The sequence below is a fragment of the Pantoea dispersa genome (assembly GCF_035783935.1).
In the GTDB taxonomy this organism is placed as follows: Bacteria; Pseudomonadota; Gammaproteobacteria; order Enterobacterales; family Enterobacteriaceae; genus Pantoea; species Pantoea dispersa_C.
In genome coordinates this window covers 168292-225962 of record NZ_JALKOV010000007.1, presented here as the reverse complement: position 1 = coordinate 225962, position 57671 = coordinate 168292, and the positions used below count along the sequence as shown (strand labels likewise).

50 protein-coding genes and 1 tRNA gene (2 of these 51 only partly in view) are annotated in these 57671 nt (G+C 54.9%); 19 read left to right on the top strand and 32 right to left on the bottom strand.

Annotation, left to right across the window (positions count from 1 at the left end; genetic code table 11):
* The 4 genes from uxuR to uxuA all read right to left on the bottom strand — a co-directional run.
* Window positions 1–649 carry the 5' portion of a Uxu operon transcriptional regulator gene (gene uxuR, locus MXF20_RS15215; protein ID WP_325970101.1) on the bottom strand. It extends 128 nt beyond the left edge of the window, so the window shows 649 of its 777 coding nt (coding positions 1–649); its start codon is at window positions 647–649; its stop codon lies beyond the left edge, outside the window.
* A gap of 74 nt (window positions 650–723) precedes the next feature.
* Window positions 724–2142, bottom strand: coding sequence for a glucuronate isomerase (uxaC, locus tag MXF20_RS15210; protein WP_325970100.1), 1419 nt, complete (start codon window positions 2140–2142; stop codon window positions 724–726).
* On the bottom strand, window positions 2139–3620 hold the full coding sequence (locus MXF20_RS15205; protein ID WP_325970099.1) for a fructuronate reductase: 1482 nt from the start codon (window positions 3618–3620) through the stop codon (window positions 2139–2141). The genes uxaC and MXF20_RS15205 overlap by 4 nt, the downstream gene beginning before the upstream one ends.
* A 64-nt stretch (window positions 3621–3684) precedes the next feature.
* Window positions 3685–4863 (bottom strand): mannonate dehydratase, encoded by a 1179-nt coding sequence (gene uxuA, locus MXF20_RS15200; RefSeq protein WP_325970098.1) that lies wholly within the window; start codon window positions 4861–4863, stop codon window positions 3685–3687.
* Between the two features lie 363 nt (window positions 4864–5226).
* Here uxuA and MXF20_RS15195 point away from each other — a divergent pair, with 363 nt between their 5' ends.
* From MXF20_RS15195 to gap, 5 genes are all read left to right on the top strand, one after another.
* Complete coding sequence (locus tag MXF20_RS15195; protein WP_325970097.1) at window positions 5227–6528, top strand: MFS transporter; 1302 nt, start codon at window positions 5227–5229, stop codon at window positions 6526–6528.
* 11 nt (window positions 6529–6539) lie between these two features.
* The gene (locus MXF20_RS15190; protein ID WP_325970096.1) at window positions 6540–8933 is read left to right on the top strand and encodes a glycoside hydrolase family 31 protein; all 2394 of its coding nucleotides are present in this window, start codon (window positions 6540–6542) and stop codon (window positions 8931–8933) included.
* Between the two features lie 404 nt (window positions 8934–9337).
* On the top strand, window positions 9338–9610 hold the full coding sequence (locus MXF20_RS15185) for a hypothetical protein (protein WP_325970095.1): 273 nt from the start codon (window positions 9338–9340) through the stop codon (window positions 9608–9610).
* 378 nt (window positions 9611–9988) lie between these two features.
* Complete coding sequence (locus MXF20_RS15180) at window positions 9989–10969, top strand: GlxA family transcriptional regulator (RefSeq protein WP_325970094.1); 981 nt, start codon at window positions 9989–9991, stop codon at window positions 10967–10969.
* 77 nt (window positions 10970–11046) lie between these two features.
* Window positions 11047–12057 (top strand): type I glyceraldehyde-3-phosphate dehydrogenase, encoded by a 1011-nt coding sequence (gap, locus tag MXF20_RS15175; RefSeq protein ID WP_325970093.1) that lies wholly within the window; start codon window positions 11047–11049, stop codon window positions 12055–12057.
* Between the two features lie 38 nt (window positions 12058–12095).
* Here the strand turns inward: gap and MXF20_RS15170 are convergent, their stop codons facing one another.
* Entirely contained in the window at window positions 12096–12800 is a 705-nt protein-coding gene (locus MXF20_RS15170) for a helix-turn-helix transcriptional regulator (protein WP_325970177.1), read from the bottom strand.
* A 38-nt stretch (window positions 12801–12838) separates the two neighbouring features.
* Here MXF20_RS15170 and MXF20_RS15165 point away from each other — a divergent pair, with 38 nt between their 5' ends.
* Window positions 12839–13819, top strand: a complete 981-nt coding sequence (locus tag MXF20_RS15165; protein WP_325970092.1) for a YbfB/YjiJ family MFS transporter — start codon at window positions 12839–12841, stop codon at window positions 13817–13819.
* Window positions 13820–13824: 5 nt separating this feature from the next.
* Here MXF20_RS15165 and phoA read toward each other — a convergent pair whose 3' ends face one another.
* Window positions 13825–15231, bottom strand: a complete 1407-nt coding sequence (phoA, locus tag MXF20_RS15160) for an alkaline phosphatase (protein WP_325970091.1) — start codon at window positions 15229–15231, stop codon at window positions 13825–13827.
* Between the two features lie 244 nt (window positions 15232–15475).
* On the opposite strand from phoA, the gene MXF20_RS15155 reads away from it, so the two are divergent.
* Window positions 15476–15563: transfer RNA gene (locus MXF20_RS15155), tRNA-Ser, on the top strand.
* A 308-nt stretch (window positions 15564–15871) separates the two neighbouring features.
* Here the strand turns inward: MXF20_RS15155 and MXF20_RS15150 are convergent.
* Window positions 15872–16753 carry a LysR family transcriptional regulator gene (locus tag MXF20_RS15150; protein WP_325970090.1) on the bottom strand — a complete coding sequence of 294 codons (882 nt, stop codon included), beginning with the start codon at window positions 16751–16753 and terminating at the stop codon, window positions 15872–15874.
* A 97-nt stretch (window positions 16754–16850) separates the two neighbouring features.
* On the opposite strand from MXF20_RS15150, the gene MXF20_RS15145 reads away from it, so the two are divergent.
* On the top strand, window positions 16851–17900 hold the full coding sequence (locus MXF20_RS15145; protein ID WP_325970089.1) for an SDR family oxidoreductase: 1050 nt from the start codon (window positions 16851–16853) through the stop codon (window positions 17898–17900).
* Window positions 17901–18011: 111 nt separating this feature from the next.
* Here MXF20_RS15145 and MXF20_RS15140 read toward each other — a convergent pair whose 3' ends face one another.
* The 3 genes from MXF20_RS15140 to MXF20_RS15130 form a co-directional block, all read right to left on the bottom strand.
* Window positions 18012–18272: a hypothetical protein gene (locus tag MXF20_RS15140; RefSeq protein ID WP_325970088.1), complete on the bottom strand. Its 261-nt coding sequence runs from the start codon at window positions 18270–18272 to the stop codon at window positions 18012–18014.
* Window positions 18273–18451: 179 nt separating this feature from the next.
* On the bottom strand, window positions 18452–19462 hold the full coding sequence (locus tag MXF20_RS15135) for an XdhC family protein (RefSeq protein ID WP_325970087.1): 1011 nt from the start codon (window positions 19460–19462) through the stop codon (window positions 18452–18454).
* A 184-nt stretch (window positions 19463–19646) separates the two neighbouring features.
* Complete coding sequence (locus tag MXF20_RS15130; protein ID WP_325970086.1) at window positions 19647–20360, bottom strand: response regulator transcription factor; 714 nt, start codon at window positions 20358–20360, stop codon at window positions 19647–19649.
* A 213-nt stretch (window positions 20361–20573) separates the two neighbouring features.
* Here MXF20_RS15130 and MXF20_RS15125 point away from each other — a divergent pair, with 213 nt between their 5' ends.
* Window positions 20574–20834 (top strand): hypothetical protein, encoded by a 261-nt coding sequence (locus tag MXF20_RS15125; RefSeq protein WP_325970085.1) that lies wholly within the window; start codon window positions 20574–20576, stop codon window positions 20832–20834.
* A gap of 3 nt (window positions 20835–20837) precedes the next feature.
* Window positions 20838–21197: a response regulator transcription factor gene (locus MXF20_RS23445; protein WP_418936858.1), complete on the top strand. Its 360-nt coding sequence runs from the start codon at window positions 20838–20840 to the stop codon at window positions 21195–21197.
* A gap of 30 nt (window positions 21198–21227) precedes the next feature.
* Here MXF20_RS23445 and MXF20_RS15120 read toward each other — a convergent pair whose 3' ends face one another.
* From MXF20_RS15120 to tssH, 20 genes are all read right to left on the bottom strand, one after another.
* Window positions 21228–21554 (bottom strand): Hpt domain-containing protein, encoded by a 327-nt coding sequence (locus tag MXF20_RS15120; protein WP_325970084.1) that lies wholly within the window; start codon window positions 21552–21554, stop codon window positions 21228–21230.
* 61 nt (window positions 21555–21615) lie between these two features.
* Window positions 21616–22242, bottom strand: a complete 627-nt coding sequence (locus MXF20_RS15115; RefSeq protein WP_325970083.1) for a response regulator transcription factor — start codon at window positions 22240–22242, stop codon at window positions 21616–21618.
* A 508-nt stretch (window positions 22243–22750) separates the two neighbouring features.
* Window positions 22751–23242, bottom strand: coding sequence for a type VI secretion system baseplate subunit TssE (locus tag MXF20_RS15110; RefSeq protein ID WP_325970082.1), 492 nt, complete (start codon window positions 23240–23242; stop codon window positions 22751–22753).
* Between the two features lie 14 nt (window positions 23243–23256).
* A complete protein-coding gene (locus tag MXF20_RS15105) occupies window positions 23257–24027 on the bottom strand; it encodes a type VI secretion system accessory protein TagJ (protein ID WP_325970081.1) in 771 nt (256 codons plus the stop codon).
* An 18-nt stretch (window positions 24028–24045) separates the two neighbouring features.
* On the bottom strand, window positions 24046–24849 hold the full coding sequence (locus tag MXF20_RS15100; protein ID WP_325970080.1) for a TagK domain-containing protein: 804 nt from the start codon (window positions 24847–24849) through the stop codon (window positions 24046–24048).
* A 1-nt stretch (window position 24850) separates the two neighbouring features.
* Entirely contained in the window at window positions 24851–25114 is a 264-nt protein-coding gene (locus tag MXF20_RS15095) for a PAAR domain-containing protein (RefSeq protein ID WP_325970079.1), read from the bottom strand.
* A 74-nt stretch (window positions 25115–25188) separates the two neighbouring features.
* On the bottom strand, window positions 25189–27558 hold the full coding sequence (locus MXF20_RS15090) for a type VI secretion system Vgr family protein (RefSeq protein WP_325970176.1): 2370 nt from the start codon (window positions 27556–27558) through the stop codon (window positions 25189–25191).
* A gap of 76 nt (window positions 27559–27634) precedes the next feature.
* Window positions 27635–28309, bottom strand: a complete 675-nt coding sequence (locus MXF20_RS15085; protein ID WP_325970078.1) for a hypothetical protein — start codon at window positions 28307–28309, stop codon at window positions 27635–27637.
* Window positions 28310–28321: 12 nt separating this feature from the next.
* The gene (gene tssM / locus MXF20_RS15080; RefSeq protein ID WP_325970077.1) at window positions 28322–31912 is read right to left on the bottom strand and encodes a type VI secretion system membrane subunit TssM; all 3591 of its coding nucleotides are present in this window, start codon (window positions 31910–31912) and stop codon (window positions 28322–28324) included.
* Window positions 31913–32111: 199 nt separating this feature from the next.
* Entirely contained in the window at window positions 32112–33470 is a 1359-nt protein-coding gene (tssL, locus tag MXF20_RS15075; protein ID WP_325970076.1) for a type VI secretion system protein TssL, long form, read from the bottom strand.
* A complete protein-coding gene (tssK, locus tag MXF20_RS15070) occupies window positions 33470–34816 on the bottom strand; it encodes a type VI secretion system baseplate subunit TssK (protein WP_325970075.1) in 1347 nt (448 codons plus the stop codon). The genes tssL and tssK overlap by 1 nt, the downstream gene beginning before the upstream one ends.
* Before the next feature lie 3 nt (window positions 34817–34819).
* Window positions 34820–35389, bottom strand: coding sequence for a type VI secretion system lipoprotein TssJ (gene tssJ, locus MXF20_RS15065; protein WP_325970074.1), 570 nt, complete (start codon window positions 35387–35389; stop codon window positions 34820–34822).
* A gap of 92 nt (window positions 35390–35481) precedes the next feature.
* Complete coding sequence (locus MXF20_RS15060) at window positions 35482–35967, bottom strand: Hcp family type VI secretion system effector (RefSeq protein WP_325970073.1); 486 nt, start codon at window positions 35965–35967, stop codon at window positions 35482–35484.
* 184 nt (window positions 35968–36151) lie between these two features.
* The gene (gene tssC / locus MXF20_RS15055) at window positions 36152–37639 is read right to left on the bottom strand and encodes a type VI secretion system contractile sheath large subunit (RefSeq protein ID WP_325970175.1); all 1488 of its coding nucleotides are present in this window, start codon (window positions 37637–37639) and stop codon (window positions 36152–36154) included.
* Between the two features lie 31 nt (window positions 37640–37670).
* Window positions 37671–38204 carry a type VI secretion system contractile sheath small subunit gene (gene tssB / locus MXF20_RS15050; protein WP_325970072.1) on the bottom strand — a complete coding sequence of 178 codons (534 nt, stop codon included), beginning with the start codon at window positions 38202–38204 and terminating at the stop codon, window positions 37671–37673.
* A 75-nt stretch (window positions 38205–38279) separates the two neighbouring features.
* Complete coding sequence (locus MXF20_RS15045) at window positions 38280–38876, bottom strand: fimbrial protein (RefSeq protein WP_325970071.1); 597 nt, start codon at window positions 38874–38876, stop codon at window positions 38280–38282.
* Window positions 38861–41479, bottom strand: a complete 2619-nt coding sequence (locus MXF20_RS15040) for a fimbria/pilus outer membrane usher protein (RefSeq protein WP_325970070.1) — start codon at window positions 41477–41479, stop codon at window positions 38861–38863. The genes MXF20_RS15045 and MXF20_RS15040 overlap by 16 nt, the downstream gene beginning before the upstream one ends.
* A 73-nt stretch (window positions 41480–41552) precedes the next feature.
* Window positions 41553–42305, bottom strand: coding sequence for a molecular chaperone (locus MXF20_RS15035; protein WP_325970069.1), 753 nt, complete (start codon window positions 42303–42305; stop codon window positions 41553–41555).
* A 96-nt stretch (window positions 42306–42401) separates the two neighbouring features.
* Complete coding sequence (locus MXF20_RS15030) at window positions 42402–42953, bottom strand: fimbrial protein (protein ID WP_325970068.1); 552 nt, start codon at window positions 42951–42953, stop codon at window positions 42402–42404.
* Window positions 42954–43051: 98 nt separating this feature from the next.
* Complete coding sequence (tssH, locus tag MXF20_RS15025; protein WP_325970174.1) at window positions 43052–45709, bottom strand: type VI secretion system ATPase TssH; 2658 nt, start codon at window positions 45707–45709, stop codon at window positions 43052–43054.
* 525 nt (window positions 45710–46234) lie between these two features.
* Here tssH and tssF point away from each other — a divergent pair.
* The 9 genes from tssF to MXF20_RS14980 all read left to right on the top strand — a co-directional run bounded on the left by tssF (window position 46235) and on the right by MXF20_RS14980 (window position 55918).
* A complete protein-coding gene (gene tssF, locus MXF20_RS15020) occupies window positions 46235–48115 on the top strand; it encodes a type VI secretion system baseplate subunit TssF (protein WP_325970067.1) in 1881 nt (626 codons plus the stop codon).
* The gene (gene tssG / locus MXF20_RS15015; protein WP_325970066.1) at window positions 48115–49140 is read left to right on the top strand and encodes a type VI secretion system baseplate subunit TssG; all 1026 of its coding nucleotides are present in this window, start codon (window positions 48115–48117) and stop codon (window positions 49138–49140) included. Before tssF ends, tssG begins: the two co-directional genes overlap by 1 nt.
* A gap of 49 nt (window positions 49141–49189) precedes the next feature.
* Window positions 49190–50287 carry an ImpA family type VI secretion system protein gene (locus MXF20_RS15010; RefSeq protein WP_325970065.1) on the top strand — a complete coding sequence of 366 codons (1098 nt, stop codon included), beginning with the start codon at window positions 49190–49192 and terminating at the stop codon, window positions 50285–50287.
* Between the two features lie 2 nt (window positions 50288–50289).
* On the top strand, window positions 50290–51276 hold the full coding sequence (locus MXF20_RS15005; protein WP_325970064.1) for a fimbrial protein: 987 nt from the start codon (window positions 50290–50292) through the stop codon (window positions 51274–51276).
* A gap of 27 nt (window positions 51277–51303) precedes the next feature.
* Window positions 51304–52548: a GlcNAc-transferase family protein gene (locus tag MXF20_RS15000; RefSeq protein ID WP_325970063.1), complete on the top strand. Its 1245-nt coding sequence runs from the start codon at window positions 51304–51306 to the stop codon at window positions 52546–52548.
* Window positions 52542–53150: a hypothetical protein gene (locus MXF20_RS14995; RefSeq protein ID WP_325970062.1), complete on the top strand. Its 609-nt coding sequence runs from the start codon at window positions 52542–52544 to the stop codon at window positions 53148–53150. The genes MXF20_RS15000 and MXF20_RS14995 overlap by 7 nt, the downstream gene beginning before the upstream one ends.
* Window positions 53150–54790: an OmpA family protein gene (locus MXF20_RS14990; protein WP_325970061.1), complete on the top strand. Its 1641-nt coding sequence runs from the start codon at window positions 53150–53152 to the stop codon at window positions 54788–54790. Before MXF20_RS14995 ends, MXF20_RS14990 begins: the two co-directional genes overlap by 1 nt.
* A complete protein-coding gene (locus MXF20_RS14985) occupies window positions 54783–55256 on the top strand; it encodes a DcrB-related protein (RefSeq protein WP_325970060.1) in 474 nt (157 codons plus the stop codon). Before MXF20_RS14990 ends, MXF20_RS14985 begins: the two co-directional genes overlap by 8 nt.
* A gap of 62 nt (window positions 55257–55318) precedes the next feature.
* Window positions 55319–55918 (top strand): LuxR C-terminal-related transcriptional regulator, encoded by a 600-nt coding sequence (locus tag MXF20_RS14980; protein WP_325970059.1) that lies wholly within the window; start codon window positions 55319–55321, stop codon window positions 55916–55918.
* 153 nt (window positions 55919–56071) lie between these two features.
* Here the strand turns inward: MXF20_RS14980 and phoH are convergent, their stop codons facing one another.
* Window positions 56072–56860 (bottom strand): phosphate starvation-inducible protein PhoH, encoded by a 789-nt coding sequence (gene phoH / locus MXF20_RS14975; RefSeq protein WP_021509913.1) that lies wholly within the window; start codon window positions 56858–56860, stop codon window positions 56072–56074.
* Between the two features lie 574 nt (window positions 56861–57434).
* Window positions 57435–57671: the 3' end of an iron uptake transporter deferrochelatase/peroxidase subunit gene (efeB, locus tag MXF20_RS14970; RefSeq protein WP_325970058.1), read on the bottom strand. Its footprint extends 1044 nt past the window's final position; only the last 237 of its 1281 coding nucleotides appear in the window; its start codon lies off the right edge, out of view — the gene reads right to left on this strand; it ends in the stop codon at window positions 57435–57437.

Here is a 57671-nt window from a genome sequence, read left to right as displayed (position 1 = left end):
CCTGTTTCGCGGCGCGCGCGTCTTTCTTGATTAAGGCGGCGAGGATCTTTTTATGATCGTCGAGCCATTTTTTGCGGTAGTTGGTGTTGATCAGATGCCGGTGCAGCTGGCTCCACATCACGTTGTCTTCGCGCCACTGCCAGGATTGCTTAAACAGCTCCACCAGCATGCTGTTGTGCGTGGCTTCGGCAATCGCCAGGTGGAAATTGCGGTCGCCGTTTTCGCTGTCGTTTACCGCGCCTGACGCCAGCTCGCGCTCTTCCAGCGCCAGCGCCTGACGCATTTTGATGATGTCCTCGCGCGTCGCCTGTAACGCAGCGAATTCGGCGATATTACTTTCCAGCAGCTGGCGGGCCTGCAGCATCTCAAACGGACCGGCCGCATTGCAGGCAGTTTGCGCAGCGGCACGCGGTGCCGGCGTGTCGTTGATCACATAAATGCCTGCGCCACGCCGCACTTCAATCAGCCCTTCCAGCTCCAGCATAATCAGCGCCTCGCGCACCAGCGTGCGCGTGACGTTCAGCAGCATCGCCAGTTCGCGTTCCGGCGGCAAGCGCTCGCCAATCGCGTACTGTTTCTGCGTAATCATGTTGCGAAGCATCTCGCCCACTTCCTGATAGGGTCGCTGTGCTGAAGCTTGTGGTTTCATAACGCTCTTTTCTGCTGGTTCAGACATTAGGCCGCCAAATTTTCTACCCTGCACTATAACACAGGGCGTGATTTTCACCGTGGATTAAGGGTGAAGTAGCGTCGGGCGTTATGGAAGCAGATATCCTGCAACATCGCGCCCAGCGCGGCTTCATCATGCGGCACGATGCCGTCACGCACCCACTCGCCAAACAGATTGCACAGAATACGGCGGAAGTATTCGTGCCGCGTGTAAGAGAGAAAACTGCGCGAATCAGTCAGCATGCCAACGAACTGACTGAGCAGCCCCATCTGCGCCAGCTGCTCCAGTTGCCGCAGCATCCCGTCACGCTGATCGTTAAACCACCAGCCAGAGCCGAACTGCATCTTGCCCGCCATGCCCGCGCCCTGAAAATTACCCGCCATGGTAGCCAGCACTTCGTTGTCACGCGGATTAAGGCAGTAAAGAATGGTTTTTGGCAGCTGGTCATTGGTGTCCATCGCATCCAGCAGGCGCGCCAGCGGCCAGGCAACAGGATGATCGCCGATGGAGTCGAAACCGCTGTCCGGGCCGAGCTGGCGGAACATGCGCGTGCTGTTGTTGCGAATCGCACCAATGTGCAGCTGCATCGCCCAGCCGCGGCGGGCATATTCTGCGCCCAGCCACACCAGCACGGCGGTGCTGAACTGTGCAATATCTTCCTCGCTCAGCGCCGCACCGCTGCGGCGTCTGGCCAGAATGCCATCCAGCACGCTATCAGCGGGTACCGGCGCATAGCGCAGCGTTTCAATGCCGTGATCGGCGGCGCGACAGCCATGGGCGGAAAAGTGATTCAGGCGGCGCAACAGCGCCATACGCAGCGCATCAAAACTGTCGATACTGACATCCGCGGCGGCTTCCAGCCGGGTCAGGTAGTCGGTAAATCCTTCCAGTTCAATCTTGAATACCCGGTCCGGACGCCAGCTCGGTGCGACTTCAATATCAAAGCTGTCGTCTTCGGCTATCTGGCGATGATACTGCAGGGAGTCGATCGGATCGTCCGTGGTCCCCACCATGCGTACGTTCATCTGACGCATGATGCCGCGCGCGGAAAATTCCGGCGTGGCCAGCTTCTCCGCGCATTCATGCCAGATGCGCGGCGCGGTTTCAGGTCCGAACAGCGTGTCAGTGATGCCAAACGGCCGGCGCAGCTCCAGATGCGTCCAGTGATACAGCGGATTGCCGAGCGTTTTCGGCACGGTCTGCGCCCAGGCGAGATATTTATCGTAATCGCTGGTGGTGTTACCGGTGATCAGTGATTCCTCCACGCCCGCCGCACGCAGCGCGCGCCATTTGTAGTGATCGCCCTCCAGCCAGATTTGCCCGAGGTTGGCAAACTGCCGATCCTGCGCAATCTCCTGCGGATTGAGGTGGCAATGGTAATCGTAGATCGGCATCTCCGCCGCCACGTCGTGATACAGGCGACGCGCCACCTCGCTGTGCAGCAGAAAATCATCATCCATAAAGCGCTTCATCTGGCCTCCGGGTTGAGGGATGCCACCGCGGCTCGGGCACCGTGCTGGCACAGGTGGTCATAGGTGTGTTGCAGGTCGGCGACAAAGACCGGATTGGCGGGTAAGTCGTCGCCGAAGATCGCTTTGATGCCCAGCAGGGCTTGTACGCGGGCGGGACCTGAAGGGAACTGCTGATTAATCTGCTCAAACTGAGCAACCAGCGGGTCAGCCACCGGGTAACGCTCACCCTTTTCGTCTTCACCCAGGATGTAACGCATCCATCCCGCAATGCCGAGCAGCAGATGGCGGCAGTCACTGCCGTGGCGCAGATGATAGCGCAGCGAATCCAGCATGCGCTGTGGCAATTTCTGACTGCCATCGCTGGCAATTTGCGCCGTGCGATGGCGCAGTGACGGATTACTGAAGCGCGCAAGCAGTTGATGTGCATAGTCATTCAGATCGCTGCCTGCAGGCATCGTCAGCGTGGCACGCTGTTCATCCAGCATCAGCGACAGCGCGGCCTGGCGGTAAGCGGGCAGTTGCATGGTATCGGCGATAGTTTCACAACCGCCGAGATAGCCAAGGTAGGCCAGGAATGAGTGCGTGCCATTCAGCAGACGCAGCTTCATCAACTCGTAGGGGGCAACATCCGGAACAAATTGCGCACCCACGCGCTGCCAGTCGGGACGTCCCGCCACGAAGTTATCTTCTATCACCCACTGACGAAACGGTTCGCAGGCGACACCGCAGGGATCGGCGGTGCCCAGCAGCTGGGCGATCTCGCGCTGCGTCTCTTCCGTTACGGCCGGCACGATGCGGTCAACCATGGTGCAGGGAAATGTAACCTGTTGGTCAATCCATGCCGCCAGTGCCGCATCCTGCCGTTGTGCCAGACCGATTACCGCAGCCCGCGCGACGTGGCCGTTATCCCGCAGATTGTCGCATGACAGCACGGTAAACGGCGCTAAACCGGCTGCACGCCGCAAGCGCAGCGCTTCAACGATAAAGCCAATGGCGGATTTCGGCTGCTGCGGATGCGCCAGATCGTGCACGATTAGCGGGTTGCTGCTGTCCAGCTCGCCCGTAGCGCCCTGCGTGCAGTAGCCTTTCTCGGTCACCGTCAGCGAGACGATGGCGGTTTCGGGTCGGGCAAGGGCATGAAGAATACCGTCACATCCATCCAGAGCCGGATGCAGCGCAGCCTGTACTGAACCGATAACTTTCACTTCATGGCCGCCAGCGCCCTGCTCAGTGACGCTGTAAAGCAAATCCTGCGCGCGCAGTTGTTCCACCAGCTCTCTGCCGCTGGCCGACATCAGGTTGACCTCGCAAATGCCCCAGTCGCTGTCACTTATCTCCAGCAGATGGTGCTGATAAAGCGCCTGGTGCGCACGATGAAACGCGCCGCAGCCGATGTGCACGATGCGCGGCACCAGCCGCTGGTGCTGCCACGCGGGCCGCGCCACCTTAATACTGGCGTCAGCAAGATTGTGTTGCATGTTAACTCCTCAGTGTCCGGCGCAATGTCGCGCACGCCGGGCAAGCGGTACAGGGCGATCGGCGTCAGAAAAAGGCGCGGTGTATCGCCAGCTCAACGCCACGAATCTCAGCCAGCCCTTTCAGCCGGCCAATGGCGGAATAGCCTGGATTGGTTTTCTTGTGCAGATCGTCCAGCATCTGATGACCGTGGTCGGGCCGCATCGGGATCAGGTCTTCCTGGCCCGCATTACGACGCCGCTGCTCCTCTTCGGCAATCGCTTTGATCACCGCAAACATATCGACATCGCCAGCGAGGTGCGCGGCTTCGTGAAAGGTTTTGGGATTGGCTTCACGCCGGGTTGAGCGCAGATGGGCAAAATAAATACGCGGCCCAAAACGTTTCACCATGCCGGCTAAATCATTTTCCGCCAGCACGCCGTAGGAGCCGGTACACATCGTAAAGCCGTTGGCCGGGCTGTCGATGGTGTCGATCATCCACTGCAAATCGTCGGCATTTGACACAATGCGCGGCAGGCCGAGGATCGGACGCGGCGGATCGTCCGGGTGCACCGCCATGCGAATGCCGACCTCTTCCGCGACCGGAATAATACCGCGCAGAAACGTGGCAAAGTGCTCGCGCAGACGGGCTTTATCGATGCCGTCATAGCGCGCCAGCTGAGCGCGGAACTGCGCCAGCGTATAGCCCTCTTCCGCGCCAGGTAAACCGGCGATGATGTTACGCGTCAGCCGCAGCTTGTGCTCGTCACTCATGCTGGCGAAACGCGCAGCGGCCTCGTCTCTCTCTTCAGCGCTGTAATCGTGTTCTGCGCCCTGACGCTGCAGGATATGCAGCTCAAATACCGCGAATTCGATCTGATCGAAACGCAGCGCTTTTGCGCCATCCGGCAGCTCAAACGCCAGATCGGTGCGCGTCCAGTCAAGGATCGGCATGAAGTTGTAACACACGGTGTGGATGCCGCACTGTGCCAGATTGCGCAGCGACTGCTGATAGTTGCTGATCCACTGCTGGCACTGACCGCTGCCGGTTTTGATCTCCTCATGGATCGGCACGCTCTCCACCACCGACCACACCAGTCCGGCCGCCTCAATCATCGCTTTGCGCTGCATGATTTCCTCCACCGGCCACACCTCGCCGTTCGGAATGTGGTGCAGGGCAGTCACAATGCCGGTAGCGCCCGCCTGTCGGGCATCAGCGAGCGAAACGGGATCGTCAGGGCCATACCAGCGCCAGGTTTGCTTCATGTCGTTATCTCCTGCGGGCCTGAACATCAGGTTCAGCTCCGTTATTTTGGTTGACCAATTTATCAGGTAACGCGATTTATCATCAATCAAAAGCGCCCTCTGCCGCTGAAAATCGGCTTTTCATCGCCTGATGTCAACCTGATGAATGATTTTGGTTAACCAGATCACAAATACCACACCAGGCTGGCGACCACTTGCTCTAACTGTGGTTCACTCCCGGCGGATGGTTAAAACAGGACGCATCGCGCCGCCTCCCCGCAATGACGGACAAAACGCGATGCGCTGGCCGGGTTGGACTCCACCACCGGCCAGGCAGTCACAGACGTTGCTCATACATGTTGTTAATAATGATTGGAGAATCCGATGAACCGCAGTTTGAATCCAGGGATTGCCGCAACCGGCACGAAGCGCGTCATCCGTCATCTGCGCTGGTGGGTGCTGGTGCTGTTTCTGGCGGGCGTCACCGTCAACTACATCACTCGTAACTCGTTAGGCATTCTGGCACCCGAGCTAAAAACCAGTCTTGGCATTACCACCGAACAATATTCATGGATCGTTGGCGCGTTTCAGCTGGCGTACACCTTCTTTCAACCAATCTGCGGCTGGCTGATCGACGTGATTGGCCTCAAGCTCGGCTTCTTTATCTGCGCCACCATCTGGGCGCTGGCGTGTCTGTTCCATGCAGGCGCCGCCAGCTGGTTGCACCTGGCTATCTTGCGCTTTGTCATGGGCGGAGCTGAAGCGGCCGCCACGCCGGCTAACGCCAAAGTGATTGGTGAGTGGTTCCCGAGAAAAGAACGTCCGATCGCCGCCGGCTGGGCTGGCGTCGGCTTTTCAATCGGCGCCATGCTGGCACCGCCGATTATCTATTTTGCCCACGCCTCGTTTGGCTGGCAGGGCGCATTTCTCTTTACTGGCTGCCTGGCGCTGGGCTGGGTGGTGCTGTGGTGGCTGTTATACCGCGATCCGGAACGTAACCCGAATCTCAGCAGCGATGAGCTGGCCTTTATTCGTCAGGATAATGAGCCGCCAGCGGTCAAACTGCCGTTCTTTAAAGCCCTGAAAACCGTCTCCGGAAACAAGCGTTTTTACGGCATCGCCATTCCCGCGTTTATGGCCGAACCGGCCTGGGGCGTGCTGAGTTTCTGGGTACCGCTTTATCTGGCAAAAGATCTGGGAATGGATTTAAAGCAGATTGCCATGTTCGCCTGGCTGCCGTTCCTCGCGGCGGATCTCGGCAGCGCGGCCAGCGGTTACCTGACGCGTCTCTACACCCGGCTGTTTGGCTTCAGGCAGGTGAATTCCGTTGTCGCCAGCTCGGTCACCGGCGCCTTTCTGATGCTGTCGCTGGCGCTGGTGGCAATGACCAAAGATCCCTATGTCGCGATTGCCCTGATCTCCATTGGCGGCTTTGGTCATCAGATCATCTCCTGCATGTTAAGTGCGCTGGTAGTGGAAAAATTTGATAAGGGGCAGATGGCGACGGTGAATGGCATGCGCGGCTCGTTCGCCTGGATCTCCAGCTTCCTGTTTTCGCTGGTGATTGGCGTGACGGCCGACAAAATTGGCTTCAACCCGCTGTTTGTCGCCATGGGGTTCTTTGACCTGATCGGTGCAGTCTTCCTGATTGCGTTTATTGCTGAGCGTCGTTCAGCGACCCAATGAAGTAGGTAACGATGAAAACGTTAAAAAACTGGTCCGTAGTCCATTCAGATCGTCACCATGTGGTGCTCAGCGTCGATGGTAAACACCAATTATGCCTGTACGTGCTGGAAAAAGGCCTGTTCCGCGTGGTAATCAAGCGCCACGGCAACTACAGTCTGGACCGCACCTGGAGCATTGCACCCGAACAGGACGTTCCCTGGGAAGGGCGTCCGCGCGACAGCCTGGCCGGGTTCAGCCTGCCCGGTTTTACGCTGAAAGAGGAAGGCCATTGTCTGACCATTTGCACCGACACGCTGCGCGTGATCGTGCGTCAGCCGCTGGCACTGGAGTGGCAGTACTGTGATGCCGCCGGTCACTGGCAACTGCTGACCAGCGATCGCCCCACCAGTGCCTATCAGATCAACGCGCACGGCGACGGCGTGGCACACTATCAGCGCCGCATGGCGGATGACCGTTACTACGGCCTGGGTGAAAAAACCGGCGATCTGCAGCGCAACGGCAAACGCTATGAGATGCGCAATCTGGATGCCATGGGCTATAACGCCTCCTCCACCGATCCGCTCTACAAACATGTGCCCTTCACCCTCACGCGGCGTAACGGCGTCAGCTTCGGTCTGTTTTACGATAACCTCAGCACCAGCTGGTTCGATCTGGGTAATGAGCTGGACAACTATCACCAGCCCTACCGTCGCTGGCAGGCGGAAAGCGGTGACATTGATTATTACCTGTTTGTCGGCGAACGGGTGCTGGATATTACTAAAACCTTCGTGCGCCTGACCGGCAAAACGCTGTTCGGACCCAAATGGAGTCTGGGTTACAGCGGCTCGACCATGCATTACACCGATGCGCCGGATGCGCAAAACCAACTGATGAACTTCATCCGCCTGTGTGAAGAGCACGCTATTCCGTGTGACTCCTTCCAGCTCTCCTCGGGCTATACCTCCATCAATAACAAGCGGTATGTGTTCAACTGGAACTATGACAAGGTGCCGCAGCCGGAAGCGATGAGTCAGGCGTTTCACGACGCCGGGCTGCGCCTGGCGGCCAACATCAAACCCTGCCTGCTGCAGGATCATCCGCGCTACGACGAAGTGGCGGCTCAGGGGCTGTTTATCCGCGATTCGGAAGAGGATGTGCCAGAGCGCTCGGTGTTCTGGGACGATGAAGGATCGCACCTCGATTTCACCCATCCGCAGACCGTGGCCTGGTGGCAGGAGAACGTCACCCGTCAGCTGCTGGAAAAAGGCATCGACGCCACCTGGAATGATAACAACGAGTATGAAGTGTGGGATGGCGAAGCGCGCTGTCACGGCTTCGGCACGCCGATTGCCATCAAGCATATTCGCCCGGTGATGCCGCTGCTGATGATGCGCGCCTCGATGGAAGCGCAACAGCGCTTTGCGCCTGAACAGCGACCGTTTCTGATTTCACGCTCCGGCTGCGCCGGCATGCAGCGCTACGTGCAGACCTGGAGCGGCGATAATCGCACCAACTGGACCTCGCTGCGCTACAACATCCGCATGGGCCTCGGTATGAGTCTGTCTGGCTTGTATAACGTCGGCCACGACGTCGGCGGCTTCTCCGGCGATAAACCCGATGCGGAGCTGTTTGTACGCTGGGTGCAGAATGGCGTCATGCATCCGCGCTTCACCATTCACTCGTGGAATGACGATCACACCGTGAATGAGCCGTGGATGTATCCTTCGGTCACGCCCGCGATTCGTGCAGCCATCGCGTTGCGCTATCGCCTGATGCCGTATCTCTACCAGCTGCTGTGGCAGGCGCATGCCGATGATGAACCGATGCTGCGTCCGACCTTCCTCGATCATGAACACGACGCCCAGACGTTTGCGGAGTGCGATGAGTTCCTGCTGGGTCGCGACCTGCTGGTTGCCAGCGTGGTGGAACCCGGCCAGCGTGAGCGCAGCTTGTGGCTGCCCGACAACCAGACAGGCTGGTACGATTTCGCCACGCAGCAGTGGTACAGCGGTGGTCAGTGGATCACCCTGCCTGCGCCGCTGGAAACGCAGCCGCTGCTGGTGCGCGCAGGTGCGGCACTGCCACTCAGCGAGCGTATTGCTCACGTCGACGCCGCGGCAGACGATCGTCGCACGCTGCAGCTCTATCCGTTGCAGGGCAAAGGCGTGAGCCGCGGCGAACTGTTCGAAGATGATGGCGAATCCTGGGGTTATCAGCAGGGCAATGCGCTGTGGCTGCAGTGGGAAATGCGCTGCGAAGCCTCAGCCATTCACCTCACGCTGGGGCGCAAAGGTGACTATCAGCCGGCATGGCAAACGTTGCAGATTACCCTGCCCGCCGGTGAACAGCGTGCGCTGTATATCGACGGTGTCGCCGCAGACGCTGCGTCAGCCGACGTGACGCTGGCTCAGATTTCCCGCAGCTGATAAAAAATAAGAGCGCACCGATGTCAGGTGCGCCTGATTAGCTTCATCACAGCCCGCTTGACGCATTTCTCCCTCACCGGCTTACACCCTCACCCTCTCTGCCCTTTTTCTGTCCTGACGTGATACCGATAATAAATCTATCCGGTTTAATACGCTTATTTCACCGCCCTGCTCACCCGATTAATCCTGGTTGCTTACTAATATAATAGCTGCGCTTAATGCGGGCATAACCGTTTTCTGCTGAGGCGATTGCGTAAAACATGACGATGCACTGGCTAAGTCACCGCAATAATATGCCTGAACACGGAAACGCCGCGGTTTAAGCAATATTCAGCTGTGGCGCGCTATTAGTCAGTATGACGCCATTAACCGGGTAATTCCCGACTTCTCAAAGGGCCTCTGTGATGAAAAGATTGCTGTTACCGCTGATCGTTTTACTGACCAGCCATGCCACCCTTGCCGCCGACGGTCAAATCACTTTCATCGGTGCCATCGTTGAACCCTCCTGTGAGTATGCCGTGACGCGCAGCGTCTCGCTGAACTGCACGCGCGAAGGGATTAAAAAGAGCGAAACGCTGCAGGTTAATGGTGCCGCGCGTGAATTACCTTACGCGCTGGGCACCGCGCACATTACCCGGGAGCGTGGTTTGACTTTTCTGCAGGTAGAATATAATTGATGTTTTAAGCCTGATTTACTTAGCTGCTCATTATCGTAGCCACTATCACTCCCTGGCAAAGGAATGCTTTATAAAACAGAGTTTCTCTCAACCCATCCTGGCATTTCACTTCCAAAATAACAGACACCTGATTAATCTGGCCACCAACGCTTCATTCTGCGGATATTTTTAACTGCACGATGATGGATATATGCATCATTTGCGACATCATGATTTTATGTTAATTCAGCACCTCAACCAGCAGGCCGGTGCCGATCAGCGCCTGTACGGTGCCGCCGGCAGTGCCCCGCCGGAAGGCCGTGGCCGGGTGTTCAGCTCGCGCGCCTGATCGACCCTTCGCTCATTGACTTCTTTCGTGGCACAGGTACATTTTACGCCATGAAAACCTTTCTGATCATTGTCCCGGACGGCGGCATGCTGTTCGAAGCGGCGGGTATCGCCGACATCCTGATGCACGCCAACCTGCATTTGCCGGTGGGCGTTGCTGGCGCACGCTATCGCATCAGCATTGCTACCACCCAGCCGCATCAGGTGATCCACGGCCAGTCCGGCCTCAATCTGCTCGCCGACCTCAAGCTGGCCGAACTCGATCCGCGCGAGCACTGGGACACCATCATGATTACCGGGCGCGGGGATAATCCTGAAGAGCGCAGCATGGTGGTGGACTGGATTAAGCTGGCTGCGCCACAGGCACGGCGCGTGGTGTCGATTTGCGGTGCGGCGATGCTGCTGGCCGAGGCCGGCTTACTGGATGGCCGCCGCGCCACCAGCCACTGGCGCCTGCTGGAGACGCTGCAGGCCAGTTATCCGCGCGTCCAGGTGGAAGGCGGTCCGCTGTATATTCAGGACGGGCCAGTCTGGACCTCCGGCGGCGTCAGCTCCGGCTTCGACCTGACGCTGGCGCTGGTAGAGGAAGATTTTGGTTTCAGCGCGGCGCGCGACATCGCGCAGGATATGGTGATGTATCTGCGTCGTCCCGGCGGCCAGATGCAGTTCAGTCGCTTTCACCTGCAGTCCGTTAGCGAGTCGGGGCCGATGGGACAGCTGCAGAACTGGATCGCCGCTCATCTGGCGGAAGACCTGTCGGTGGAGAAACTGGCGGCCCAGGTGGCGATGAGCCCGCGTAACTTTACCCGCGTGTTCAGCCGCGAAACCGGCGTTTCACCGGCGCGCTATGTGGCAGAAGCGCGGCTGGCGGCGGCGCGCGAACGGCTGGAGCAGACGCGCGAGACGCTGGAACGCATTGCCATCGCCACCGGCTTTGGCAGCAGTATCAACCTGCGGCGCAGCTTCGAGCGCCAGCTGCATCTCACGCCCAACGAATATCGCCAGCGCTTTCACAGCCGCAAAATGGCGTAAAGTGATCCTTTTTTGGCGTTTACGCCAGCGCGCCTCCGGCCTACAGTGACTGCAGTTACTTCACTAAGGAGTCAGTCATGATCAAGGTAGGCATTAACGGTTTTGGCCGTATCGGACGTAACGTATTCCGCGCCGCGCTGGGCAGCAGCGACATCGACATTGTGGCGATCAACGATCTCACCGACAGCAAAACGCTGGCGCATCTGCTGAAGCACGACTCCCTGCTTGGCCGGCTGCCGGCCGAAGTCAGTGCTGGCGACGGCGAGCTGCGCATCAATGACAAAGCGGTGCGCGTGTTCAGCGAACGCGATCCGGCCAATATTCGCTGGCGTGAAGTAGGCGTGGATATCGTCATTGAAGCTACCGGCTTCTTCACCGAACGGGATAAAGCCGCGGTGCATATCACCCACGGCGGCGCCAAACGCGTCATTATCTCTGCGCCGGGCAAAAATGATGATTTGACGATTGTGATGGGCGTCAACGACCAGCGCTACGATCCGCAACAGCACTTTGTGGTGAGCAACGGCAGCTGTACCACTAACGGCCTGGCGCCCGCCGCGCAGGTGCTGCATCAGGCGTTTGGTATTGAACACGGTCTGATGAATACCACCCATGCTTATACCAATAGTCAGGCGCTACACGACCAGCCGGAAAAAGATCTGCGCGGCGCGCGTGCGGCGGCGCTGTCAATTGTGCCGTACTCCAGCGGCGCGGCCAAAGCGCTCGGCCGGGTGATTCCGGAACTGGATGGCCGCTTAACCGGCTACTCGCTGCGCGTGCCGGTGCCGGTGGTGTCGGTAGTGGATCTGACGGTGACGCTGAAACGCGACGTGACGGCCGAAGAGGTGAATGACGCGTTTAAAGCCGCGGCCGCCGCCGGTCCGCTACAGGGGATTCTTGGCTACAGCGATGAGCCGCTGGTCTCCAGCGATTATCAGGGCGATGCGCGCTCATCTATCATCGACGGCTTATCGACGCTGGTGATTGGCGGCAACCTGGTGAAAATCCTTGCCTGGTACGATAACGAGTGGGGCTTCTCCAACCGTCTGGTTGACCTCGCACGCCTGATGGCACAGCGCGGCCTGTAATCTCTCCGGCGGCGTGCGCCCGATGCGCGCACGCCGCGTTAGTGCGCCAGATAGAAAATCAGATGCATACCCGGAGCCTGCTCAATTTGCAGTGAGGTAAAGGTATATGTCTGCATCCGCCCTTCGACATCAATCAGGGTTTTATTGCCCGCGCCGATTTTCCCCACATCATGGTCATTCCACAGCGTGCGAAACCCGGCGCTGCGCGCCAGCAAATCCTCGATCACCACTTCGAATTCCTGCGCCTGATTGCTGGCGGCATAACTGGCGCGAAACGCCGACAGCGTATGGCGCGCCGCCTCTTCCCAGCCATGAATGCGCTGCTGGTAGGCTTCACTGATGAACATCAGCTTGAGCGAGTTGCGATCCGCCGGCGGCAGTGCCGCCCAGTCGACAATCAGCGACTGCGCCGCCGGATTCCAGTAGACAATATCCATGTTGGCGCGGCGCACAAACGCCGGATGCGGGTCCAGCGCATCCACCATCGTCCTTACCTCAGGCGGCAATTCATGGCTGAAGGGTTGCGAATGTGCGTTACCAAACACCAGCGCTTCGAGATACTCCTGCTCGGTGACCGAGAGCTGCAGCACTTTGCCGATGCGCTGCAGCGCGGCGGGCGAGATACTGATGTCGCGCCCCTGCTCAAGCCAGGTATACCAGCTAACGCTGACCGCCGCCAGCTGTGCCACTTCTTCGCGCCGCAGTCCGCTAACGCGCCGGTTTTGCCGGCTGAAGCCATAGATCTGCGGATCAACACGCGCGCACTGGCGTGCTGGCGGCGATGAATTACATCGGCTATCTGCTGGGCGCGCTGCACGTAAGCCGGATGACCGCCCATCACGCGCGCTACCTCAAGGCCGGTTTGCTGGCCACCGCGCTGGTGACTCTGCTCTCCGGCTTTAGTCATGCCTGGGCGCTGCAGTGCCTGTTCCGTTTGGTGGCGGGTGTCGGTGGTGCCTGGGCTTTGATTATCGTCACCTCCTGGACGCAGATGGTGCTGGCACAGCAGGCGCCGCGCATGTCCGCCGCAGTGTTTGCCGGCCCGGGAGCCGGCATCACCCTGAGCGGCGTGCTGGCGTGGCTGATCACCCGGTTACAGCTGAATGACGATCGCGCCTGGCAACTCTACGGCGTGGTGGCACTGGCTGGCGCGCTGCTGGTGTGGCGCGCGCTGCCCACATCGCTGCCTGCACGGCAGCGGGAAAGTACCTCGACGGCACCGGGTCGCGCGGTGAAACGGCTATGGCTGGCCTATACGCTGGCCGGTTTCGGCTACATTTTGCCCGCGACGTTTCTGTCACAAATGGCGCACAGCCTGTTTGCCCGGGGGCAGCTGGCAGCACTTTTCTGGCCGCTGTTTGGACTTTGCGCAGTGGCTGGCGTGGTACTGATCATGCTGTTTTCAGCGCGTCTGAATACGCGCCTCAGCCTGGCCTGGGTTATGGTCCTGCAGGGGCTGGGCGTGGCCAGCGGCGTGCTCATCCCGGGTGTGAGCGGGCTGCTGATCTCAACGGTGATGGTCGGGCTGGGATTTCTTTCGATTATGCAACTGACGATGCAGCTGGCGCGCGCCGTCTCCAATATCAGCGTGGCTAAAACCGTGGCGATATTCACGTCAGGCTATGCCACTGGCCAGCTGATCGGGCCGCTGATCTCCGCGGCCAGCGTGCAGATTTTTGCTTCCCTGCACCCTGCGCTGCTGCTGGCCGCAGGCGGACTGGTGCTGGGCGGATTGCTGGTGCTGCGCATCCGCCCGCACTGACGCGCTTATTTCAGCGCCATCGCCTGCTTCAGGGTGAAGAACAGGTCGGTCTGGTCGGTCAGGCCGACCACATTCGCCGCGTGCGGACCGTAGGCCGCGATGCGCAGCTGGCTGCCGGTGTGCTCCTGCGAATCCTCTTCCGAGTTGCCGTAGCTGATGGTCATCACCGCGCCGTCTTTGGTGTTGAGCGCCTGAGCCAGGCCCGGTGCTTTGGTGCCGTTCTCAACGATCTGGCTGCTGTGCGCGTGGTCGGCGGTTACCACCACTAGCGTATCGCCTTGCTCACGCGCGTAGGCCAGCGCCACCTGCACCGCTTCATCTAAATCGACGGTTTCACCAATCTGACCGCACGGGTTGGCGGCGTGATCCTGCTTATCAATTGATGCGCCCTCCACCTGCAGGAAGAAGCCGTTGTCGTTGTGGCTCAGCAGGTCGATGGCCTTTTGCGTCATCTGCGCCAGCGTTGGCATTGATGCCGGGCGGTCTTTGTTGACCTCACAGGTCACGACCGGTTTATCCAGGTTGCCGTGATAGCTGGCTTTCGGTCCCAGCCAGCGCACCGGCATATTGCCGTCGGAGAACAGGCCCAGCAGCGGTTGTTGCTGATTCGCCTGCTGTACCGCGTTCAGTGCGGCGAGATTATCGACCAGCTGGAATCCCCGCACTTCGGCCTGCTCGCGCAGGGTTTTGCCCTGATAGTCGCCCGCTTTAGCGTGTTCAGCGAAAGATTTGGCCCCGCCGCCCAGCGTGACGTCCGGACGGGTCTGCAGCAGCTGCTCGCTGATTGATCCTTTACCGCCCTGCTCCAGCGCGTTGCCCGGACACAGCTGGCTGGTTTTCTCCGGGCCGTAGCATTTACGCGAGGTCACGTGCGCCATCAGCGCGGCCGGCGTGGCATCCTGCAGTTCTGCGGTGGAGACGTTGCCGGTGGCTTTACCTGCTGCTTTGGCCAGCTCAAGCAGCGTGACCTGATCTGTGCCGTTGACATCGACGCCAATCGCGCCGTTATAGGTTTTCGTGCCGGTGGCCCAGGCGGTGGCCGACGCGGCAGAATCCGTTACGTAGTTGGGCTTGTGCGTTTGCTTGTCCAGCGAGTAATGGGTGTACTGACCGGTGAGCGGCAGCGCATCAATACCGGGAAAAAAGCCGCCGGCGCCCATCGCCTGATTGCGCGCCGCGGTGATTTCGGCATCGCCCATGCCATCGCCAATCAGCAGGATGACATTCTTCGCCGTGCTATTGCTCAATGAGGCTTTCAGCGCTTCGGTCTGGTCGCCGCTCAGGCGACGCGCGCCGCCGTGCTGGGTAATATCGCCAGTGGCTGCGCGTTGATAGCTGGTGCTCTCTGCCAGCGCGGACGTGGTGGTGAGTGAAGCCAGCAGAGAGAGCGTGAAAAGAGGCAAGCGTTTCATTTATCAGCATCCTTATCCGTAGATATAACCAAATGTTTCCGCCGACAAGTCTGCGACAGTGCGGTGACACTTTTGTGTCAGTTAAGGAATAGTTTGATGACAAAACCGGCAAAGTGGAGAGGCTTAAGACAATCTGCGCAGAGGTTAAGCGAATAGAAAAAAAGGAGAAAATAGCCCTTGACCCTTCTCGCTGAACTCCCTATAGTAGCGCCCCGTTGACCCAGTGCGGTTAACAAAAAAATGTGGTGAGGTGTCCGAGTGGCTGAAGGAGCACGCCTGGAAAGTGTGTATACGGCAACGTATCGGGGGTTCGAATCCCCCCCTCACCGCCATCATTTATATAAAAGTGCCCAGTTAACAGCTGGGCATTTTTATTTGTATATTCTCCCGACCTGGGGGGGATGAGAATCCCCTATACGGATGTGCCGGGTGATATCAATCCCCCTCTCACCGCCATCATTCAGAAAAAAGCCCATACGCAGTTGTAGCGGCGCAATGTATTGCGCAAAGCATAGATGGGCACGGTGCTGCCATTCGTATGCGCGATGAATCGCGCCGCTACGAAATGTGCGGTAATTGAATTTGGTACTTAACTGAACGGTATTACATCACTTATTGTGACCGTAACCTCACATCTCCCTCAATCTGCCAAAACCTGTTCAATCAGTTCCACGATGCGTCTGACTCGCAAGGGTATAAAGCGAGCATCAGGGAAAACGGCATAAAGAAATCGGTCAGGCAGGCGATATTCAGGCAGAATCCGCACCAGCGTCCCCGCTTTTATGGCTTCTGAGACCAACGGTAATTGCATGCCGCCAACGCCAATATTGGCTTGCAGAGCCTGTAATAATCCTTCGCTGTTATTAGCGCGAAACACCGTGTTCACCTTAATTGCTAGCGTTGAATCTTCGCCAATCAGCTTTAACGGCGCATCGTGAGCGATGGCGCTGAAACGCACATGCGGAGTAAAAGCCAGCTCTTCTGGTGAGGTAATCGGCTGCTGGTGCAAACGCTCCGGTGCCGCAAACAGTGGTGTTTCAATACGCGCCAGTAAACGCGCCGGAAAAAGTTCTGGCGGTGTTTCACTCAGGCGTAGGGCGATATCCACCCTTTCACTCACCAGCTCAGCAATGCGATCGTCGAGCGAGATATTCAGATGCAGTTCTGGATTGTGCTGCTGCAACCGCAACAAATGCGGCAGGAATAGTTGGCCTAAACCGCTCGGCAACTGGATATGTACATTGCCCTGCAACGCTAGCTGCGTGGGACGCAGCTGGCTTTCAGATTCCACCATCGCGGCAAGCAGTGGCCGCATCTGCTGCAAATAACGCTCGCCCTGCTCGGTTAGTGCCATGGCTCGCGTGGTGCGATGCAGCAACACCACACCCAGATCTTCCTCCAGCGCGGCAATCTGATGGCTAACCGCAGATTGCTTCATTCCGCTTTGGCGTGCGGCGGCAGAAAAAGATCCGGCTTCTGCCACGCGGATAAACGTGTTGATGGCGTTGAGTTTATTATTCATTTAATGATTTTTCTGATAAGTGACATCTGATTAGAGGGATATCAGCAATAAAGTTAATAGATAACACTGAGCATGTCTTGTTCTCAGGAGAAAAATCATGTCTCAACAACAACGCGTTGCTTTAGTGGCCGGCGCAACCGGCATCGTTGGCAGCCAGCTGGTAAACACTTTGCAGCAACATCAATGGCAGGTGATTGGACTTTCACGCCAGACTACTTCACGGAATGAGTTTCCAATGATCAGTGTGGATTTACTGGATGCGCAACACAGCGCACAGGCGTTAGCACCGCTCCATCAGGTCACACATATTTTCTACAGCGCATGGCTTAATGCGGCTAACTGGCAGGAGATGGTGGAACCTAATGTGACGATGCTGCGCAACCTGGTCACTCATATTGAAAACGTCGCGCCGTTACGCACTGTCAGTTTGATGCAAGGATACAAAGTGTATGGCGCGCATTTAGGACCGTTCAAAACGCCGGCGCGAGAAAGCGATCCAGGCGTGCCCGGTGCTGAATTCAATGCTGAGCAGTTACGCTGGCTAAGTGAATATCAGCGCGGGAAACGCTGGCATTGGCACGCATTGCGCCCCGGCGTGGTGGGCAGCGCAGTGCCCGGCAATGCCATGAATCTGGCGCTGACCATCGCGCTTTATGCTTCATTATGCAAAGCACAAGGCTTGCCGTTGCGCTTTCCCGGTTCATGGCGGACGTGGAACAGTATTGTTGACCATACAGATGCGACGCTACTGGCACGGGCAACGTTATGGGCCGCAGAGGCGCCCGGCGCTCAAAACCAGGCGTTTAATGTGAATAACGGCGATGTCTGGCGCTGGAGCGAACTGTGGCCCGCCATTGCACATTGGTTTGAACTGGAAACGGCACCCGCAGTGAAGCTGACATTTCAGCAATTGTTCCAGGATTACCGCAGCGTCTGGCGTGCACTGGCCGAACAACATACGCTCATTGAATCCGATATTTTGCAGCTTAATGATGGTCAGTTTGCGGATTTTGTTTTTGGCTGGGACTACGACATGTTTGGTGATGGCAGCAAAATACGCCGGGCGGGTTTCAACGGCCATCAGGCCACCGACGAAATGTTCTTTGCGCTGTTTGCCCAACTTCGCGCTGCGCGGATCATTCCTTAGCGAGGGTGATAATTTTCGGGCGCACCGGTATGCGCCATTTAAAGCCTGATTATTTTTAACGATCGTTGTTTATACCAGCAACAGCATACTTAACTGACAAGCATTCGCCTGTCATGCCAGCCAGTTGCTTAACTGGCTGGCAGTAATACGCCCGTACGGTCTTTTTCTTTTATACTTTGAAACATCAGCTGTGTGATTACCTGTGGTTATCTTTAAGCGCTGCTGAATTCCCTGGTGCCGGACTCCGTTATTGATGTGGATAAGGCCACGCATGATCGAGGCCGGTTGATGAACTGCCAGCCAGGCAATCACCAGCGCGAAGATTACAATGGCTGAAATTTCAATGGATTTAATCAAGTGACGCTTTGCCATACATACCCCTTCTTCGTTTAGGTGTTTAAACGCACCTCTTTGAAGATAAGATGTTACCGGTAAAGCACAAGCGTAAATCACATCATGAAACATAAAGCGCAGCTTATTAATTATTCGCGCCGCGAAAATTCGGCGTTGCTGAGTTATTGCGTCGTGGCACCTGTGAAGCGTTCAGCGGATTACGCTTGCTCTGACGCGGGATCCTTCGGGCTAAGGCCGTCCGTGTCCGCCAGACCGTTTTTGTGACGCACGATATCCGCCATGATTGCCAGCGCGATCTCTGCCGGGGTTTTGCTGCCGATATCCAGTCCAACTGGTGCGTGGATGCGCTGCAGCTGTGCCGGCGTCAGCTCAGCAATCTCAGCCAGCCGCGCTTTGCGCTTCAGGCTGTTGCGCTGCGACCCCATCGCGCCAAGATAAAATGCTGGCAGGTTGACCGCTTCCATCATGGTGAGATCGTCGATGCGCGCATCGTGCGTCAGCGAGAGGATCGCCGTGGCAGCATGACAGCCCTCGCGTTCCAGATACACGGCCGGAAACTGCTGCACCAGTTTGACGTCCGGTGCAAGCTCAGCCGCCATTGTGTCCAGTACGTCCTGGCGATGCTCACAGACGATGGTCTCAAATCCCAGCGCCAGCGCGAAATTAGCACAGTAGAGCGCCACGCTGGAGAGCCCGGCAATCACCAATCGCGGCGCAGCGCTGAGGGTCAGAATGATTTCACCGTCAGTGATCTGTGTCCGGGTGCGGCGGGTATACGGCGCCGGTTCGAGTGCATGGCACGGCTGCGGCAGCGTCAGCCGTTTGGTGATGGCATACGCGCCGGTCAGCGCATCTTCCAGCTGCTGCAGATAGCGTAACGTCGCTGCGCCTGCCGGCAGCCGCTCAACCAGAATATCCAGCACGCCGCCGCACGGTAGTGCGCGATCGGGCGTATCACCACCCTCACCGTAACGCACCCGCTGGCTGGCGGCGCTGAATGCCTGCTGCTGAACGCGGGCGATGAAATTCTCCTCCACGCAGCCGCCGGAAAGTGAACCACTGAAGCGCCCATCCGCGCGAATCACCATCATCGCGCCTGGCGGTCGCGGCGACGAGCCGAAGGTGCTGAGCACGGTACACAGCCATACCGGCTGCGCTTCCGCCCAGTGCTGCGCCGTTCTTATCACCTGCACATCAAGAGAGTGCATGACTTTCTCCGCTCATTGTTTACGCCTTACTGGCGCGGTGTCAGGCTTTAGCCGTTAGCGGGTTAATGCCACGCATCATGTCATTGTGTTATCGCCCGTCTGCTGAATCAACGCCGGTGGTTAACCTTGTCACCCTGGCGGATAAAACCCATCCGGCCAGGATAATGTCTTGACGCCTGCGTTGTCAGCTGTCATCAGGCTTGCTATGCCGATCAGCATATAATTTTAATAGCTCGGAATCAGAACTGACGCCCAGTTTTTTTTTGGCAGACTGCTTATGACCGCTGATGGTTTTACCGCTGCGCTGTAATTTTGCCGCAATTTCTGTCGCTGTCATTCGCTGGATAAAACAACCAATCACCTCTGCCTCACAGGGCGTCAACCGGGCGCTCAGGTGCTGATGCCATGACAGCACTGAGCCGGGTTTATCCGGACGGAAGTCCCGACCTTGTGTGGCTGCCGGCTGCGGCAAGTGGAAATCAGCATGGGCAGGGTAATAGTGTTCGCCCGCCGCCACGGTGTAAATTGCTTCAAAATAGCGCGCACTCTCTTCGCATTTATTGATATAGCCCTTAATGCCCGCCTGAAAAGCCGCATAAACAATCGCCCTGGTTACCACCGAAGACATCAGCAGAATCCGCACATCAGGATGAGAAGTCAGAATATGATTTATTAATGCCAACCCATCTAACTCACCGTCATCAAGCCGGTAATCGAGCACCACAACATCGGGGCGCGCACGCAGTAAATACGCCATTAACTCATGGCTACGGGAAAAACAGCCTGAGACGTGAATGGACGGATATCGCAGGGCGATGTGCTGAAAGGAATAACGCACCAAAGGATGATCATCAAGCAGAGCAACCGAGATTTTATTCGCCTGATCATTATATTTCATTAGCTGGCTCCATGATGAACAAGCTCACAATAATAACGATGGCATTGTTTATGTCGGCTCATCGAATGCTTATCTGGCTGTAGGTAATGTCTTACATTAATAGGTAAACGGTAAAGTATCGTCACCCTCAATGATTTATTAAAAATGTCATGGCATAATTTTTCCTCTGCTGACCAGCGTGCTCATTTATCATTACATCCGTTCAGGCTCACTATGAAAATAATTATCTATGATGCTCATCCCATCATGCGCGATGGACTTGAACATCTTGTCACAACCCGGGGCGATAGCCTCATCACTTCAACGTCTAATGCCGACCAGTTAGTCGCTGCGGTGAATACCGGTCAGGCCGACCTGTTAATTATCGATCCATTATCGCTGCCCGCCTTAGCCCTGGACGATTTACAGCGGGTCGCGCTCAATGGAAAACCCCTGCGCTGCCTCGTTTTTACCGCATCAGAAAGTGCAGCCTAGCTTCTGCGCGGCACCAGCCTTTCCCTGCAGGGTTGCCTGCACAAAAGTGAGGGAATTGACGCCATCAACGAGGCGCTCACTTTTCTTGCCGGGAGAAGAGATAAGGCATTACCTGAGCCGCGCTTTTTACAGCATCAGGGTAAGCATATACTAGCCGCGCACTGTTCACTGGCCGCACTGACAAGACGGGAACTGCAGATTTTGCGCCAGTTAGGTTTGGGTTTAACGAATAAAATGATTGCTGATGAAATGGGGTTGAGCCATAAAACCATCAGTACGTATAAAAGAAATATGATGAAAAAATTGAGAACGCGTAATGTTAGCGAACTCCTCGGCTTTGCGCAGCAACGCGGCTTTGGCTAGGGTGCGATATGTCCGCTTTTGCCTGCCTGGTTAATCGTTCTCTTCTATCACATCCGCCAGCTTGCTGACCTGGCGCAGACGCAATAAATAGTTTTCAAGCTGCTGATACAAATTCTTGTACATGGCATCAAGAACAGAGCCCGGGATTATGCCAGCACGGCATTGCGCTTCAAGGTGCATGCAGGCCTGCGCCAGACGACTTTGCCGGGCAATGCGCAAACTCCCCGTAATGCGATGAACCACATCGGCGACCTGAATAGCGTCAACTGGCAGACTGAGTCGTGCCATTCTGGCCAGATCATCGTTGAGCGTCGTCACCATTAATTTCATCATTGCGTCTTCAATCTGACGATCCATTATCAGCCTTGTCACCGGTGATTACGGTTTGTAGCGTCATATTCATCAGGCTGGCAGCCTGTTAAAGCAGTTGATTACGTCTGGCGAAATCTATTAATTCGATCACGGTTTGAGCATTAAGTTTGTGCTTCAGGCGATGTTTATAGGTACTGATCGTCTTTTCACTTAATAATAACCGGTCGCCAATCTGTTTATTGCCCAGTCCCTTCGCAATATGGATAAGCACGCTCAACTCGCGGTCGGAAAGGTGATTAAGCAGCGTGCTGTCATTGATCTCACCCGTTGGCGGCAGCGGTGCAGGTTGATCATACCGGGGAAAATAACTGTATCCGCGCATCACCACGCGGATAGCATCGGTCAGTTCGCCCAGACCATCCATTTTAGTGATGAAGCCATCAGCGCCTGCCTGCTGGCATCGTTGTGCAAAATGGGCGCTTTCCTGTGAAGTCAGAACCAGAATTTTTAGTGGCAGTTCCAGTGCACGCAGTCGCTCTAAAACCTGTAATCCATCGATTTTAGGTAAACCAATATCCAGCAGCACTAAATCAGGTAACAGATCGCGGGTTTGCTGTACTGCATCAACCCCATTGTCGGTTTCTGCCACCACCAGCATCTCCGCCCTTTCAAGCAGTGTTTTGACGGCAAATCGAACAACAGGATGATCTTCCACGATGATCACTTTTTTCATTTTGATCTGATGTCCTGGCATAGAATAAGACAAATAGCACAAATTACGTGTCGCACTAAGTCAGGCTACGATAGCGACACAACCCGGAATAATCTGTAGGAGAACGCTTATTATACGTTGCGTCCGGCATCGGCCAGCCTTTTTTAACGCACTGATATCGCTGTATTTGAGACAAAGCAGGATGTTTTATCCCGCCAGTATACCAGTCGGATGATGAATACTTACAGAATAGCCGGAGAAAAGGGAATTATTGACGAAATATGTCATTGACAGGAAAAACATGCGTTTTTTCGCATGAAGATTGATGACGAACAACTTACATTTGCGCAAGCCCTGAAACGGAAGTCAGGGCAGCATGCCGATAAGCTAATCGGTTATTGTGATTAATGAGTAAAATAAACCTTAATAACCGTCACGGCAGCGAGATAAAACAACCCGTAACAACCAGGGATTTGTAGCTGACGCGCATCGGAAAAGGGGTAGCGCGTCGCGCTGTTTACTCCCGACCTCAGGATAATTGCAGACTAATGCTCTCGGTTTCGATCTCATACCGTGCACCGAGACTCAGATCAAAGGGATGTGGCGACCAGTTTACCAGCGCATGAATAGTGAAGCTGATAATGCCCTGTTTAACCGGAGAGCGACGCTCACCATTCAGGCTCACAATAATGCTATCCGCAAGCAGACGGGGTTCAAAGCGAATCAGTGCTTCACGGATAAGATGTTCAAGTCTGTTCCAGTTGTGCGTATTTGAGTAACTGCCAACCTGAGAAGAAACGCCGTAATTAAGCACCGAACTTACCACTTCGCGATGAATGCACGCATCCAGCTGTGGCTCAATGTTGGCGTTATTCAGGATCTCGCTGATATTTTCCATAATTAACGACTTCATTTTTCGCTGATCAAAATGAAATTTATCCCAGGTTTCTTCCCTCTTTCTCGGCTCATCATCCAGTAAACGTTCAAGCAAGCATGGTAAATATGGTTTTTTTTCTTTCATCTCATCCTTTCCGTTCAGCGATGAATCTCGCCTGCTGCAAATAATGCGTATTCTCCGTTGCTGGTGATCCACATTTTGCGCCCGTTCCCGGTAAAACGACCCTGTGGATTCTCCTGCCACTCCGTGAGTGTTCCCAGTAAAAAACGTGTATCGCTATCGCAGGTCAGCGGGTAACGCGATGGAATATAGCCTTTGTAGTGACGCCCTTTCACTGTGAGCGTGGCCGGTGCCCAGATGAGATCGGTCAGCGCGGCAGGTTGTTCCACACTAAGCCGCTCGATGTCAGCCAATGGCACCCAGCGATAACCGCCGGCGGAGATAAATTCGCATACCGGGCCCAGCCGATCGTCACCGTCAGCAATCCACGCAAAATGCCCCATTTCATCGCTGTATCCCGCCAGTGCACTGGCTGCTTCCAGTGCGCTCTGTCGCAACTGCTCACCTTCCTCTTCCTGTCCGGCATGGCAGAGCGCATTCGCTTTACTCAGCAAGTCACACCACTCAGGAAGCGCGTCACCCAGATTGCCTGCCTCACGCTCTCCCGCCAGCACCAGGCTACGTAACCGCTCACTCAGGATTAAATTTTTATACAGTTCGCACTGGCGTAGCGACTCCGGGTCGGTTTTCGCGACAATCTCCAGCTGGCGGAGCGCCCGGTCCCAGTCAGCGTGCAGGCAATAGTATTTACAAAGCTGCATACGCAAATCACTGCGGGTGGGTTGCGCTTTTACTGCCGCCACCGCCTGTGCCAGAGTTTGCTGGCCCGTTAATCCTTTAATATTCATGACGATATCCTTCCTGTTTTATAAGTGGCTATCCAGCCCCAGTTTATACAGCTCGCGATAAACCAATTCCGATACCGCGCGCTTTTCGATCGGTTTCAGGTGCTCTGGTGCTAATTCGCGTAATAGCTCGACGGAGACTTCTTCATCTTCTGGTAAATCCTGAGCATCAATCATCAGGTCTTTGAAGATGCGCGCCATCATGACGCTATTTTCTACCACGCACTCTGTGACGGTCTTATTTTTTATTCCATCCTGTATATTCATATTGTCACTGAAACTCTCGCGCAGCGGCTCGTTGTGCTGCTGCTCATTACCCCGGGAGATATTTTGCTGTTCGCCCCACAGCAGATAGTGCTTATATTCCTGTGCCAGTGATTTCAGGGGATCATTATCGTTAACGCTGTGGCTGGTGTACCGGGCTGCGTCACGATAAGGGATATAATGCCCACCGTGATTAATTAACGATGTCAGTTCTGGAATATCCCCTTCAACCGGCAGCAAGGGCGTTAACCGGGCTGCACTGACATCGTCAAACACCTGCAGCAAATATGGTCCAGCCTGTATCCGGGAACCGTTTCGCAGCGTCTGCGTCTCACCCTGCTCCAGCGACTGCCCATCCACCAGGCAAACATAATCCCTCGCTTCGGCAGCCACGATCAGCCGCTGATGACGTAGCCAGAATAAGGTCTGGCTGGCATCGGTTAGCCGTTGCGCGCTAAATTGGCCGGTAATTACATCAAAGCACAGCGGCTGCTGCTGACAATGGTGCGACAGCAGCGAAACCCGGCCAGCCCGTTCAGGCCAGACAATCTGAATTTGCATGTTATCCGCCAATCAGCACATTGCCGGAGCCCGAAACAATCGTGGCGCCGCATGTTGTTGAATCTGACAGACGTCCGGCGGGCTGATTATTGATCAGCACCGTACCTGAACCGGACGCCACCACGGTTGAGCCATCGATACTGCAAACAGCATTGCTGATTCCCACCGGCGCCGCAGGCAGGCTGTTAATCATCACATCGCCTGAACCACTCACAATGTTGCCACCATGGCTAATTGAGTCACTGACCCGGGCAGCTGGTTTCATTTTTTTGTTCCTTTGCATTGGGGAGATAAATGGGAGGAAGGTCCTCCCATGTTGCGGCAGATGCGCCGTGGTGATTACGGTTCTGGTGTTGCCGACCCCGTTGGTGTCGGTGTTGGTGTTTCTGTCGGCGTCGGCGTTGGTGTTTCTGTCGGCGTCGGGGTTTCTGTCGGCGTTGGAGTCGGTTCCGGTGTTTCTGTCGGCGTCGGCGTTAGCGTCGGTTCTGGCGTCAGGGTTGGCTCCGGCGTCTGAATCGGCGGCCATACCGGCAAGACCGGAAGCGGCAACGGTAAAGCCATGCAGCCCAGCACCGGGCGGGCTTTCATCAGTCCGCCGAGTCCGGCCAGTCCTGCCAGACTGGCCAGTCCCAAACCGCCTCCTGCGACCGCAGCGCAATCGCCCGGGTTGATTTCCACAATACCGCCCTGAATCACAACACGTGATTTGCCGATAATCTTGACCGTATTGGCCGTAAGAATGGCTTCCCCACCCGCACCGATGCTGATCACGCCGCCGACCGCCAGCGTGGCCGCCCCGCCCACGCTAATCATGTGTGCGCCACCGACGTTAGTCAGCATGGCGCCGCCGACATTAACCATCTTGGCGCCCCCCACGTTGGTGGAATGCGCTGCGGCAACCGACATACTGTAGGTACATCCGATCTGAACGCTGGCACTACTGCCAATCATTTTGGTGTACGCACTGGCTACCGTTTTAGAGTAATTCGAGCCGACAACAATGTCGCTGTTGGATCCAATCTGCAGGCTGGAATTAGAACCGATTGCGTAAGTCGCGTTAGCCCCGACGTTTTTGGTGTAATCGGTTCCGACCACCAATTTACGGTTTGACCCAACGCTAATATCAGAATCCACGCCAATAGATTGCGTCTCATTGCGCTTGGTCAGTCGGTCCATATCGCGCTCTGCCTGCTCCCAGTAAAACTCCTGACCGGGTTTGTCTTCAAAACGCACACCGTTATAGTTGGCTTTTCCGCCGCCAATAGTGCGGCTGATCAGTCCACTTTGCGTGGCGTTGACCGGTAACTCCCAGGGGGGCATCGTGACGTTGTTGTATAAATTTCCCGTGATCAGCGGACGGTCAGGATCGCCGTTAATAAAATCCACGATCACCTCATGACCGATACGGGGAATACAAATACCGCCGAAATTGTTTCCTGCCCAGGCCTGGCTGACACGCAGCCAGCAGGAGTCTGATTCGCGGTTGACGCCATAACGATCCCAGGTAAAACGGACTTTTACCCGGCCATATTCATCCGTCCAGACTTCTTCCCCCTCCGGCCCGACGACGATCGCATTTTGCGGTCCATAGGTGCGGGGCTTTCTTACCTTCTGCGGATGGCGATAAATTTTGGTGGTTGGCTGTACCGTAAACTGGCAGTCAACGCTGTAGGTCTCTTCATTCGTGACCTGATTGATTTCCTGTATTTGCAAAGCGCTGGAGATCACCATGTATTCACGGTTGATCTTTTCGACCGGATAACCTGCCAGGGTGAAATACGTCCCGCAAACCATCCCCCTCAATTGCCCACTGCCCGAGGAACGCGAACCGCGGCAGCCTCGCTCTTCGGCGCGAATGCGCGCCAGCTGCTCACCTATCGCCGGTTGCTCGTAATCGCCAGGCCAGTGAAATACCTCCATGTCGTTAAAGCTGGTTTTTCGTGCTTTTACATCAATAGAGAGAATATCGGCGCGCGATTTGGTGAAGTCATAGTCATTCGTGACCCAGCGGCCGCTGGTCAGCATCTCCTGATGTTCAAACACCGCGATATATTCTGCGTCAGCCTTGGGTTCATCGGGCAGATAATCAATGACATGGTAGGCCGCACTGTTGGTTGCTTTGTGCGCCCCCACATGATCAACGAGAATGAGCTTGTGTTTCTGATCCTGATGTTCATAGAACCAGTAAATTCCCCACTCTTCCATCAGACGTTCGATAAAATCAAAGTCCGTCTCGCCATATTGCACCTGATAATCCAGCTTCGGGTAATGGGCAGTGAGATGTTTTTCGAAAGAAAAATGATAGTCAGCCAGCACCTCCCCGATAATTTCGACCACATTTTTCTGCTGAAAAATTTTAAAATCGGTGGTCAGCGTGGTGAGCCATAACCACGGCCGGATGACAATTTCAAACAGTGCCTGATTGGCATCACGTCCTTTATAGCGTGCTTTTTCCACCAGTCCGGAAATTTCCCGCTGGCCACGGCCAACGCCGGTGAGTTTTTCCAGTCCGTTGCCGTCAAGTTCGATGAATACCGTCATCTCTTTGCCGATCAGCGCTTTAATATCCACATTCGAAGCGGACTGCCACGGGATCAATGGATTTGCCGGTGTTTTCACCAGCAGCGTATAGCGATAAAGGGTGGAAAAAGCTTCCTCGCCCTCAACGCGGTTTAAAATCAGCGCCGGTTCACCCAATAACATGGGCATCGCCGGGCTGCTAAGTGTTATCGTCCTCGACATAGTCATTCCTGATATACGATGGGTAGTGCAAGCGCCTGCGCGCTCATGTCATGGGTTTACCAAGCGATTTCCGCTGCGATTCAATGATTTGTCCCTGGCGATTTTGCCGCCAGAGCCAGAGATACCCGGTGTGTAGCACGCAGTCAGGCCAGTGCCGCCATGGCATGACATCGACAGCCCGCTTCCCTTCCAGCACGAAATCCGCCTCACAATGCATCTGACTGAGGCGATGCAGGAGCTGAGCATGGCGCGTGACCGGCCGGAGGTGTTGCTGCCAGCGTGGCAGGGTCATTCGCGCCACCAGCGGCTGACAGTCGGCCGCAATCTGTTCACGCAATGCACCCGGATCGGCCTGCTGACCCCCTCCGGCCAGCGCGCGCATCATCCAGAACGGCAGGCTGCTGTCCTGTTTCAGCAGGCGCCCCAGATCGGTGCCACGCAGCAGAACGGCAACCCCCGCTATCGTGCAGGGTTCTTCCGCCACCACGAACGCGCCGGTCAGATACAATCCGCTGGACACATGTGGTGCTGGCAGTACGAAGCACCAGGGATAATGATCCAGCGCCGGCTGCGGCAGCAGTGATGGCGTTGCCAGACTCAGCGACGATCGGAGTGAGGCGATCAGTGCCTTGCGTTTACCGCACTGTTTTTTCTCATCAGCCATCCCGGGCAGAAAAGCCAGCAGGCGATTAACGGGAATGCCGCGATTCATCCACATGCAGCGCGCTCCTTACCCGGGACAACGCATGTCACGCAGGATGTTCTGCAGGGTTTGATGACCCCTGCCGAGGCCGGCAATATCCAGCTGCACCGGCTTGCCACCCAGCGACCATTGATAGATTTGCCCTTCCCCGTTATCGCTGCTGCCCACGCGCTTCGCGCTGTCCAGCCAGCGCAGAACGGACCATGCTCCGGGGAAAGTGAGATCGGGCATCGCGGACGAGGGCAGCCGCTGTCCCGTCATCCTGACGGGAGACATCAGCCGACTCGCTGGCCAGTGCAGCACCTGCGGGATCACCGGGCCATGGGAGTAACGCAGCGTTTCTCCGCCCATGTTCAGCGTCAGTTGAGAGATATCGGGTGACAGGTAATGCACATGCGCCGTCAGGTTAAGTGACACTCTGCGGCCGTCAGCATCGAAGAAGGCGTCACGAATCGCCGCTGCCTGCTCAAAGAAAGCCAGCCCCTGTCCGCCTTCGCTGCCTTTGTAGCGCCACGGCGAGGTGGACGTATCGACTTTGTCAGCGAGATGCTGTTTGAACCAGCCATCCACCACCCCGTCAGCCGCAAAGAAACGCTCAAACTCCGTCAGTGAGACTTCCTGCTGGCCAGGGGAAAACGGATAGCGTCCCTGCAGGGTGTTACGACAAATCTGGCCAATGCCATTGTCGATAGCCGTCACGCTCTGTTTGACAATGCTTTTTTTGATGGTGTCATTCGACCGCCCCAGCAGCGGCATCAGGATGCCTTTGACAGGCTCCGGCCAGGTACGCGACTCCGCCGCCAGCCTGGCATTGTCCGGTCCCATCACCGGAACATCGCCATCATCTAGCGCGCTGTTATACACCACATAACGGGTGTATTGATCGGTCAGCAAATTCATCAACCGGCTCAGTCCCAGCGTCTGGTTTGGGTTGAAGCCACCACTGCTTTGCTCCCCGCCGACAAAGCGGCGCAGCGAGCTGAACGGAAAATCCACATACTGATTCACCAGACGCTGCTCACGAAAATCAATGCCCTGTTTGAGACGCGTTGCCTGCTGCACCAGGCGGCCGGTTCTGATTTCCTGCTGCAGGGCATCCTGCAACGCTTTATCGCGACTTTCCGCCAGCGTCGTCTCCATCACTGCGCGTTCCAGCAGACTGCGCAGCGGTGAATTATCCGCCACCAGCGTTCTCAGCAGTGCCACATCCAGCGTGAGATTTTGCTGGCCACCCATGGGAATGAGCCGGATGCGCGACAGAAAACGCTGCCATTGCCGGGCGTACTCCTGCAGATAGAGCGTCAGGATCTCATCACGCAGTGTTAACGGGTTGACGACCATCGCCGGTTTTCCCAGTACCCAGCTATCCTCACGCTGTAAGCCGACCAGCGACGTGGCCAGCTGCTTTTTTACCAGGTTTCGCCAGCCTTCACGGGTAAAGATCCCCGGCACGCCATCCTGTTCATCCTCCGGAGAAACCAGCTTAAAAATCATGGGTGCCTGTGGGTCGACCATCGCCTGCAGAGTGACATCAGGCGGGGCTTCCGCCATCATCCTCTGCTGGAAATGTTGCCAGATGCGGGTGGTTTGCGGGCTCTGTGCCAGCAGATCTCTGGCACGTTTCACCAGCACCGGATCGATCTGCCGGGCCTTCTCCTGCCAGCCGCGTGAAGAGAACAGCGCATTCAGGTGGCTGTCAAACGTGGATTGCTCGCCATAGGCATCGATTCTTTCTGACGCTTTCCACTGCCGGTTGATCTGCGCGAGCAGAAAATGGCGGTCGGTATCGCCCTCGCCCTTAAGCATCAGGTAAAGCTTTAAGGCGTTCCAGGTGGCGCTGGCATCATTTTCATCAACAGCGTTGCTTAAAGTGGTGGCCGCCTGCTCCTGCAGTTTGGGCAGTAAGGCATGCTGCAAAAAGAAGGTGTAGAGCTTGTCTGCACGGCGCTCAACCGCAGCGGGGGTATACAAACCGTAGCGCCAGCGCAGTGGCGGTTCATCAATATCCAGACCCGGATACTGGCTCAGCACCTGCGTACTGTACAACACGCCGGGTAACAGCTGCTGCTGGGGATGAGTGACATAATCAGCCACTTTTTCCGTTAATTGCGTCGTGCGGAGATCAAGGGTGGCCAGATAGTCGCGATTCAACTGAAAACTGGTGACGATGCTCCCTGTAAGCCAGACCGTGAGCAGCACGGCGGCGAGGTGCCCGGCGAAGTTTCGCAGGCGATCCCGCGTGCGCATCCGCAAACTGGAACGGACTAAATCGCGGTCGGCACTGATGACCTCGGTAAAAAGCTGACGCAGGAAGTAATGTTTACCCCAGGCGGCCGCATTGATGACCCCCTCTTCTGCCCGCCTGATACTGTAAGACGTCGCGGTGTCGGGAGCATGGTTATTAACCACATTACGCCAGCGCTGAATCACCGTATTGTTATTGAGTAGCCCGTTATCATCCGGCTGACAGCTGCTGGTGAAATAGATGCCGCGCAGCGTGGTATTGAACTGCGTTTCATCGTAACGCGAGGATAAAAACAGGTGCTGCAACATTTCTGTCACGCTTTTTGCCAGCAAACGGAAGTCCTGCGGTAATGCATACATCAGCTTGCGATCGGCCACATCATACTCTTCCAGCTGGCGCTGGCACAGCGCACTGCTCAGACGCTCTTCCAGTTTGCTCAATGCCTGCGCGATGTCGCTACCCAACTCAGCCGCGCTCATCGCTGACTGGCGCGCAAAAGGCAGAGTGACGCCGAGAACCTGTTCACGCTCTGCTGCGGTCAAATCGCGAAAATAGGCGCTGAACCCCGTCAGCATATCCATGCGCGTGATGTTGACGTACACCGGAAAACGCAGCCCCAGTTTCTCGCGGGTTTCGCTCAGACGTGAACGCAATGCCGCCGCAATCGCGAGGCGGTCCGCCTGATTTTTATGCAAAACATCGTCCACTGACAGTGCGATCACCACGCCATTGATGCTGCGCTTCGGGCGATACTTTTTTAATGCATCCAGCACGCCATGCCACTCCTGCCGGGCTTGCGGTATGTCCAGCAGATATTTACCTGAGGTATCCAGAAACAGCGCCTCATTGGTATACAGGCACTCGATATTTTCTGTCGGTGGGTTTTCCCGCCCCTGCCGGTTGAGCTGATCCGGCAGCGGAAAATCCAGCCCGGAAGCGAACAACATGGTGGTTTTGCCCGCACGCCCGTTGCCGAGCACCATAAACCACGGCAGGCTGTTTTTGCTGTCGGTGAAGCTGAAAAAACGACGCCACAACGGCAGCGCACGGTGAATTCGCTGAGTATATTTGACGCCGGCACGAATGGTCTGATTGATGGCGCGCAGGTCTGGCTTAGTCCCGGACGTCACCTTCTGGCTTCGCAGCCTGTTTAACAGATCAGGATTGACAGCCAGTGCCTGTAAAAAACGCCAGAAGCCCCACAGTGCAGTCACTATCAGCAGCAGAGCGATCACCACCCAACGATTGATCTGGCTGTTCAGCGGGTAATGCTCGCCAGTCATGATGTGCGGGCCAATGATCCACACCAGCGCCATGACGAGCAGTGCGACGTCCAGAAACAGCGGCAAGCGGTTCCAGCGCAGGAGCAACATTACCAGCAAAAGAACCAGCAAAAGAACCAGCATAATAATGCGGCTCTCAACACTGGCCCAGGGCGTAACCTCACCCAATCCAAACCAGGGTCCAAGAAACCAGACTGCCGCCGCCAGCACCGCAAAAAACGCGATAAGGGCGAAGCGTCTTAAGCCTGTTCCTGAAAAAACTCGATTAAACACTGACATGTTTTGTCCATTAATAATTGACTAATATTTCGACGCGGCGGTTCTGTGCTCGCCCTTCCGGGGTGGCATTACTGGCAACGGGATCGCTGTCTCCCTTGCCTTCGACCTGAATACGTTCAGCAGCGATACCGGCTTTCTCCAGCCATTGCGCCACACTGGCTGCGCGTTTTTCAGCCAGCACCTGGTTATTGGGGATCCCTGGCTTGTTGATGGGTTGTGAGTCGGTGTAACCGACGATGCGCGCGTTACCCTGAACGCGATGGATCTCCTGCGCCACGCGACGCAGCACATCCTGGGTATTTTCCAGCACCTCGAACGTCCCGGTTCTGAACATGCCGTCTCCGCGGAAAATCACCAGGCTGCGTTCCGGCGTTTCGTCCACGCTAACTTGTTTGCGTGCAATCTCCGCCTGCAACAGGGTTGCCAGCCGCAGGCGGGCAACCGGTTGAGGCGGAATGACTTCTGGCAAACGCGCGGCGGCATCAATGCGCGTGATGACCCGGCTTTCAGGGATCAGGAGGTGATATTTTGCATAAATGAAACTGCCGGCGATGATGACGCCCGCTAATAACGCAGAGACACGAACCGGAATGGTATAGCCGAAGCGCTGCTGTCTGGTGCGCAAAGGAATGGCGTCGGGTGCCAGCAGTGTGCCGCGATCTTCACGGGCGCTTTGCAGTAACGTCAGCAACCGCTGGCGAATACGGTTGAGCTGGCGTTCACCGTTTTCCACAATGCTGTAGCGACCCTCGAAGCCCAGCCCCAGAATCAGCAGCTGGATTTCCAGCACGTCGGTATATTCCTGTGGCGACATTGAAAGCCGCCCGACCAGCAGGAAGAACTTCACGCCGCCGTCGTTATCACCTTCGAAATGGTTTAGCAGGTTGCTCTGCGACCATTTCACCTCCTGGCTCCACGGCAAGGCCAGAATGGCTTCATCCAGGGCGGTACACAGGCAATAGCGCACGATAGCCATCTTTTTCCACGAGATATCGGCCTCATCACACACCACGCTAAACAGGGTAATCTCTCTTTTCAGCGTCTCTTTCAGCAGGCTGGCTTCCTGAACTCCTTTAACCTGCTCGGGGATTTCACTCAGCGCACGCAATAAGGGCAGTGCGGCTTCCAGCAACGGTGACAGCGCGCTTTTAACGCGGTCCACGCGCTCATGAATACTGTCGCTGCGAAGCCGGCTGCTGTCATAGCGCTCGCCCGTCGCCTCTGGCTGATGAATCACACCAGGCGTGAAGTCAGTAAAAGCGCCAGAATCATCGAGTAAGAAGCGCCCCAGCTCCTGACTGCTGCCCTCCTCGTCAGACGGTCCATCAAATAAGCGCTTGTTGAGGCTGAAATCGTTATGCTCGCTCATCAGTCACGAATTCCCCAAAGTTCCATTTTCAGGCCGGGGAAATCACCTGCCACGTGCAGGGCTATCGCGCCACTGCTGGCAATACGCTCCCAGAACGGCCCGCTCTTGATCAGTTCAAAGTAGACATAGCCGGCACTGTAAGGAATCTGGCGCGGAGGTACCGGAAGCGGTTGAATGTCCAGGCCCGGTAAGTGAGAACGGACCAGCTCATGCAGCTGCTGTGGGGCACTGAATTTGGCCTGAGAAAGATACTGATGCTGCAACACATCCATTGGCAGCTGGGCGGATACTGCCACCACCAGATTACTGAAGCCGCGCAGTTCATTCGGCAGGACATTCGCTGACCAGACCCCGTTACCACGCGCTTCCAGCGCGATCATCTGACCAGCGCGCACCAGTATCTGGTTGAGCTGCTCATGGATATCATCCACCAGCGGGCGGATTGAGGTGTACAGACTGGCGTGCTGATAGCCGGGTGCCGGCTGCGGACGGCGTGTTTTCACCCTGATGAACGTTGACAGTTCCCCGGCAAACTTCGCCAGCTCCTGATAGAGCATAATGGGCGGTAATTCCGGGATATTACGCAGATGGTCGAGAAGCGGCTCGTATTTATTGAAAATCTGCAGCAACAGGTAATCGACAATTTCTGCACTGGCACTGGCCTTGCCATCGCTGTTCGACAGACGTGTCGCCAGCATGCCTGCGCGAATTTTGATTAATCCATTCAGGTGCGTCAGCCACTCACTCAGTAATGGATTAGCGCCGTACCCTGTCACCGGGGGAATATAATCCTCGGCATGCAGTAAAACGCTGCCATCCGGCTGGATGGCGCGGACCCGCGTGAGCGGCAAGCCAATCCATGACTCGGTCATTTCGTTTTCAGAAACCAGCCGCAACCGCAACTGCGCCAGCTGTAACGGTTTCGGCCCCTGATGAATCGCATTGGTGTCGCTGACTTCCGCTTCATGGCCGCAAAAACGCGCCAGTGAACTGTTGTCGTACTCGTCAAAGATGGTTTCGTTGCTATTATCGAGACGCAGCGGCACGGCCAGATAAATCATTTTTCCCAGGTGTTCGGGTGCGATAGTCAGCGGCAGGGTTAAATCTGCATGGCCTGGCATATCAAACGGCGTGCCGTCCGGCAACACGCCACTGGCGGCGCGCAGCACCAGCTTGCCGTATGACAGTGCTTCACGGTCAATTTCATAAGCGGAAAAACCCCAGAAAAACGGCGTAATGGTCATTGCGCGTTTGTGGGCATAATATTCCAGATAACGTTCCTGCTGTTGAAAAAGCTGCGGACGCAGAAATAAGCCTTCACTCCAGACAACTTTATTTGTTCTCATGATTTAATTTACCGATTCAACTGAAGTTGTCAGATTCTGCATCCTGACAATAATATGCGGCAGCCAGGCTTTTTCATGGATAAAGAGGCGCAATGTCGGCTGATACCAGCGACGTTCAGGTTTGACCGGCAGGATATAATTCACCTTCCAGAGTGCGTCTGAAATATCCCGATACGCAGTAATGATGCCCAGTTGCTCAACCTTGTCGGGCAGGTCAAAAATCTGGTTTTTCTTTTCACCGGGTAAAATGATGGTGTCATAAATCAGCTGTGACTGGCGTGACAGTTCGGGATCGCTATTCTCCGTCAGCGTAATAAAATCGCTGGACATAAAAGCCTGCGGCTGGGTGAGCTGATACACCATAATGCGCAAAGGATTCGCCTCTCCTTCGCTGTTCCTGTTGATATTGCCGGCGGCAGAAAAAGTGACCTCTACCGATTTTGCGCGCTCACGCTTTTCCGTGTTATCGGCACGTTGACAGGCCGACAATACGCCGGTGACAGAAATGACGAAGAGCACCAGTAGCCAATGCCGGAGGGAGGCAGAAATATGCTGCGTCTGGTTATTTATCATGTTGTCCTCCTTGATTTCGTATAAACCATCTTTAACCATGAGCGTGGTGAACCCTGCCACAGGCTCTGTGGCAGGGCCGCAGCAGCGCTTAATTACGCGTGCTGGTTTGCCTTAACATCGTAAGAGGCGGAAATAACGCCAGACTTATGACCTTCAGCATTCTGCGTAACGTAATCTTCAGTGACTTTAGTGAAAGAGAAGCGCACTTCTTCACGCGGACGCGTTTCATCCTGGTGAGAACCGCCCATCGCGACGGACGTGATGATGACATCAGTGAATTTCAGGATCAGGTATTCCAGCGGATCTCCACCGGCTTTACGTACGGTGAATACGATATTTTTAATATGCTTACCGGTTAAACAGTAGCTCACCAGATTTGGACTGGCTTTGTCGGTATAATGCTGGAAAACAAAGTCCGCCACCGTTGCACGGCCCGAACCGCCCCCTGAACCACTGTGCATATTAGAAGGCTGACGCACATCCCAGTTCCATTCCAGAACCTGGATCTCATCCTTATGCGCGGCATCCATGGATTCGCCATCGATGCCATCAATTTTAATAAACATGTCTTGTGCCATAATTTCCTCTCAAGCACTGGTAGTGTATGAATAATTCAATGCCCGGCATTGAATGATAAAAGAGTGCCGCGCCAGATAAACCGGCGAGCGATCTCATTTAATTCAAAGTAATGTTTTACTTTGACGGTTAAATATCCGGCTCAGACATTGTCCTTAATGTCCATTGTCAAACCGAATAGTTAATTCAGGCGCCACTTTTAACCGACGGCAGTTTGGCAACCATGCGCAGAGATACCGTCAAACCTTCCAGCTGGAAATGCGGACGCAGGAAGAATTTTGCGCTGTAATAACCCGGGTTACCCTCAACGTCTTCAACCACGACTTCGGCAGCGGCCAGTGGACGGCGGGCTTTGATATCCACCGAAGAGTTGGCCGGATCGCCATCCACATAGTTCATAACCCAGTCATTCAGCCAGCGCTGCATATCGTCACGCTCTTTGAACGAACCAATTTTGTCGCGCACGATGCACTTCAGATAGTGGGCAAAACGCGAGCAGGCAAACAGGTAAGGCAGACGCGCAGACAGCATCGCGTTGGCCGTTGCATCGGCGTCAGGGTACTCGGCCGGTTTTTGCAGTGACTGTGCGCCAATAAACGCCGCAAAATCGGTGTTTTTACGGTGTACCAGCGGAATAAAACCGTTTTTGGCCAGCTCCGATTCACGACGATCGGAAATCGCGATCTCGGTGGGGCATTTCATGTCCACACCACCATCATCAGTCGGGAAAGTATGACAAGGCAGGCCTTCAACCACGCCGCCACTCTCTACACCACGAATCATGGTGCACCAGCCGTTTTCTTTAAAGGAACGGTTAACGTTCACCGCCATCGCATAGGCTGCGTTAGACCAGACGTATTTGCTGTGATTTTCACCGTCGGTATTCTCTTCAAAGTGAAACGCATCAACCGGATTGGTGCGCGTGCCATAAGGCAGGCGAGACAGGAAACGTGGCATGGCCAGACCGATGTAGCGGGAATCTTCAGACTGGCGCAGGCTGTTCCAGGCGGCATATTCCAGATTCTGGGTAAAGATTTTCGTTAGATCGCGCGGATTTGACAGCTCCTGCCATGAGTCCATCTGCAACACATTCGGCGAGGCACCGGCAATGAATGGCATATGCGCTGACGCCGCCACTTTGCCAATTGAGGAAAGCAGGTCGACATCGGCGGCGGAGTGATCAAAGTAGTAGTCCGCTACCAGACAACCATAGGGTTCGCCACCCAGCTGGCCATACTCTTCTTCATAGATTTTTTTGAACAGCGGACTCTGATCCCACGAAGTGCCTTTATAGCGCTTCATGCTGCGGCGCAGCTCATCTTTCGACACATCCATAAAGCGCAGTTTCAGCTTTTCATCCGTCTCCGTGTTATAGACAAGATGATGCAGACCACGCCAGGCGCTCTCCAGCGATTGAAACTCTTCGTGGTGCAGAACCAGGTTAATCTGATCGGATAATTTGCGGTCAATTTCCGCGATAATGGACGCAATGCTTTTATAAGCGTCATCAGAAACAGTCACGGTATTTGCCAGCGCCTGCTCCGCCAGGGTTTTCACCGCGCCCTCAACGGCCGCTTTAGTCTGGTCAGATTTCGCTTTAAATTCTTTGTTCAGCAGCGACGTGAAAGCGCTCGCCTGGGCAGTAGCATCGACGGCTGCACTGTTTTTTTCCATGGTTTGTGAAGCTGACATCATGTCTCCTTAGTTATATCGCCGCTGGGTTGGCATCCGTGCTGTCACTGTTCTTTTTTGGCGCAGAAGCCAGCGAATTCAACAACGCTTTATCTTTCAGAAGTGTCATCACTAACTCTTCTGCGCCCGCTTTGCCGTCCATATACGTCTGCAGGTTGGCAAGCTGTGTGCGCGCCTCCAGCAGTTGAGAAAGTGAATCCACTTTTCTGGCGATAGCATCCGGTTCGAAGTCACTCATGCTTCCAAAAGTCACATCGATCATTAACTGCCCTTCACCGGTCAGGGTATTAGGTACTGCAAAAGCCACGCGGGGGCGCATCGCTTTCATGCGCTCATCGAAGTTATCAATATCGATGTCAAGGAACTGACGATCGGCCACAGATGGTAACGGCTCAAGCGGTTTACCAGAGAGATCAGCCAGCACGCCCATCACAAATGGCAATTCCACTTTCTTTTCAGAACCATAAATTTCAACGTCATATTCAATCTGAACACGCGGTGCTCGATCGCGCGCAATAAATTTTTGCGAACTATTTTTATTAACCATAATAACCTTTCTGCATTTTTAATTGAGGTATACCCGGAGAAGCCCCGGAACGATCATGTGCTCATTTTATTGCTGTTACTTATAAGTCAGGTCAATGGTGGAGCGTGTTTGCACTCGCCCAGCATTCACTGCCCCATTACTTTTCGCGTAATAACTGGCAATAAAGTACTGAGTCACTTCATTACCGTTAGCAGGAATGACATACTCCTGATAACTGGTATTATCATCGATGCGCATTTGTGTGCCGGCAATATTACGCACCCGCACCTGAACATCCCGACTAAAATCATTCCCGATGCTATTAATTAAGTTTTTTGTTACTGGGTCAGACGTTTCTCCGCCGCGGGTAGTAAAGCGCATTTCAATTATCCGGTTTACCGGGCAGTTCTTTAATGCGATGGGAAACGAAGTACTGCCGACTTCGCTACCACTTTTTTGCAGTGATTTTGCAGACACCGCAGGCAGGTTAACCGTACCGGCTGCGCCACCGTGATTGACATCCACTTCACAAGTGCGCGCCAGAAACGTTCCGGTAAATGTCACCGGAATCTTACAGCTGCCTGATACGGCACAATCCTCAGCAGTCACTGAAAACGACGCCGTCAGCAGAGCGCCAAGCATCAGCACCAGACGCTGGCCTAAGCCATTTCGGCCGTTCAGTTTTTCAGACATACCACCTCCATGGTTGTGATAGCCAGTGTCGTGGCGGTTTCCCTGACCGCTGGCGCCGTGTTCTGCGCCATACATTTCAGTGTTTCGCTCCCGACTTGCGCCAGCAGAGGAGCCTGAGCCGGATTCCAGCCACGGATAAAGGCCTGGCCTCCCTGACCCACCACACTCTGGTTTAGCCCGTTGCTGTCATTCAGCTCAGTGCCAATCGGCAGATAGTTATGCGCACCATCCCGCACCGTCAGGATGAGGGGAACACCTGAAATAGTGCTCATTTGCACCGCGATCGCCGCACCCTGACGTGGATAAATTCGCGCTTCGTTCTCAAGTACATCAACCGTTTGCGGTAATCCCTGCGCATCCAGCTGTACCGCATTTTCACGGTAAGGGTAGAGCGATGGCTTGATGGCATAACCGAACCGGTCAACCTTCGCACCCTGACCATTTAACAATCCGGCACCGGTCGCGCCATCGGCATGAACGATGGCAAATGCAGCGTCATTAATTGCCGGCCCCAGAGTGACACCCCCCGCATGGGCAACCAGGCTGCCGCGCATAAAGCCTGCCAGCTGCGTATTGTCACGCTCGACCGTCGCACTCACGCCAGACTGACCGTAAGAAGACTGATATTGCAGATTACCGCTGGCCGCTTTTCCGCGGCCGTTGGTGCCCGCGGTGACCCCCATTCCGTAAGTCAGCTCATTCTGGGCACCCTGATAACCTGATGCATTCGCCTGAAACTGCGTACCGTTCAAATTACTGTTACTGACTGAGCTATAGAGTGAACTGAAGAGCGGCTTATTAATCGAGCTAAACCCAAGCGGTACACTTACCGATAGCTGAATGATATTTTCATCTCTGCCATTTCCTGCCCGGCTGCGCGATCCGGTGATGGCATAACTGAATTTTTCCAGTGCATGATTAAAACTTACCGAATACTGACGGGAGTTGGCCTGCTGATTCCAGTAACTGGCGAGGCTGCCAATAAACCACAATGACTTATTCTCATCCAGACGCTGATTGACGCTGGCGGTGAAGCGGTTTTGTGTGCGGTAGTCAATATAAGTGTCACTAAAGCCGTTCGTTTCCCCCCCGACGAAACCCTGACGTGCTAAAGCCGTTTCCCGGAAGGTGTAATAACCTTTGGAGGAATAGCGATAGGCAGCCAGGGTAATATTGGTATCCGTCGGACCAAGGTATTTACTGTAGTTTAGCTGGTAACTATGCCCTAATCGTTGAATATTATCTTTCAGCACGCTACGGGCATTAATGACGTCAAAAGAGATGCCGCCCAGCGGCGTATTAAAGGCCTGGCCGATACCAAAGGCTTTATAATATTCACCAATTAGTGCTCCCCCATACAGCGTCCAGAAATTCATCACTCCCCGGTGGTACGTCGCCTGGAACACATCCAGATGTGCTTTTATATCGGTTTCATCTAATTGCCCCAGCGATACCGAGAAACGCGATGCACCTTCACGTAAAAGCATCGGCGGTGCCGAAAAGGGAATAACCTGTTGCCTGATGCGACCATCTGCTTCGGTTATTTTCAGCAACAGTTCACCGCCGTAACCCATGGCCCCCAGATCGGTAATGGCGAAAGGACCCGGCGGGACAAGGGTTTCGTAAAGTATTTGCCCGCGCTGCGTTACGGTTATCTTCGCATTGGTCTCTGCGACACCGCGGATGATCGGCGAGTAGTTACGCATTTCCGTCGGCAGCATGCGCTCATCCGTTTGCAGCATCACACCACGCAGGTTGTAACTATCAAACAGGTTACCGTTGCTGCTGGTCTGGCCCAGGGTCAGCGCGGCTTTTAACGGCGTAATGTCCCGCTGCACATAGGTGTAAAGATTCTGCACAGACGACGGAGCCCTGTTACTCCAGTTAACGTTTGTACGTTTACGCAAGCGCCATTCGCCAAGGTTCACGCCTCCGGTAACCGCCAGATTACCGCTATTGCTTGCCCCGCCTTTGACTAATCCCCAGTTGTTGCGCCAGACATTGGCAGCATAGTCGAGATAACCCACGCTCTCACCGGTCTGCCACAGACTGGGATCGACATAATCATCGCTGCGATGGCGAACATATAATTGCGGCACGGTTAAATTCAGCTCAAAATCACCGCCGTTATAATAACTTTTTGTTCCCGGCACCCAGCGCTCAAGAATAAAACATCGCTCGTTACCCTCTGGCGCGAGACGCTTTAACTGCTGCAGCTGTTTTTCATCGGGAATAATCCCCAGCTGGCTCAACTGGCCTGCACTAAAACAAGCCTGTACCTGCTCATTTGCATTGCGCTGGACAAACTGGAGTTTCAATCTTCCGCGGACATTGTCATTTACATGAACGATGACGTCATACACACCGGGTAAAGTGGCATTTTTCTGCGAGAAACGCGTAATATCAATATTTGATCCGTGCAGAAAGTCACTGTTAAAATCCATTGTGGCTGGCTCTGAAGAACCCGGGGTTGAGGGGGGCACAGCCTGTGCCAACACCTGGCCTTTGGTTATGATGGCCATCAGTAAACTAAACTTGATCAGTGCGCTTAGCCTGGTTAAGCGACTGACAACATTTATCCCTGAATATATGCCCGGTTCCACAGTCTAAACTCCTTTTTAGCTCAGCTTTATTATCCTGAACAACCCTTCGCCATAAAAAACGGATACTTATTTTTTATTTTATTTCTTTGATAAATTGACTGCCGTTTAGCTTAAGTCGGATTAACACGGCACCGCCATAATCATTCATGTACTGGAAATCCATTGCGGTGATACCCGTTACTGATTTCTTATTCTGTGGAAAATAGGTTTTCTCAGACTGAGGCTCGACCATGTCGGCGTTCAGCTCCGTTTTTTTTCCACCGGATAGCGCATTGACCGAATTAAACGAGAAATAGTAAGGCGTAGGATTTCTTACTTTGATGCCCTCACCTTTGCTGCTATCGCGCACCAGACTCCATTCAAGTTTTTCCACTTCCGTTGCGGGTGATCCTCTGAGCAGCGCTTTAGGACGGTAAAAAATCTTGATGCGCGTGCGGAAAGCAATCTCAAGCTTTTGTCCCTGTTGCTCACCCGTGGCTTTTGGCGGTATTTCAAGCAGGTTAAACCAAAATAAAGACTCCTTATCCTGCGGTAACGCCATGCCGTTATAGAACATGCGAATGCTCTGGCCTTTATTGGCCTCAACGCGAAAAACGGGGGGCGTCAGGATAAACGGGACTTTACTTTTTTGTACGTCAACCTGTGCATCACCCTCATCCACCCACACTTGTGCCAGTGCAGGATTGGTATTCATATTTATCGTACGCACATTCACTTCATTCTGATCGCCGGGAAAAATAATCCGCGTCCCGCTTATCACAATGGATGAAAATGCCGGAGTTACCGCACTGAATAATAGTGATGCCAGCAGGATTTTTTTAAACATAACGATTATCCAGATACGTTGCTTAATAAACAGTTTGCAGGAATAAACTGTGGTTAATACAGTGGCGCCCTTACCGGGCAGCCACATGAGTGAGGCTTATTTATAGGCCAGGGTGTACAGCACTTTCGCATAGACCGGACCGACGGTTGATGCGCCCGTTGCGTAGTAACCACCGGCGTAAGTGGTGGTGGCTTTACCATCATCACTGATGTTGAAGTATTTACCGGTGCTGCCAACAGGCAGGAAGCCCGTGCTGACGCCGTAGTCATACAAACGAACTTCAACATTCTGTGCTTTATTAGCATCCGGTGAGGCGTTGATCAGGTTCTGCGTTTCCGGGTTTGCACCCGAGCTGCCGTTTGCTTCAAAGTGCACCGCAACCTGAGTTGGGCGGTCAGGCGTGCCACTTACCGGACAATTTTCAACACGGATATTAAATGACGTTGAACCCGTCTGATCGCCAGCTTTAGCCAGCGCAGAGCGGTTAACCGTTGGCAGCGTAACCTGCAGCGCTTCATCACCGCTCACGATGCTACAGGTGTTATCAGTGACTTTACCGTTGAATTCGACGTAACCATTATCCACAGCGGCTGCATTACCCGCAGCGAGCAGAGCCAGAACTGCTATTGAAGTTTTCAGCTTGCGCATCTTAACTTTCCTTAAATGACTTTCCGTTAAAAATAACTACGTTTGACATTCCATCTCAGGTCTCACCTGAACAATGAAATTTTTTGCCGCTGTGCCGCTTATTTTTTTAGCGTCACCACATATTTATCGTTCTGTCTGTCCAGCGTAATGACGTTATTTTTCAGTTCCGCATGGTGTGCAAGAATGTGTTTACCGAGTAAGGTAGTGATCGTCTGCTCAATAATACGAATCAGCAGCCGAGCACCGGTTTCAGCCACATGGCATTGCGCAACAACATGTTCAACCACAGCATCGGTATATTGCAGCTCACACTGATATTGCCTCATCACGCGATCCTGAATACGCGCCAGATGTAACCGCACGATTTTACCCAGCGAACGTTGCTGCAAAGGTAAATAAGGAACGACAGTCACTCTGCCAAGAAAGGCGGCGGGGAATACTTTTAATAACTCAGGTTGCAGTGCGGCCAGCAGCCCTTCATGTTCGGGCGCGGTTTCTTCATCGCTATACAGCTGGCTTATTAATTCACTGCCTGTATTACTGGTGAGTAACAGCACCGTATTTTTAAAATCGATGCTGCGCCCTTCCCCATCTTCCATGTGACCTTTATCGAACACCTGATAAAAGAGTTCATGGACATCCGGATGCGCTTTTTCAATTTCATCCAGCAGTACCACACTGTAGGGACGACGACGCACGGCCTCGGTCAGCACTCCCCCTTCGCCATATCCGACATAGCCCGGCGGCGATCCTTTCAGCGATGAGAGGGTGTGTGATTCCTGATACTCGCTCATGTTGACCGTAATCAGATTTTGATCGCCACCGTAGATGCTTTCGGCAAGTGCCAGTGCGGTTTCGGTCTTGCCGACACCGGATGGACCAACCAGCATGAAGACGCCCAGTGGTTTACGTGGATCGGCCAGACCAGCCCTTGCAGTCGTAATGCAGTCGCTGAGTTGATCAAGAGCAGCAGACTGACCAATCACACGCGCATTGAGGCGCGCCGGCAGCTCCATGACTTTTTTCAGCTCGTCTTTCAGCATCTGGCCAACGGGAATGCCGGTCCAGTCGCCCACTATGCGCGCAACCACATCTTCATTAACCTCGGCCTGCACTAACTGCTCACCGGTGACTAACTGTGCCAGTTGCTGCTCTTCCTTCTGCAACCGTTCCCGTAATGGGGTTAGCAGGTCACTATCGCCCTCCGGCTGCGACATCGCGCCGGCAATCTCATGCCGCAGAGTGACAATCTGGCCGACGCGCTCGCGTTCGGCCTGCCAGCGCTTTTCTAATGCCTGACCTGCTTCCGACCACGCTGTGAGTGAGACATCCAGTTCGGCCATACGCGCAGTCGCATCACGCCCATACTGATGGGCTTTCGCCAGCGATTGCCGTTCAGTACGCGCGGTTTCCTGCTGCCAGATCAGCTTTTGCAAATCGGCTGGGGCAGTGAATTGTGCCACGGCAATGCGTGCGCAGGCCGTGTCTAACAGGCTGATCGCCTTATCCGGCAGTTGTCTTGCCGGGATATAACGATGCGATAAGGTGACAGCAGCCTGGACGGCGGCATCCGTGATCCATACCCCGTGATGCTTCTCCAGGGCTGGTACCAGGCCGCGCAGCATCGCCACGGCGACATCTTCGAGCGGTTCAGCGACCTGCAATACCTGAAAACGGCGCGTCAACGCCGGATCTTTCTCGATATGGCGCTTGTATTCACTCCAGGTGGTGGCACCGATGGTGCGCAACTGGCCGCGCGCCAGTGCCGGTTTTAACAGGTTGGCAGCATCGCCCGTGCCGGCATTGCCACCCGCACCGACCAGCGTGTGAATTTCATCAATAAAAAGAACCACTGGCTGAGGCGAAGCTATCGCTTCCTCAAGTACGCCTTTCAGGCGCGCCTCAAACTCCCCTTTCATGCTGGCCCCTGCCGCCAGGGCAACCACATCCAGTGTGAGCAGGCGAACCTTTTCTAACGCTGGCGGCACCGCGCCGGAGACAATCGCCTGTGCCAATCCTTCCACCACAGCGGTTTTGCCTACGCCTGCGTCCCCCGTCAGCAGGGGATTATTCTGGCGCCGGCGCAGCAGGATATCGATCATGGTGGCGATTTCCTGGTTTCGTCCCAGCACAGGATCGGTCTTGCCTTCCCTTGCCAGTGCGGTCAGGTCCGTGGTGTATTGCGCCAGTGAAGCAGAAGGCGCCTGACCCATTGCCTGGCTGGCTTCACCCGGCATGGACCCCTCATAGAAGGCCGTGCCATCGCTGGCATCTTCTGTCGCTTCCGGTGAATCCGCGGTAATGTATTTAAACTCGCTGGTCATCACGTCCAGCGCCACTTTTTCCAGCGCAGGTGCCATACCCAACAGTGCACGGCGCAGCTCCATGTTGCTGAGCATGGCAATCAGCAAATGAGCACTGCGGATGCGGTTGTCCAGACACTCAAGGCTCGCACACACCCATGCGCGCTCAATGGCCAGTTCGATATGGTATGAGAAGTCAGAAATAGCGCTGGCACCGGTTGGTAAACGCCCCAGAGCCTGAGTGAAGCCGCGCTCAAGCTGTTCCCCGTCAATGTCAAAGTAACGAACAATATGTCTGAGATCGCTGTCTCCATGCTGCCAGAGCTGATTCATCCAGTGAACTAACTCGACATAAGGATTACCGCGCAATTTACAGAAGGTGGTTGCACTCTCAATCGTAGCGAAAAGTGTTTTATCCAGCTTGCCAAATAAATTCTTCCTGATTATAGCCACGCTCTTCACCTTTAAAATTTTGCATGTGCAGACGGGATAAATCACCCTGCTATCGGGTTATCGTGCAGTGAACATGTCCTGCGCACTCAATGGCGATGAAATTTAACGGGTCATCCGATTATTGTGAACCCCCTGAATTCACATTAGGAATAAAATTAACAAAACTCCTGGCTAAACGTTTTTTTAAATGCACTCGGGATTTGCCACCTTAAAAAAACCTGAGAGATGGACAGGAGAAATTAGATAAAATAAATATAAATCAATCATATAAATGAAAAAATCATTCAGAAACCTTCAGTGGCCTTTCCATTTAATAAGTAAATTCCTACACCGGCGTAATCAATAGACTATTTATTACCTGAACATAAAATTTAAAATAACCCTTTTTAAAATCGCAGGCTAAAAAAATTAAAAACCTGCTAATACTGGTGCACAGCACAGCATTTAAATTAAGTGGAAGTTTAAACAAATAAAAATTACTGACTGTCCTGTATCAGGCATAAGACAGAAAATCAGAGAACGATCATGGACCCTAAATTTCTTGATTATTACAATAAAGAACTGACGTTCATGCGTGAAATGTCGCGTGACTTTGCCGCACAGCATCCCAAAATTGCCAAACGGCTGGGTATGCATGGCATCGAAGTTGCCGACCCTTTTGTTGAACGACTGATTGAAGCTTTCTGCTTTATGTCCGCCCGTACCCAGGTCAAACTGGATGCCGAATTTCCTCTCTTTACCCGCCGGTTACTGGACATTATCTACCCCAATTACACTGCACCTACCCCGTCAATGGGCGTGGTTCAGTTGCAGCCCAGCCTGAAAGAGGGAGATCTGACCCGGGGCTATTGTGTCCCTCGCAATAGCGCCTTTCTGACCCCTATTGCCCCCGGTGAGGTGACGCGCTGTGAATTTCGCAGCGGCCAGGCAGTGCAATTGTGGCCGTTTATCGTGTCCGAAGCGCGTCTGACCAGTTTACCGCCGGATATGCCCTCGCTGGAACGACATCGTATCCCGGTGCATCGCCTGAAAGAGGCTTTGCGGATTAAATTAAAGTTACCCACCGGCATGACCTTTGCACAGCTGGAAGGGCTTGACCGCTTACCTTTTTACATCGACGGTGATGAGCGTATCGTCTCGCACATCTTCGAAATGCTCTATGGCAGTCACGTGGCCACCATCGTCCGGGGTTCCCGCGACGGTCAGGTGATCGACACGGTCATCAGTAAAGCAGCATTAAGCTTCGATAGCCTGTCGCCAGAACAGAGTTTACTGCCGGTGTCGTGGAATATTTTCCATGGTCACAATCTGGTGCATGAGTATTTTTCCTGTCGTCAGCGCTTTTACTTTTTCACCGTGACCCAACTCGCCACCGCAGCAAAGCAGAACAACGCGGACGAAATGGAGATCATTATTCTGCTGGATCGGCAGTCACAGGCGCTGGCCAGCCATGTCACCGCCTCGCGCTTCCTGCTGCACTGTACCCCGGTGATTAATTTGCTTCCGCGGCGGATGGATAAGCTGGAGATCAACCGTAAGCTGAATGAATTCCATGTTCTTCCGGACCGCAGCAGACCGCTGGATTTCGAGATTTATGCCATTGAAAAAGTGTTTGGCCAAAAAGCGGAAAGCAGCGAAGAGGTCAACTTCAACCCCCTGTTTCAAACGCGCCATAGCGACAAGGGCAACTATGGCCGCTACTTTTCTACCGTCAGAAAAAACCACACCGGGAAGCGTAATACGCGCAAGTACGATACGCGTACGGCGTATGCCGGTACGGAAGTTTTTTTGTCACTGGTGGATCAACAGAACGCCCCTTACAGCGATGACATCCGTTATCTCTCGATCGAGGCGCTGGTAACCAACCGCGATCTTCCCCGCTTAATCCGGGTCGATGGTAGCTTCTCGCTGACCATCACGGATTCAGCGCCGGTCAGCGGTGCCCGTTTCCTGTTTCAGCCCAGTGCCCCACGCTCCCCCTTTGCGCAGGGCGAATCGGCATGGCGATTGATTCGCCAGCTCAGTTACAACTATCTGCCCTTATCAGATATGCCGCACAGTGAAGGTGGTGAGGCGCTACGTAATATGCTGCGTCTGTTTGTTAACAACGCCGATCGCGAGGCTAACACGCAGATAGATGCCTTAGTCGGCTGTAAAAGCGAGCCGGTGATTCGCCGTTTACCGGGCAATGGGCTGCTGGTTTATGGACGTGGTATCCGCTGTTCAATCACGCTTGATGAAGAAGGATTCTCCGGCATCAGCCCGTATTTGTTCGGCATGATTATGGAGAACTACCTGGCACGACACGCAGCGATCAATGTCTTCACCGAGACTGAGTTACTGACCATGCAGCGCGGGCGAATTGGCTTATGGCAACCCCGTCATGGACGCAGAGGAGTGTTGTAATGGCTGATCGGCCGGCAATCTCCCCCGTACATGGCCTTGAGCACTGGTTTGATGAAGCTGCCCCCTGGGACAGCGGCTTCATTAGCCTGATGCGCATGCTGGCGGCACGTTCACCTGACCAACCCGAACCCGGCACCGCCGCGCTGCCCTCCTGTGAAAACTTTACTCTTGGTCAGACGCCGCACATGGGGTTTGCGCCACGCGAAATTGAACACGTCAGTCAGCTCAGGGGGAAAACACACATTCAGCTGTTCGGTCTGGGCGTCTGGGGTTCACAGGGCGCAATGCCGCTACACCAAACCGAGCTCGCCTACAGCCGGAATGAGCAGCACGATCAGACGCTAACCCATTTTGTGGATCTGTTTCATCATCGCGCGCTGGCGAATTTCTATCGTGCATGGGCGGTCTCGCAGGACACTGCATCACTGGATCGTCAGCAGGAAGAACGCTTTTCCTTTTACACCGGCAGCCTGATGGGCATTGATCCTCAGGCGCTGACGGAAAATGTTCTGCCGCGCCACCCCCGTCTCGCTGCGGTCTCACATTTGGTTCGCGAAGCGCGTAATCCCGAAGGCTTGCTTGGCGCGCTGCATTACTACTTTGCCCTGCCGGTAAAAGTGCGCGAGTACGTCGGGCAATGGCTCACCCTGCAAACCGATGACCAGACGCAACTCGGTATGGGCAACGCCTCGGCGCTGCTGGGTGACGGTGCGCTTCTGGGTCAAACCGTTCTGGATCGGCAGCACAAATTTCAGCTGATTTTCGGACCGTTAACCCTGAAGCAATATGTACGTTTCAGCCCATGGGGCCAGGATCTGCCGGTGTTATGTGAATGGGTTCGCCAGTTTGTTGGCTTTGAGTACGCCTGGGAAGTCAGTCTGGTACTGGAAGCCAGCGAGGTTCCCTGCGCCACCCTGGGGGAAAGTCATCAGCTGGGTTATACCAGCTGGCTGGAGCGAGATGATCAGGATACACCGCTGGCGGGCATGAGCTTTGAACCGGAGATTTACCATAATGCTTCCTGAGTAAGGCTACTTAACTCTCCCCTCTACACTCGCTTATTAAGGATGAAATGTGCGTGATTATGCGATCCCGGCGTGCCCGGTGTGGTACCAGCCATTACTGATACCGGTTAGCGAAGATTCGCCATGCGGTGCGAACCTGGAAGATGACGCCGCTTTTCTTCTGCTTGAAAGTCGCTTAACGCCCAAAATGGGGGCGGAGTACGGCCACTTCGTGGAAGCCGTTGATCCGGTTAACTGGGCAGAGATTGAACGTGACGTCAAAACCCTGCTAACCCGCAGTCTGGATTTACGCCTGGTCGTGATCCTGATCCGCTGCCGTTTGCGCCGGATTGGCGTGGCTGCGCTGGATGAAGGGTTATGCGCGATCATCTGGATGTTAAACCAGTGGCCAGAGCAGGTTCATCCTCAGTGCTATGACGAAGGGATGTTTGAACCGATTATGCGCGCAAACGCCCTGGCCGAGCTGAGTTCACATGAAGGTATTCTGGCTGATTTAAGACAGCAGCCGCTGCCAAAAGTGACCGGTTTACAGCTCAGCGTACGCGATGTGGAACGCACGAAGCTCACGCCGCATGCCGAACAGGCGCTGGACGAGACCGCCTTATCACTGGCGATGCTGGGCTGGCAGGAGCAACAATCGGACGCCATCATTTCATTGCGCAACGCCGATTACCATCTTGGTCAGTTACACCGGCTGTTAACCGACTCACTGCGGGAGGACGCGCCTGGTTTTGACGATCTCGTCAGGCTGCTGGCGCTGTTTCGCTGGGGCGATGTCAGTAAAGTGCGGGTCACCCAGGCAACTGAACCGACTGAGGCGACGCCCGACTCCACGGCAGACGCACTGCCGGATATTAGCCAGACGGAACCGGAGGCTGAGCCGCTGGCTGTCGCGCTCACCGCGGCGAATATTGCGGGTTCCGCGCCCGGCGTACCGGCACTTCCGCTGCGCGGTATCCAGGATCGTAGCGATGCGTTGATGCGTCTGCGTGAAATCCAGCAATGGTTTTTACGCTATGAGCCCAGCAGCCCGGTAGGTGACATGCTGGCCATCACCGAACAAATGGTGGGTAAACGTTTTGCCGAACTGTTGCAGATTTTGCCGCAGGAACTGATTGTCAGACTGAGCCAGGGACAGGAGAGCTGAGAATGAAACGACGGAATAGCCTGATACTGGTAGTGAGTACGTTACTGAGCCTGCCAGCCATGGCGGCCTGCCAGTGGGATCCCGATCCTGCATTTGGCGGTGAAAAACCCACGACGCTCAACATTAGCGGCACTACCCTTTATGTTGATGCCAATGCGACCACCGACGCCATCATTGCAACGCTGAATTCCAGCATGCAGGCGCGTCAAATCAGTTACATCAACTGTGTTCCCGGAGAGAGCTACGGCAAAACAGCGCTGCCGCCCTTACAGCCCACCGGCACGGCGCGCTACTTTACCACCAATATTGCCGGGCTAAGCGTCAGGCCAGCCTGGACTAACGCCACCGGCAACTTTGGTTACTACCCTTCTTTCCAGACGATGCCGGAGAAGCGTTTCAATTACCCGGTCAATTCCTATTTCAGGCTGGAATTCATCAAAACCGCACCGCGGCTGAAACTAAAAGATCCCAAGGGAGATATCGCGCTGAATGCCGGGGTTATCCTGCGTAACTGGATCACCGTCGATACCGCGTCTACCTATGCCCAGCTGCTGCAGATTGGCGATATTCGTATTGTCAGCATCCCCAGTTGCAGTCTGGATGGCCCGCGCACGGTGGATTTCGGCGACGTCGCGGCCAGTGACCTTAAACGCGGAGTGGTGCGCGATTTGAATTTCAGCCTGACATGCGCCACCGACTACGGGTCTTACAGTGCAACCGCGTCATTATCTGCGGCATCACCCAATAGCGATGGCACCATCCCGGCGGCAGACAGCGCCGGAAACAGCGACCGCATGAAAATCCAGGTCACTGACAGCAGCAATGGCAAGATGCCGGCTGACGGCTCGCTCGGCGAAACGCGCCTCAACGTGGCCGACAGCGTACCGGTGAATTACCGCTGGAAAGCGACCCTGCTGGAAGGCAACGGCACGCTCCCTGAGGATGGCAAACTCACGGCGCGCGCTGAAATCCTGCTGGTGGTGAACTGATGTTCTCACACTATCCAGACTGCTGATATGAATACGATTTTTATCGGAATTGCCAGCTACCGGGACACAGAGCTTATCCCTACGCTGCTGGATATGCTGGCACAGGCGAGTCAGCCCGACAGGCTGCATATTGCGGTGTGCTGGCAGGATGACGGCGATGTCTCACCTTTTACTGCGCACGGTTTCAGCTGTCAGCAGGCTGGCACGCATGGGGGGCATCTGCGCTATCGGCTGGTCAAAGATGGCGCAATCATTGATCTGATCGCGGTTGATTACATGAAAAGTCAGGGAGCCTGCTGGGCCCGGCATCTGAGCAACACGCTGTTCGCCGGGCAGCGGTATCACCTGCAGATTGATTCTCACAGCCGTTTCATTCCGCATTGGGATGATGAAATGATTGCAATGCTGGAGCGTCTGCGCCCTCAGAGCACCCGACCGGTTCTGAGCCATTATCCCCCGCCCTATACGCCCGATCAGCAAGCCAGCGAACGGAGCACCCGGATCAGCCGTCTGGTCTTTAGCCAGTTTAATGACAAGGGTATTGTTACGCTGAAATCCGCCGCCATGCAGGATGACACTCCGCGTTACAGCGGCTATCTGGCTGCCGGTTTTATCTTTGCCGATGGCCATTTTGTGGAAAACGTGCCTTACGATCCGCAGCTATTTTTTAGCGGTGAAGAAATTTCATTAGCGGCAAGGGCGTACACTCACGGCTACGATCTGTACACGCCGGATAAAGCAGTGCTTTGGCATTACTACGGCAGGAATGACGCGCCCAAATTCTGGAGCGATCACACTAATGAGGCAAAAGAGCGCAGCCTGATTGATGCTGCGTGGTGGGAACGGGACGCTATTTCCTGCCAGCGAATCCGCTGTTTGCTTGGCATCAGCCAGGAACCGGTGGATCTCGGCCCGTGGGGGCTGGGTCTGCAACGGACGTTGCAGGCGTTTGAGCAGCGTATTGGCGTCAATTTCCGGCAGCAGGTCTTTATCCGGCATCACCTGGTAAAGCTGAAACGGGCCGATATCGATCTGCCAGGCGCTGAGGTGCTGTGGTGGCACCTCAGCGTACATAAAGCTGACAACACGCCGCTGATGCAGCAGCAGCTTTCCCCCGACGAGATCAACAGCCTGCACAGGCGTGATAACGGAGAGACGTTTGAGCTCCGGGTGGCATTGAACGCAGATTCAGCCAGCCATGCACATTGCATCCGCTTGTGCCCTTACATAAACGGTGTCGGCTGGGGCGAGATTCGGGAGGCGGCATGGTAAACACCCATCCTGCACTGGCCGAGCTGATCGCCAGCTGCACGCTGCTCAATATGCGCGGCATTATTCCCTCACAGCTGGATCTCCAGCAGCAGTTGCAGCAAAAAATCACCTGCTACAGTCGCTACCTGGCAGATAAAGGCTATCCAGTGGCAGAGGTGAACGCTTTACATCGCCTGATGTGTCGGGTGATTGACCGGGCGGCAACCGGTTGTCTCGCCGCACAGGGACTCAGCTGGAACAGCTATCAGCTGGCACCCGGCTTTTATGGTCATTACGAAACCGATATTTACCGCTACGCGCACAGCCAGCTATTGCTGGGATCGGCTAATGAAGAGATCAACGGTGCCGCGTTGACGCTGTATACCCTGTCACCACAGCCTTTGCCGGGCAGCGCGCAGCTACCTGTTTGCGCTCGGCAGGTTGCCCCAGTGGAAGCGGATGCGGAGGAGATGGCCGCTATTGATGAACCCGTATCGGTGCAGGCTGCGGACACAAATGCGGTGTGGCGCTGGAGAAGACCGCTATTCCAGTTACTGATATCAGGCTTACTGCTGGGATTACTCTGGTATGGATGTCGCACGCTGCTAAGCGGGGGGCTTTGATGCGCACGCAAAAACTGCCTGTGCTCGTGGTCGCCAGTGCGCTGATCATTATCTCCGCCCTTACGTGGCTCGAACCCGATCCGCTTAGCGGTAACCTGCTGATGATCGGGTTCGTGATCCTGGCCGTGATGCTGATCGTGCAGCAATGGCGGCGGGAAACGCGCGCGCTCCCCTCATCCCCGCCCACTCTCGAAGCCGAGCCTGAAATCCCGGCGCCGGTCGTGCTAATCCTCGGACCGTATGCGAAAAAATGGTTCACCGAATCCAACTACACTGACAGTGCCCGCTTCAGCCGCACAGCGGCCTGGTCACTGATTACTACGCCCGCAGAGCTAAGCCACCGTCTTGATTATATTCAGCAGCACGCGCCTTCTACCGACGTGGTGACATTTTTCCCCTTTTTGCCTGATGGCCACGACAGCGTGGACATCATCACTGACCAGCTGATGCGCTGGAAGCGGGATTTTGCCGGTGTGATGTCAGCAACCAGCCTGCCCTGTTTCCTGGGAATCTATGCGCAGTTAAGTAGCGAGTTACGTCAGCATTCGCTAACCAATGCGACCTGGTGCGGCGAGCTGGATATCAACCAGCGGGAGGCGCGTACGCTGGCCGGGGAGATGAGCCGCGTAAAGCAGCAGCTTATAATGCAGGATCACGCTATCGCCAGCCACGTTCAACGCGCCGCACTGGGCAGTGAATTACTGGACTGGATGGAGCAGCAGCAGATTGTTACCACGCTGCAGCACATTGTGACGCAGTATCCGCTGCAACTCAGCGCGGTGCTGCTGTGTGACTATGGCTATGGCTTTACCCGGCATGGCGCATGGTCCAGCTGGCTGGCGGAGCGCTACGCCATTCTGCCACCGCTAGGCAGACGGATATCAATGTTACCCCTGCCTGCGGTGCGGCAGCGTCGCCCTGTCACCGTACCGCATGTAGCGCCACCGGCGGTGTATGGCAAACAGCCGGCCTGGCTGTGGAGTCTGGGTCTGATTGCGCTGCTGCTGGCTGTGCAAGTAACCGCAGCGGGCTGGCGCGCAGAACAGCAGCAGCAAGCCTACGCTCAGTCCATCGCCTCGTTACCGACGCCGGAACAACTCTCGGTGGCATCACTGCAGCACAACCTCGCGACGCTTCAGCAGCTGTATGGGCAACAGGCACAGTGTGCGGCGCAGCTGTCGATGCTGAGCTGGGGCCTGAACCGGTGTGCCGTCCTCGCCCAACATGCTGAACTTCAGATTCACGGGTTGCGGTCGATCAAGGTCATGACGACGGCGACTACCGTGCCGCTGTTTGAGCCCGGTAAAGCGCGCATTTCACCGCAGGCACTGACACACCTTGAGGCGATGGCGCAACAAATCGCGCTGTCGCCGCACACGCAGCTGATGATTGTCGGGCACGCTGACAGCAGCGGCGGTGACACCCTGAACGCTTCACTCTCGCTGGAGCGAGCCACTGCCGTGCGCAACTGGCTGATGAATAACCATGTGGACGCCGCACGCATCCGGGTGCGTGGCGCTGGGGCAGCAGAACCTGTCACCAGCAATAGCTCAGCCCTGGGTCGTCAGGCGAACCGGCGCGTTGAAATTCTGCTTATCCCTGCTCATCTCTCAACAATGGAGCCTGTTTCTTATGAGTAATAAAAGCATTATGTATTCCATGACCGAAGGCGTATTTATGACAACGCCGCCGGTACTGGACCGTTCAATCCAGATTCTGCTGTTCCGCGATCCGGATGACAAAGAGTACCGCATTGTCATCACGCGCGCGGCGCTGGCGGAAGAGCAGACGCAGGAGCAATGGGTAGAAAAGGAAATGGAGAACCTGCGCTTTCGTCTGCCTGGCTTCCAGACGGAAGGTAAACTGTTAAAACACCAGATTGGTCCGGCTAAGCTTGACGTCATTCAGGTAGCCAACCGTTATCTGGATGAGGGGGAGGTCGTCCGGCAGGTGCAATCCGTAATCAAAATACCTCAGCATCCTACCTATAATCCCGCAGACCTTGACGTGCTGGTTTTTACCCTGCAAACCACTATTAATGAGTTTACCGATTATCAGCGTAAACATTATGTCCAGATTATTAACAGCTACGCGCCAGCCCTGTAAACCGGCAGACGCGCAGGTCCTGACAGATATAAAGGAATCGCCATTATACAAGGAGTTGTATTATGTTGAGCGTCGCCGTTGAGTCAAATAATGTTTATTACCGTCTCGGCCTCATCAGGCTGATTGAACACATCAGTCAGGTTAAACCGCTTGATGAGTATCAGATTCTGCAGCAGAACGTCTCCAGGCTGAGTGAAACGGCGCATCTCATTTTTACTGAAAACGCGGCAATCATTAATAGCGGCCTGCAATATAAAAGCAATGAAAAGCCGCTGGGTAAGCATGAGCACAGTTCTGCCATACATATTACCTTCAACGCATCCGGCTTGTTCATTGAAGATGCCGGTAATTTTATCAGCCGCATTTTTAACGCAACCGCTTTACTGCTGGCCGGCATGGATCAGCGAGAGTTTTTCCGCTCGCTGAAAGTACGTAAACAAGCGCAACTTTCTGATGCAGAGAAACGGCTGGTGATATTGAGTGGTTACGGGCACGATATCGTGAATATTTCCCGCATCATGCACTGCTCCCCCAACAGCTCTTATACTTACCGCCGCAATGCAATGAAGAAACTGGGCATGGATAACCGGCTGCAATTTTATAAATATGTGCAGGTGCTGGTGCATTTCAAACAGCACAATAATATTTTTATTTGTCTGTAAGGACCCGATATCCCTGGTGCTGAATTCACGTTATGACGAGCTGTGCCGCCCTGAACAGATGCCGCGCGACGTGCCAACCGCATCCGGGCTAACAGACATAAAAAACCCGGCTTGCGCCGGGTTTAACGTCATCCTGATAGTCGTCGTGCTCGATTAACTGTAAGCATGCAGCGTGCGCTGGCACAGTGCCGAGCGAACGCAGTCGTCTTTGCCGAACCGCACCACGCCAATCATCTCATCCTCTTCGAAGCGCGCCAGCGCATCGGCAAGGCCAGATTTGACGCTGGCGGGCAGGTCGCACTGGGTGACATCACCGTTGACAATCACGGTGACGTTTTCGCCCAAGCGGGTCAGGAACATCTTCATCTGCGCAGCGGTGACGTTTTGCGCCTCATCCAGAATCACCACCGCATTCTCAAAGGTACGTCCGCGCATATAAGCGAAGGGCGCGATCTCTACCTTGGCGATTTCGGGTCGCAGGCAGTACTGCATAAAGGAAGCGCCGAGACGTTTAACCAGAACGTCGTATACCGGTCGGAAATAAGGGGCGAATTTCTCGGAGATGTCTCCTGGCAGGAAACCGAGATCTTCATCCGCCTGTAAAACCGGGCGCGTCACAATGATCCTTTCGATGTCCTTATTGATCAGGGCCTCGGCTGCTTTCGCAGCGCTGATCCAGGTTTTACCGCAGCCGGCTTCACCGGTCGCGAATATCAGCTGTTTCGTTTCTATGGCGTTAAGATAGTGCGCCTGAGCATCGTTTCTGGCCTCAATTGGTGACCGGTCACGCACATCGCGCGCCATGCCAATTGCATCCAGCCCACCCATCTGCACCAGCGAAGTGACCGATTCTTCTTCACGCTGACGATGACTGCGAGAGTCACTGCGAAGCACTCGGCGGGCTTCACGACGCGCTTTGATCACTGCTTTCTGTCTTCCCATAGTGGCACCTTACAGTTGGTTTCATTTATCGCGGCGGATCACCCGCGGCGATGATTTGAACGCTTTAGAGGTTTTGTTGGCTTCCTTGTAAGCCGTATCGAGCCAGTGAGAAAAGTGTGCAACAACGCCGAAACGCTGCCGCGCACCGGTAAACAACGGAAATGAATTCGAAGGCGATAAAAGAAAAGTGAAGAGAATTCTCAGGCGGGAGACGCTCCCCCGCGGCGAACTGCGCTAGCTGACGTGTATTTAACTGTCCGTATGAGGACCGGGCCATGCGCGAACTCCAGTGGACTTAGCCACACAACTGACGACGCTATGACTAAAGTTCATCATATTTCCGCCGATTTGCAACACTATTTTTACTTTATGGCAAAGAAATCCCGATAAGCGGAGCATCACTACGGTGTGCTTAAATTAAATTAGTGATGGTATTCAATGGGATGGATAATTCAGGGCTTAACAAACTGTTTCAGAAAATTCGGATGTGGCAGCGTAACAGGGGAAATTTAAGACGGGCTTAACGGCAGCGCCTGCCGCGCCCTGTGGCGGACAAGCGCTGTACATTAATTAATCAGGCCTGCAACAACGGCTGTCCCAGATAATGATTTTTGTCCGCCACGCCGGGCAAAACAAAAAAGTATCCGCCGCCGATGGGACGAATATATTCCTCCAGCGCTTCACCGTTCAGTCGTTTCTGCACGGTAATAAAGCCTTTGCTTAAATCATGCTGATAACAGACGAACAGCAGCCCCATATCCAGCTGCCCTGCCCCGGTAATGCCCGAGGAGTAGCTGTAGCCGCGCCGCAG

What these genes read in the sequence shown, in the direction of transcription:
- uxaC (WP_325970100.1), bottom strand. Translation starts at nt 2,142, where the DNA reads ATGAAGCGCTTTATGGATGATGATTTTCTGCTGCACAGCGAGGTGGCG.
- MXF20_RS15205 (WP_325970099.1), bottom strand. Translation starts at nt 3,620, where the DNA reads ATGCAACACAATCTTGCTGACGCCAGTATTAAGGTGGCGCGGCCCGCG.
- uxuA (WP_325970098.1), bottom strand. Translation starts at nt 4,863, where the DNA reads ATGAAGCAAACCTGGCGCTGGTATGGCCCTGACGATCCCGTTTCGCTC.
- MXF20_RS15195 (WP_325970097.1), top strand. Translation starts at nt 5,227, where the DNA reads ATGAACCGCAGTTTGAATCCAGGGATTGCCGCAACCGGCACGAAGCGC.
- MXF20_RS15190 (WP_325970096.1), top strand. Translation starts at nt 6,540, where the DNA reads ATGAAAACGTTAAAAAACTGGTCCGTAGTCCATTCAGATCGTCACCAT.
- MXF20_RS15185 (WP_325970095.1), top strand. Translation starts at nt 9,338, where the DNA reads ATGAAAAGATTGCTGTTACCGCTGATCGTTTTACTGACCAGCCATGCC.
- MXF20_RS15180 (WP_325970094.1), top strand. Translation starts at nt 9,989, where the DNA reads ATGAAAACCTTTCTGATCATTGTCCCGGACGGCGGCATGCTGTTCGAA.
- gap (WP_325970093.1), top strand. Translation starts at nt 11,047, where the DNA reads ATGATCAAGGTAGGCATTAACGGTTTTGGCCGTATCGGACGTAACGTA.
- MXF20_RS15165 (WP_325970092.1), top strand. Translation starts at nt 12,839, where the DNA reads ATGAATTACATCGGCTATCTGCTGGGCGCGCTGCACGTAAGCCGGATG.
- phoA (WP_325970091.1), bottom strand. Translation starts at nt 15,231, where the DNA reads ATGAAACGCTTGCCTCTTTTCACGCTCTCTCTGCTGGCTTCACTCACC.
- MXF20_RS15150 (WP_325970090.1), bottom strand. Translation starts at nt 16,753, where the DNA reads ATGAATAATAAACTCAACGCCATCAACACGTTTATCCGCGTGGCAGAA.
- MXF20_RS15145 (WP_325970089.1), top strand. Translation starts at nt 16,851, where the DNA reads ATGTCTCAACAACAACGCGTTGCTTTAGTGGCCGGCGCAACCGGCATC.
- MXF20_RS15140 (WP_325970088.1), bottom strand. Translation starts at nt 18,272, where the DNA reads ATGGCAAAGCGTCACTTGATTAAATCCATTGAAATTTCAGCCATTGTA.
- MXF20_RS15135 (WP_325970087.1), bottom strand. Translation starts at nt 19,462, where the DNA reads ATGCACTCTCTTGATGTGCAGGTGATAAGAACGGCGCAGCACTGGGCG.
- MXF20_RS15130 (WP_325970086.1), bottom strand. Translation starts at nt 20,360, where the DNA reads ATGAAATATAATGATCAGGCGAATAAAATCTCGGTTGCTCTGCTTGAT.
- MXF20_RS15125 (WP_325970085.1), top strand. Translation starts at nt 20,574, where the DNA reads ATGAAAATAATTATCTATGATGCTCATCCCATCATGCGCGATGGACTT.
- MXF20_RS15120 (WP_325970084.1), bottom strand. Translation starts at nt 21,554, where the DNA reads ATGGATCGTCAGATTGAAGACGCAATGATGAAATTAATGGTGACGACG.
- MXF20_RS15115 (WP_325970083.1), bottom strand. Translation starts at nt 22,242, where the DNA reads ATGAAAAAAGTGATCATCGTGGAAGATCATCCTGTTGTTCGATTTGCC.
- MXF20_RS15110 (WP_325970082.1), bottom strand. Translation starts at nt 23,242, where the DNA reads ATGAAAGAAAAAAAACCATATTTACCATGCTTGCTTGAACGTTTACTG.
- MXF20_RS15105 (WP_325970081.1), bottom strand. Translation starts at nt 24,027, where the DNA reads ATGAATATTAAAGGATTAACGGGCCAGCAAACTCTGGCACAGGCGGTG.
- MXF20_RS15100 (WP_325970080.1), bottom strand. Translation starts at nt 24,849, where the DNA reads ATGCAAATTCAGATTGTCTGGCCTGAACGGGCTGGCCGGGTTTCGCTG.
- MXF20_RS15095 (WP_325970079.1), bottom strand. Translation starts at nt 25,114, where the DNA reads ATGAAACCAGCTGCCCGGGTCAGTGACTCAATTAGCCATGGTGGCAAC.
- MXF20_RS15090 (WP_325970176.1), bottom strand. Translation starts at nt 27,558, where the DNA reads ATGCCCATGTTATTGGGTGAACCGGCGCTGATTTTAAACCGCGTTGAG.
- MXF20_RS15085 (WP_325970078.1), bottom strand. Translation starts at nt 28,309, where the DNA reads ATGTGGATGAATCGCGGCATTCCCGTTAATCGCCTGCTGGCTTTTCTG.
- tssM (WP_325970077.1), bottom strand. Translation starts at nt 31,912, where the DNA reads ATGTTGCTCCTGCGCTGGAACCGCTTGCCGCTGTTTCTGGACGTCGCA.
- tssL (WP_325970076.1), bottom strand. Translation starts at nt 33,470, where the DNA reads ATGAGCGAGCATAACGATTTCAGCCTCAACAAGCGCTTATTTGATGGA.
- tssK (WP_325970075.1), bottom strand. Translation starts at nt 34,816, where the DNA reads ATGAGAACAAATAAAGTTGTCTGGAGTGAAGGCTTATTTCTGCGTCCG.
- tssJ (WP_325970074.1), bottom strand. Translation starts at nt 35,389, where the DNA reads ATGATAAATAACCAGACGCAGCATATTTCTGCCTCCCTCCGGCATTGG.
- MXF20_RS15060 (WP_325970073.1), bottom strand. Translation starts at nt 35,967, where the DNA reads ATGGCACAAGACATGTTTATTAAAATTGATGGCATCGATGGCGAATCC.
- tssC (WP_325970175.1), bottom strand. Translation starts at nt 37,639, where the DNA reads ATGGAAAAAAACAGTGCAGCCGTCGATGCTACTGCCCAGGCGAGCGCT.
- tssB (WP_325970072.1), bottom strand. Translation starts at nt 38,204, where the DNA reads ATGGTTAATAAAAATAGTTCGCAAAAATTTATTGCGCGCGATCGAGCA.
- MXF20_RS15045 (WP_325970071.1), bottom strand. Translation starts at nt 38,876, where the DNA reads ATGTCTGAAAAACTGAACGGCCGAAATGGCTTAGGCCAGCGTCTGGTG.
- MXF20_RS15035 (WP_325970069.1), bottom strand. Translation starts at nt 42,305, where the DNA reads ATGTTTAAAAAAATCCTGCTGGCATCACTATTATTCAGTGCGGTAACT.
- MXF20_RS15030 (WP_325970068.1), bottom strand. Translation starts at nt 42,953, where the DNA reads ATGCGCAAGCTGAAAACTTCAATAGCAGTTCTGGCTCTGCTCGCTGCG.
- tssF (WP_325970067.1), top strand. Translation starts at nt 46,235, where the DNA reads ATGGACCCTAAATTTCTTGATTATTACAATAAAGAACTGACGTTCATG.
- tssG (WP_325970066.1), top strand. Translation starts at nt 48,115, where the DNA reads ATGGCTGATCGGCCGGCAATCTCCCCCGTACATGGCCTTGAGCACTGG.
- MXF20_RS15005 (WP_325970064.1), top strand. Translation starts at nt 50,290, where the DNA reads ATGAAACGACGGAATAGCCTGATACTGGTAGTGAGTACGTTACTGAGC.
- MXF20_RS15000 (WP_325970063.1), top strand. Translation starts at nt 51,304, where the DNA reads ATGAATACGATTTTTATCGGAATTGCCAGCTACCGGGACACAGAGCTT.
- MXF20_RS14995 (WP_325970062.1), top strand. Translation starts at nt 52,542, where the DNA reads ATGGTAAACACCCATCCTGCACTGGCCGAGCTGATCGCCAGCTGCACG.
- MXF20_RS14990 (WP_325970061.1), top strand. Translation starts at nt 53,150, where the DNA reads ATGCGCACGCAAAAACTGCCTGTGCTCGTGGTCGCCAGTGCGCTGATC.
- MXF20_RS14985 (WP_325970060.1), top strand. Translation starts at nt 54,783, where the DNA reads ATGAGTAATAAAAGCATTATGTATTCCATGACCGAAGGCGTATTTATG.
- MXF20_RS14980 (WP_325970059.1), top strand. Translation starts at nt 55,319, where the DNA reads ATGTTGAGCGTCGCCGTTGAGTCAAATAATGTTTATTACCGTCTCGGC.
- phoH (WP_021509913.1), bottom strand. Translation starts at nt 56,860, where the DNA reads ATGGGAAGACAGAAAGCAGTGATCAAAGCGCGTCGTGAAGCCCGCCGA.